This is a genomic window from Nocardia halotolerans, assembly GCF_042650145.1.
Lineage (GTDB): Bacteria > Actinomycetota > Actinomycetes > Mycobacteriales > Mycobacteriaceae > Nocardia > Nocardia halotolerans.
In genome coordinates, this window is the sequence record NZ_JBHSDL010000006.1 from 285,698 (window position 1) to 342,501 (window position 56,804).

The following is a 56,804-nucleotide window of genomic DNA, read 5'->3' on the forward strand; positions in this document are numbered from 1 at the left end:
CGACCCCAGCGCCCCGCAACCACAACACAGATCCACCACGCACACCCGCGCGACACCGGGCGCGACCGCCGCCACCGCCTGATCGACCAGGAACGCTGTGCGCTGCCTCGGCACGAACACCCCGGGCCGCACGCCCACGCGCGCACCACGGAACTCGACCCAGCCGAGCAGATACTCGAGTGGCGTCCCCGACACCCGGTCCGCCAGGAGGCCGTCGAGCCGGGCGGGATCACCGGCAGCGGCCTCGATCAACAGCGCCGCCTCGTCCTCGGCGAACACGCATCCGGCACCGCGCAGCGCGCGCACCACATCGGGAAAAGCGGAAACAGCCATGCAGGGATTGTCCCCCTGCCCGGCAACCGGATCATCCGCGGTGGGTCACCGGGCGGCGTCGAGCTGGAAGGTGCGCGTCGCGTCGAGGTAGATGCCGCGCTGGGCGCTGCGCGAGGGCGGAGGCAGCTGCGAGACGAGTTGCTCGAGCGAGGTCATCGCGCCGACCACCTGGGTGCCCGCGACGATGAAGTCGGCCACCGCGCGCCGGATGTGATTCGGCGAGGTCACCACCACCGCGCTGGTGGCGCCCAGATCACGCAGCAACCGGGTGCCCAACAGCGCGTTCTGCACCGTCGAACCGGCCCGGTCCTCCACATGGATGCGCTCGCCGGGCAGACCGCGACCGATCAGCCAGCGCCGCATCGCCTCGGCCTCGGAGATCCCGTTCTGCGGGTTGCCGCCGGTGACCACCACCGGTGAGAACGGCGCCGCGATCGCCTGCAACCAGGCGGCGGTGAGCCGGTTCTCCAGTTCCGGGCGCAGCGAACCGTCGGGCAGCAGCCCGTAACCGAGCACCACGATGCCGGTCTGCGGGCCCACCAGGGCCGGTAGCGGATTGGGCAGGGTCGCGGCCGCGGCGGTGACCGCGTGCAACACCTGGGTGGTGCGGGCCGCCATCTGCGCGTCGACCGCGCCGAGGCGGTGCAGGGCGTCGTCGACCGCGGCCTGATCGCCGGCGTAGTGCGACCAGATGGCCTGCAGCGCGAGCGCTTCGGTGTCGGCGGGGTCGGCGGCGATGAGCGTGCGCAGATCGGCGCGTCCCGCGGCGTCGTCGCCTGCGGTGAAATGTTGTTGGGCGGAGTTGTAGAGCGCCGTCACATCCGGTTCGGCGGTGGCCGGTCCGACCGTGGCGCCGGTGAGGGCGGCCACCACCGCGATCGCGGCGGCCAGTTGTTTCCCATGCCTCGAGATCTTCACGACAGTCGCGACCCTTCCGGAGAATGGTTCGATAGTTCGGGCGGAGCTGATGGCAGAGCTGCCGACACCCTACGACCGCGCTCGCGTTTCCCCGGGGATCCCGGCGTCGTACGCGCGTCGCGCCCCGGCAGTGCGGCCCGCCGGTGTCGGCGGATAGGCTGACCCACCGTGGATACCGCTTCGCTGACCGGCAAGGAACTCGCCGCCGCCATCAACGCCGACTCGAAGGAACGCGCGGCCGCGCTCGCCGCCGCGGGCACCGCGCCGAGGTTGGCGCTGGTCGTCGCCAACGACGACCCAGCCAGCACCTGGTACGTGAACTCGCTGCGCAAGGCCGCCGATCGGCTCGGGATCGCCTGCGAGCGCATCGATCTGGGCGCCGACGCGAGCGCCGAGCGGATCCGGGCCGAACTGGACGCGCGCAGCGCCGACCCGGATGTCGACGCGATCATGCTGCAGACCCCCCTGCCCGCCGGTGTCAGCCTCGACGACGTGAGCTCGGCGATCGCCGCGGCCAAGGACGTCGACGGGGTGAGCCCGCTGTCGCTGGGGCTGCTCGCCTCCGGCCTGGACGGCTTCGTGCCCGCCACCTCCGAAGCGGTCGTGGAACTGCTGAAGCAGCACGGGATCGCCTTGGCGGGCAAGCTCGTCACCGTCGTCGGCCGCTCCAACATCGTGGGCAAGCCGCTCGCTCAGTTGCTGCTGGCCGAGAACGCCACGGTCACCATCGCGCACTCGCGCACCACCGACCTGGCCGCCGTCACCGCAGGCGCCGACATCGTGGTCGCCGCGGCGGGTCGCATCGGCCTGGTCACCGGCGAGCACATCGGCGAAGGCGCCGTGGTGATCGACGTGGGCACCAACGAAGCCGAAGACGGCCGCATCGTCGGCGACGTCGACGCGGCCACCGTCACCGGCAAGGCCGCCGCGCTGAGCCCCGTGCCCGGTGGCATCGGCCCGGTGACCACGGCACTGCTCATGCGCCACGTCGTGGTGGCAGCCGAAAAAGCGCGCGCCTGAACGAGTTGTGCCTCGATCGGGCCTAGCGAACCGGTCCGATCGAGGTGATCAGCGTCTTCGACCCGATCTGGGCGGTGCCGACCAACTGCGGGTTGTAGACGATCGGCACCGAGTCCGGGCGGAACTCGGTGATCGTCACGAAGTACTGACCGGCGAACGCGCCCGGTGTGATCTCGAGGCAGTGCGTGGTCCCGACCGGGATGGTGTCGATCCCGGACTGGATCTCGACACCGGAGGGCAACGCGGCATCGCCGGCCACCAGGGTCCGTGCCTGATCACCCGAGCGCGCCACGTAATACGCGTGCTGGAACGCCATGATCGCCGAGATCCCGCTGTCGGTGCCGCCGGGCCCATTGCCCTGCACCCGGCTGCCGACCTGCTCGGTGGGGCACTGTCCGGCCACCGGCACAGGACCGGCGGCGATCGGATCGATCGTGGTACTCGCGGCCGCGGATTCCGGTGCGGGCCCGTGTAATTGGAGATAGCCGCCGCCGATCAGCCCCGCGCCGACCACCGACGCGGCCAAGGGTGCGACCCAGCGCGGTGTGCGCCGCCGCTTCGAGCGGTCGATCATGCGCGCGAAGACCTCGTCGTCACCGTTGTAGTCGGGTGCGGGCGCTGCCGCCGCGTGCGAAGCGATGGCGGCCTCGAGGGGATGCGGTGTGTCCGCGGCAGCGGGGGAGTGCGAGGTGGCGGCGGTCGCCGCCGGATCGTGCGAGCTGAATTGTGCGGAGGGCCACGAAGAGTCGACGGGTGCCGAAGGGTACTGCGCGCTCGCGAACTCCGGAGGACGTGGAGAGCTGGGATGTGCCAGGACGTTCGGCGTATCGACCGGCGCCGAGGAGTGCGGCGCGCCGGAGGGCGCCGGGGAAGGCGGCGGCTGCGCCGGTGCGGGGGAGTGCGGTATCCCCGCGGGAACGGGGAAGTCGGGGGTGATGATCGGGAGCTGGTCGGTATCGGGCCCGTTGTCGGGTTCCTCGATCGCGAACGCCGTGTCGGCGGCGTGCGCGCCGGGATCGAACGGACCGCCGACCACCGGCAGCCGGTCGGTGGCGTAACTGTCCTCGCGGGCGGGCCCGGTGACGCTGCCCGCCAAGGAGATCACCGGGATACCGGCGGGGGTGATCGGTCCACCGTCGGCGCGCCGGCGGGGACCGAACCGCTCCGGTCGGCGTGGTCGCGGCGGGTTCGGTCGGACCGGGGTGGCCGCCGCGAACGGAACACCGGCCGATCCCGGGTCTCGCTGTCGTGCCCCGCGCGGTTCGTGCACATCGGGTCGGTCCATCGCCCCACCTTCATCAGGCATACCGGCACGATACTGCGCTCGCGGCGGGTTCGCCGAATGGGCGTGTCGGGCAACGCCTCACCAGTGGATGTAGACCTGGTCTCCGATGCCGACGTTCTCGTAGTACCAGGCGGCGTCACCAGGGGCGAGGTTGATGCAGCCGTGGCTCACGTTGGCATACCCCTGCGAGTCCACCGACCAGGGCGCGGAGTGCACGAACACCCCACCCCAGGTGAGCCGGACCGCGTATTCGCCGTCGATGATGTAACCCTCGGGGTCGTCGAGCGGGATGCCGATGGTGCGTGAATCGAACACCAGCGAACGGAACTTCTCCAGCACGGTGAAAGTGCCGGTCGGCGTTTCGAAGCCGGGCTTGCCCATCGAGGCGGGCATGTTGCGCACCACCTGACCGCCGATGCTCACGGTGAAAGTGTGGGCCGACAGGTTCGCCTCGGCGTACACGCCCCCGTTGGTCTGGAACTGGGTGCGCTGGTCGCCGAACTCGACCGAGATCGGTGCGTTCGTGGGCAGGGTGGCGTCAGGAGTCCAGCGCAGCTGCGTGTCGTCGATCCAGGCGAAGGTGCCGGGCAGTGCCTCGGTGGCGCTGATCGTGGCGGCGCGTTCGGCGCCGGCCCGATCGGCGACCGGGGCGGCGAAGGTGAACGTGACCGGCGCGGCGATACCGACGACCTGCCCGTTCGCCGGGGATATCGAACTCACCGCGGCAACCGGTTTCTCCCCGATCATGGCCGCCGAGGCCGAACCGGTCCAGCAGACGGCCAGCAACGCTGACATGGTCGCGACGAACACGAATCGAAGTGCGCTCCTCATAAACGCCACCCCTTCAGTCACTCGTAGGCGGACTCCAAGTCTAGGCCGCCATGATCAACTGGACCTATCGAAGTGGTAACGGCCGACGGGCCGCTCGGAGTGTCGCCTTGTGTTCGCGCCGCCGAGGCTGCGTGAAAACGCCGCCTTATCAGCTGCGTACGGCGTGCAGTACCTCGCCGTGCAGTGCGTCGGCGCGCGCGGCGATCGTGTCCACGCGCAGCAGCGCGGCCGCGAAGCTGTCACCCAGCGCCGCGGGCAGCGAACTCACGTTGATCTCGATGTTGAGCTGTGAACTCATCGCCGCGGCGCGCGCGGCGTCGGCGGCGGCGCCGATATCGGTGACCACATTGGGATTGCCGATGGGCAGCAGTTCCGCGGCCAGCGACAAGATCTCATCGGCCTCGTCGACCACCGCGGCCGGCACCCGGGCGGCCTCGACGAGGGCGGCCTCGATGGCGGCGGTGCGCGCGGTGACCTCGTCGTCGGTGGCCTTGGGCAGTTTGTAGGCCGCGCCCACGGCGGTGAAGGCGGCCGCGTCGGCATCGGCCAGTGCCAGCGACCGCGCCAGGGCGGCGTCGGCGGCCTCGATGATCCGGTCCACGACCGGGCGGTTGGCCGCGTCCTTGGCCCGGGTGGTGTAGCGCGCGACCATCGCCACCAGCGCGGCCGCCTGCGCGGCGTGCAGCGCGGCCACCGCGCCGCCGCCGGGCGCGGGCACCTTGGCGGCCAGCTGCGACAGATAGTGCTCCAGGGTCACCGAACCGAAGGAGGGGGCGATCTGCTGCGGCGAGACGGTGGGCTGCGACACGACGAAGTGGCCTTTCGATGGGGCGGGAACTGCGGTGCGATCACCTGCAACGCTACCGCGTGCGCACCCGCGCACCCCGCCCGACCAGGGTGCGCGCACGCGGACCGACCGGTCGGGGTCCGTGGCCGGCGCCGGGTCTATGTTGGGTGCATGCGGATCGGATTGAGCATCAACTACTCGGGCGGTTTCAAGGAGGTGGCGGCCGAGGTCGCCGACCTGGAACGCGCCGGTCTCGACGTCGTCTTCGTGCCGGAGGCGTACTCGTTCGACGCGGTCAGCGCGCTGGGATACCTGGCCGCTCGCACCGAACGCGTACAGCTGGCCTCGGGCATCCTGCAGCTCTACACCCGGACACCCAGCCTGACCGCGATGACCGCGGCGGGCCTGGACTTCGTCTCCGACGGGCGCTTCATCCTCGGCATCGGCGCCTCGGGCCCACAGGTGATCGAGGGCTTCCACGGCGTGCCCTACGACGCGCCGATCGGGCGCACCCGCGAACTGATCGAGATCTGCCGCAAGGTCTGGCGCCGCGAGAAGCTCAACTACCAGGGCAAGCACTACCAGATCCCACTGCCCGCCGAGCGCGGCACCGGGCTGGGCAAAGAGCTCAAGCTGATCAACCATCCGGTGCGCGAACGTATTCCGGTGCTGCTGGCCGCGCTCGGCCCGAAGAACGTGGCGCTGGCCGCCGAGATCGCCGAGGGCTGGCAGCCGATCTTCTTCCTGCCGGAGAAGGCAGACGAAGTGTGGGGTGAGGCGGTCGCCGCGGGTAAGGCCGAGCGTGACCCGGCGCTGGGTGAGCTCGAGATCTACGCGGGCCCCGCGCTGGCGATCGGTGCGAATGTCACGCCGCTGCTCGAGTTCGTGAAGCCGCACCTGGCGCTCTACATCGGCGGCATGGGCGCCAAGGGCAAGAACTTCTATCACACCCTGGCCACCAAGTACGGCTACGGCGCGGCCGCCGACCGCATCCAGGAGCTGTACCTGGCCGGTGACAAGCAGGCCGCCGCCGCTGCCGTACCCGACGACCTGGTGCGCGACGTGTCGCTGATCGGTCCGGAGAGCTATGTGAAGGAGCGCATCGCCGCCTTCGCCGAGGCCGGTGTCACCACCCTCAACGTCACGCCGCTGGCCGAGGACGCGGCGGGACGGATCAAGCTGATCGAGCAGCTGCGCGGACTTTGCTGAGGGTCGGTTACCGGTGAAACACCGCGCCGCCCTCCCGATCGGAACTCCGGGGGGCGGCGCGGTGTCGTTCGGTCAGGACGTGAACGATGCCAGTGCGGCGGCGAGGGTGGTGTGCATGGCGAACACCTGGTCCAGGCTCGTCATCTTCAGCTGACGGCTGGTGGCCGGCCCGTCGGCGACCACGGCGATGGCCGTGGTGTCACCCGCGCGCTGGTGCGCGGCGACCAGGGTCGCCATGCCCGCCGAAGCCAGGAACCCGACTGCGGTCAGGTCGATGACCAGGCCGGTCGGCTTGTCGGCCAGGATGGCCTCGATGGCCGCGTCGAGCGCGGGCGCCGTCGCCAGGTCGACCTCACCGGTCACCGTCAGCACCGTGACGCCGTCGGTGACGGTCGTCGTGGTGGTCATCGTGTCCGTGAGTGGATACGCGTCTCCGGATGTGTTGGTCACTGTTCAACAACACACAACTTCGCCCGAATACGCAACCCTGAGCACCCGCGCTCGCCCGCCTGCGCTCGGCCTCGACCGGTCGTACGGCGTTTCGGCGGCCGATGTGATCTGTGCCGCCCCGGGCGGAGCCGGCCGCAGACATCGCCTCGCCGTGTGTCGAGGTGTCACATTGTCGCTGGTCGGTGCCGTATCCGGGGTTCGGGCTGGTGTTGTCGCGCAGTCGTCGTACTGTGTGGGCGTGAACATCGATGTGACGCCGTTACCGGGAATCGGCGTATGCAAGGACTTTCCGCTGGTGCAGGCCCGCCGCCGCATCGGCGTGATCGAGCATCGCGACGGTACGGTCGACCTGGTCGTCTCGCGCGCCGGCGATGTCGACACCACGACCTCGATCCCGTTGTCGAGCGCCGAGATCGGGGTGCTGGCCGGGCTACTGGGCGCACCCCAGGTGGTGCAGAAGCCGCGCGACCCCCACGGACTGGGCGAGCTGTCGACGCGGCAGTTCGCGATCGACCGGGGCAGCCCGTTCGACGGGCGTCCGTTGCGTGACACCGAGATGCGCACCCGCACCAAGGCCTCGGTCGTCGCGGTGGTGCGCGCGGGTGAGGTGACCCCTTCGCCGGGCACCGATTTCACCTTCATCGCCGGTGACCTGGTCGTCGTCGTCGGCACCGACCAGGGGCTCGAGGCGGCCGGGCGGTTACTCGACGCGGGCTGAGCCTGCGGGCCGTGGTCACGGGCAGGATAAGGTATCGCCGAGCTGAGGTTAGGTGAGCCCATGAATGTAGAAGTGACATCCCTGCCCGGAATCGGTGTCAGGAAAGAAATCTCGCTGACGAAGGTGGATCGCCGCATCGGCGTGATCGACCACCGCGACGGCGGCACCGATCTGATCTTCACGAAGGTCGGCGACCCGGACTCCACGGTGCAGGTCCCGCTCTCGGAGACCGAGTCGCGCACGCTGGCAAGCCTGCTCGGCGCACCGCAACTGGTGGCCCAGTTGCGCGAGGAACATCGCGATCTCGACGGCGTGAGCACCCGCTCGCTGCCCGTGCTGCCGGATTCGCCCTACGCCGGGCGACGGCTCGGCGACACCGAGATGCGGACCCGCACCCTGTCCTCGATCGTGGCGGTGCTGCGCGAGGGCGAGGTCTTCGCCTCTCCCGGGCCGGAATTCGTGTTCGCCGGTGGCGATCTGGTCGTCGTGGTCGGCACTCCCGCCGGCCTGGACGCCGCCGCTTCGATCCTCACCGCCGGCTGAGCCGGTGCAGCTCAGTGGAAGTGCGCTGGCGCTGATTCAGCTGGGGGCCGTGTTCTTCGGTCTGGGTGTGCTGGGGCGGATCGCGGCGCGCATCGGCCTCTCACCCATTCCCCTCTATCTGCTCGGTGGCCTCGTCTTCGGCACCGGCGGGCTGATCGAGTTGCACGAGGTGGACGAGTTCATCCACATCGCCAGCGAGATCGGTGTGGTGCTGCTGCTGTTGTTGCTCGGCTTGGAATACACCGCAGGCGAACTGGTCACCGGGATGCGCAAATCGTGGACCGCGGGCCTGCTCGACCTGGTGCTCAACGCCACGCCGGGGGTGATCGTGGCGTTGATGCTGGGCCTGGGCCCCACCGGCGCGATCGCGATGGCCGGTGTCACCTACATCTCCTCCTCGGGCATCGTGGCCAAGGTGCTCAACGATCTGGGCAGGCTCGGCAACCGCGAGACCCCGGTGATCCTGTCGATCCTGGTGTTCGAGGACCTGGCGATGGCGGTCTACCTGCCGGTGCTGACCGCGGTGCTGGCCGGTGTCGGCTTCATGAGCGGGCTGACCACCGTCGGTATCGCCCTGGTGGCGGTGACACTGGTGCTGATCGTGGCGTTGCGCTACGGCAAGTACGTCTCGGCCATCGTGGCCAGCGAGGACCGCGAGATCTTCCTGCTCAAGTTGCTCGGTGCCGCACTGCTCGTGGCCGGGGTGGCCTCGGCGGTGCAGGTGTCGGCGGCGGTCGGCGCGTTCCTGCTCGGCATCGCGATCTCGGACTCGACCGCCCACGAGGCGACCAAGCTGCTCGAACCGTTGCGCGACCTGTTCGCGGCGATGTTCTTCGTGCTGTTCGGCCTGAGCACCGATCCCCGAACCATCCCACCGGTGCTCGGCTGGGCGGTGCTGCTGGCCGTGGTCACCACCGTCACCAAGATCGCCACCGGTTGGTGGGCGGCCAAACGCGCGGGTGCCTCGCAACTGGGCCGGGCGCGCGCGGGTACCGCGCTGGTGGCGCGCGGTGAGTTCTCGATCGTCATCGCCGGGCTGGCGGTGGCCGCGGGCGCGGTGCCCGACGAATTCGCCGCGCTGGCCACCACCTACGTGCTGCTGATGGCGATCATCGGCCCGATCGGCGCCCGGATCGTGGAGCCGGTGATGCGGCTGCTGGTGGGGCGCAAGCCGCGGGTGAAGGCGGGCCTGGTCTCGGAGTAGTGAGGTCGGGTCGGTCGGCCGCGGTCAAGCCGGGCGGGTGCGACGGGTGATGATGCGGTGCAGGAGCCGGGCAGCGGTGCGGGCGGTGCGGCCGTCGATGTCGAAGGCCGGATTGAGTTCTGCGACATCGGCCACGGCCAGCTTGCCCGAGGCGCTGACCTGATCGCAGACGGCCTGGATCGTGGACAGCGCCACGCCGTAGGCGGCCGGCGCGCTCACGCCGGGAGCCACCGCCGCGGGCAGGACGTCGAGGTCGATGGTCAGATACACCAGATCGACGCCGGCCAGGAACTCGGTGACGAAGGCGCCTGCTCGGGCGGGGTCGCAGTCGTCGTCGAGCAGGTAGCGCACCCCGAAACGGCGCGCGGTGCCGAACAGGGCGGCGGTGTTGGCGGGCTGGGCGATGCCGAGCACCGCGTATCGCACGTCGTCGCCGGTTTCGAGGATCTGCCGGAACGGGGTGCCCGAACTGGGTACCGGGTCGGCGCGCAGATCGAAGTGCGCGTCCAGATTCAGGATGCCGACCGTGGTGTCGCGGGCCAGGTCCGACCCGGCCACACCGAGATAGGTGCCGAAGGCGACCTCGTGGCCCCCGCCGAGCACTACGGGGAACCCACCGGCATCCAGCAGTGCCGACACCGTGTCACCGAGGCGGCGCTGCCCGTGTTCGAGCTCGTCGTCGGTGACGGCGACGGTGCCGGCGTCGAAGGCGCGCAGCGGGGCGGGCGGCGCCATCGGTGACAGCGCCCGGCGCAGCGCGTCCGGCCCCTGGGCCGCGCCCGGGCGGCCCTTGTTCCGGCGTACACCCGTGTCGCAGGCGAAGCCGACGAACACGCACGCCCCGGTGTCACCGCCGGGCACATAGGGCGCGACGGCCTGATGCCAGCGCAGTTGATCGGCAGCGGTGCCGTCGATGCGGCCGGCCCACGCGGAAGTCATGCGGCACACCTCAGTTCGTCGCAGCGGGGGCGCCGCCACGCCACACGTGGCTGATCAGCGGCACACCGGGGCGGTAGGCGAGGTGCACGTGCGAGGGCGCATCGAGCGCGATCGCATCGGCTCGCGCCCCGGGGGACAGGTGCCCGACATCGGTGCGGCGCAGTGCTTTCGCACCGCCGGCGGTGGCGGCCCACACCGCCTCGTCGGGAGTCATGCGCAACTCGCGCACCGCCAGCGCGATGCAGAACGGCAGGTTCGTCGTATAGCTGGTGCCCGGATTGCAGTCCGCGCCGAGCGCCACGGTGACCCCGGCATCGAGCAGGGCTCTGGCGTCGGGATAGCGGTTGCGCGTGCAGAAGTCGGCGCCGGGCAGCAGCGTGGCGACCGTGTCGCCACCGGCCAGTGCGTCGATGTCGGCCCGGTTCACGTGCACCACGTGATCCACCGATGCCGCGCCGAGTTCCACCGCCAGTTGCACCCCGGGACCCTGGTGCAGCTGATTGCCGTGCACGCGCGGTACGAGGCCGTGCGCGATCCCGGCGCTGAGCACGGCGTGGGCCTGGTCCCGGTCGAAGGCGCCCTGTTCACAGAACACATCGATCCACCGGGCCGCGGGCGCGCACCGCGGGATCATCTCGGCGCAGACCATCGCCACGTAGTCGTCGGCGCGTCCGGCGTATTCCGGCGGCGGCACGTGTGCGGCGAGCAGGGTCACCTCGTCGGTGTAGCGGCCCGCGATCCGCACGCTGCGCCATTCGTCCTCGACGGCCTGCCCGTAGCCGCTCTTGATCTCGACGGTGGTGCTGCCCGCCCGCAGCGACTCGGCCAGCAGCCGTTCCACGTTCGCGGCGAGCTGCGCGTCGGTCGCGGCCCTGGTGGTGGCGATGGTGGTACGGATTCCACCCGCCCCGTAGGGCTGTCCGGTCATCCGCGCGGCGAACTCCTCGGCCCGGTCACCGGCGAACACCAGGTGCGAATGGGTTTCGACGAACCCGGGCAGCACCGCGCGCCCGCCCAGCTCGACGGCGGTGTCGGCCGGTGGCGCGGCGGCATCGTCGCCGATCCACACCACGTGCGCGCCGTCGAACACGACAGCGGCGTCGCGCCGGATACCGAGCGGGCCCTCGCCCAGCGCCGGGTCGTTGGTGACAAGGGTGCCGATATCGCGCAGCACGGTGGTGGACACGGGGCGTTCCTCCCAGCCGATGAGTGTGGGTGTCCGGTATGTATATGCCGGTATAGACAAGTGGTCAAGCCATGGCGACCCGTGCGTTGACAAGCTGTATATACAGGCTTATACATGTACCGTGTGGCCGTTTCGTGTGATCGGCCTGCGACGGAACCGGTGCGGCCCGTGTCCGGGCGTGATCGCGGCGCCGGTCGCGGAATTCGTTCGAAGTAGTTGCCCCGCAAGGCGTTCGGAATGGAGAACAGAGTGAACAGCGACTCGGGCACCCCGGCTCCGGCCACGGTCGAACCGGTGATCGTCGGCACCGGTCCGGTGACGCCGCACGATGTGGTGCGGGTGGCCAGGGACGGTGCCGGGGTAGAGCTGTCCCCGCAGGCGCTGGCCGCGATGGCGACCAGCCGTGCGCGGATCGAGGCGCTGGCCGCGGACCCGGAGCCCGTGTACGGAGTGTCGACCGGTTTCGGTGCGCTCGCGGTGCGCCACATCCCGCAGGAACTGCGCAAGCAGTTGCAGCGCAGCCTGGTGCGTTCCCACGCCGCCGGTTCGGGCGCCGAAGTGGAGGCGGAAGTGGTGCGCGCGCTGATGCTGCTGCGCCTGTCGACATTGGCCACCGGCCGTACCGGGGTGCGCCCGGTGGTCGCCGAAACCTACGCCGCCCTGCTCTCGGCGGGCATCACGCCGGTGGTCTACGAGTACGGCAGCCTGGGCTGCTCCGGCGACCTCGCGCCGCTGGCGCACGTGGCGCTGGCGGTCTCGGGCGAAGGGTCGGTGCGCGACGCGGGCGGTGCGCTGGTACCCGCGGCACAGGCCCTCGACGCGGCGGGCATCGCCCCGGTCGAGCTCGCGGAGAAGGAGGGCCTCGCGCTGATCAACGGCACCGACGGCATGCTGGGCATGCTGGTGCTGGCCTGCCACGACCTGCGCGCACTGCTGCGCCTGGCAGATGTCACCGCCGCGATGAGCGTGGAGGGGCTACTCGGCACCGACAAAGTCTTCGCCCCCGACCTGCAGGCGCTGCGCCCGCAGCCGGGCCAGGCCGTGGCGGCCGCGAACATGACCCGCCTGCTCGCCGATTCGGCCATCGTCGCCAGCCACGCCACCCCAGACTGCACCGTCGTGCAGGACGCGTACTCACTACGCTGCGCACCCCAGGTGGCCGGTGGCGCCCGCGACACCCTCGACCACGCCGAACGGGTCGCGGGCTTCGAGTTGGCCGGCGCGGTCGACAACCCGGTGGTCACCCTCGACGGCCGGGTCGAATCCAACGGCAACTTCCACGGCGCCCCGGTGGCCTATGTGCTCGACTTCCTGGCCATCGTCACCGCCGATGTCGCCAGTATCAGCGAGCGCCGCACCGACCGCTTCCTGGACAAGGCCCGCAATCACGGTCTGCCGCCGTTCCTCGCCGACGATCCCGGCGTCGACAGCGGTCTCATGATCGCCCAGTACACCCAGGCCGCGCTCGTGTCGGAACTCAAGCGCCTGGCCGCGCCCGCCTCGGTCGACTCGATCCCGTCCTCGGCGATGCAGGAAGACCACGTCTCGATGGGCTGGTCGGCGGCCCGCAAACTGCGCCGCGCCCTCGACGGCCTCACCCGGGTGCTGGCCATCGAAGCCCTCACCGCCGCCCGTGCCCTCGACCTGCGCGCACCGCTGACACCGGCCCCGGCCACCGCCGCCGTCCGCGACGTCCTGCGCGCGTACATCCCCGGCCCGGGCCCCGATCGCTACCTCGCCCCGGACATCGAGGCCGCCGTGCGATTGGCCGCCTCCGGTGCGCTGGTGGCCGGCGCGGAGTCGGTCATCGGTCCGCTCGGCTGACGACGGCCGAGCCGACCGGCGAGTGCATCGAGCACTCGGCGTTCCCCGTCGGCCGCCCGGCACGGCGGCCGACGGGGGCGGTCAGTTCTCCCGCATCGGGATTCGCACACCACGCTCGCGTGCCACCTCGGCGGCGTGTTCGTAGCCCGCGTCGACATGGCGGATCACGCCGGTGCCCGGATCGTTGGTGAGCACGCGCTCGAGCTTCTGCGCCGCCAGCGTGGTGCCGTCGGCGATGCACACCTGGCCGGCATGGACGGAACGTCCCATCCCCACGCCGCCGCCGTGGTGAATCGACACCCACGACGCCCCGGAGGCGGTGTTGAGCAGTGCGTTGAGCAGTGGCCAGTCGGCGACCGCGTCGGAGCCGTCGGCCATGGCCTCGGTCTCCCGATAGGGCGAGGCGACCGATCCCGAATCGAGGTGGTCGCGCCCGATCGCCAGCGGCGCCGACAGTTCGCCGGAGGCGACCATTTCGTTGAATCGCAGTCCGGCCCGGTGCCGTTCGCCGTAGCCGAGCCAGCAGATGCGGGCGGGCAGTCCCTCGAATTTCACCTTCTCCCCGGCCAGGGTGATCCAGCGCTTCAGGTGTTCGTTGTCGGGGAACAGTTCGACAATGGCGCGGTCGGTCGCGGCGATATCGGCGGGGTCACCCGAGAGCGCGGCCCACCGGAACGGACCCAGGCCCTCTTCGAACAGCGGCCTGATGTAGGCGGGGACGAAGCCGGGAAAAGCGAAGGCCCGGTCGTATCCGCCTTTGCGGGCCTCGTCGCGAATCGAGTTGCCGTAGTCGAACACCTCGGCACCCGCGTCCATGAATCCCACCATCGCCGCGACATGTGCGGCCATCGACGCCCGCGCCTGCTCGGTGAACCACGCCGGGTCCCGCCCGGCGAGGGTGTGCCAGTCCTCGAGTGCCACCCCCAGCGGCAAGTAGGACAGCGGGTCGTGGGCCGAGGTCTGATCGGTCACCACGTCGATCGGCGCGCCCATCGCCAGCAGCCGGGGAAACACCGCGGCCGCGTTGCCGACCAGCCCCACCGACAGCGGCCTGCGCTCGTCGCGGGCCGCGATCGCGAGTTCCAGCGCCTGCTCCAGGGTCTCGGCCCGGGTGTCGAGGTAGCCGTGCGCGATTCGCCGGTCGATCCGCGCCGGATCACAGTCCACGCACAGTGCCACCCCGTCGTTCATGGTCACCGCCAGCGGCTGGGCCCCGCCCATGCCGCCCACTCCGGCGGTGAGCGTGATGGTGCCCGCCAGAGTGCCCCCGAAACGTTTGCGCGCCACCGCACCGAAGGTCTCGAAGGTGCCCTGCAGAATGCCCTGGCTGCCGATGTATATCCAGGAGCCGGCCGTCATCTGCCCGTACATCATCAGTCCCGCCTGCTCGAGCTCGCGGAAATGTTCCCAGTCGGCCCAGTCGCCCACCAGGTTCGAGTTCGCCAGCAGCACTCGCGGTGCCCACTCGCTGGTGCGGAAGACCCCGACCGGTTTGCCCGATTGCACCAGCAGTGTCTCGTCCGACTCGAGGGTTTCCAGCGTGCGCACGATGGCGTCGAAGGCTGCCCAGCTGCGCACCGCGCGCCCGGTGCCGCCGTAGACCACCAGGTCGTCGGGGCGTTCGGCCACCTCGGGATCGAGATTGTTCATCAGCATCCGCAGGGCGCCTTCCTGCTGCCAGCCGCGGGTGCGCAGGTGCGGACCGCGCGGTGCGGACACGGGGCGGGGGCCGGAAACGGCGTCGGTCATGGGTTCACTCCTCGTAAAGCGACTGTTGTGGCCTGGGTCACCGCCCTCCAGGTTATTGGTATAGTCCTGTATAGACAAGTACGTGTTCGGTTCGGGCGCAACGTATTCTCTGGGCACACGGAGGGAACGGATAGCGGTGGTGGCGATCGAAGCAGTCGATGCGGAGCTGGCCGCGCTCTACGGCGAGCTCGGTACCGAGTTCGCGGCATACGAGCGGGTCAAACAATTGATCATGGCGCAGATCAAGCGCGGCCGATGGGCCGTGGGTGAGCAGATCCCCTCGGAGAACCAGCTGGTCGCCGCGCTCGGCCTGTCGCGGATGACGATCAACCGCGCGCTGCGCGACCTCACCGCCGACGGCGCGCTCAACCGGGTGATGGGCGTGGGCACCTTCGTCGCGGCGGGCAAGAGTGGCTCACCGTTGTTCGAGGTGCGCAACATCGCCGACGAGATCGCCCGGCGCGGCCATCGGCATCGCACCGAGGTGGTCTTCGTCCGCACCGAGCAGGCCGCCGACGGGCACCCGGTACTCGGCAACGATCTCGCCGGCACGGTGTTCCACTCGCTGTTGGTGCATCTCGAAGACGACGTCGCGATCCAGTTGGAGGACCGCTACGTCAACCCGGCCCAGGCTCCCGACTATCCGGCCCAGGACTTCACCGTCACCACCCCCAACGCCTACCTCAGCGCGGTCGCCCCGCTGTTACGTGGCGAGCATGTCGTCGAAGCGGTGCGCGCCAGTCGCGAAGAGTGTGCGTTGCTCGGCATCGCCGATGCCGAACCCTGCCTGCTCATCCGCCGCCGTACCTGGTCCTCGGGCGGCCTGGTGAGCGCCGCCCGGCTGCTGCATCCCGGTTCCCGTAATCGCCTGGAGGGCAGCTTCGCCGCCGAGCCCAGCTGACGCGGCGGTAACGAATCCATTGCGAACTTCCGGCCGTGGTGTGAACTGCCCGGGAATGGTCGCGAACGGCGGGAATTATCGATTGCTGGAAAGTATTCGTTATCGAAAAACTATTCCCTGACCTCTGCCGACCCGCTGACCGGGATATTTGCTGAACACCGTCGATAAACGGCGATTCCGCGGGGTCACCGTTCTATGACGAAAAGCGCTCCGGCTCCGGTTCGGGCTGTACGTTCGGTTGTTCAGAGATCATGCGGTTCGGTTCGCCGGTTCCATTCGGGTAAACGGAGAGGGCGGCAAATGGCTACAGTCACGCGGGCCTCGGGGACGACGTTGGCGCCCTCGACCCTGGTAACTCTCGGGTTGATTCTGCTGATCCCGGTGTTGGTCACCGCGGGGCCGATCGCGGCCTCGGCACTGATCGCTCGCTATGCCGGCGTCGGCTCGTCGGGCGGCGTGGTGCTGGCGTTGATCGGCGTGCTGGTCGGGTTGTCGGTGCTGGCTTCGGTCTGGGCGTTCCGGCTCGCGTGGCGGCGCGCACACCGCCGCCTCGGGCCACCGGCTCGCTAGGAGGCGTCATGCAGACCGACCGTGGCCCGGCGGGCACAGCGACTCCGGTGATCGAACCGGTCGAGGAGGCCACGGCAGGGGAGTGCCGTCGCTTGCGCATCGTGGCCGAGGTCGCCGACGCGCGCGCCTGGGGTGCGGCCGCCGACCGCCTGCTGGCCTGTGGTCGTCGGCGCTGGCGCGACCGGACCGATATCGCCGATCATCCGGCGCTGCGCCGCTGGGCCGGTGTTCAGGAGTCCCGGCACGGACTCGAACATCCTTGCCTGCGAACCGTGTTCGACGCGATCTCGGCCGATGCGGAGATCGCCTTCGGGGATCCGTACGCGGACTTCGCCGCCGCGGTCATGCTGCTGTCGAGTTGCCCGGCCGAGGCGATCGCCCAACCCGTCGGCGAACCGCGCACGGTGTGCTTTTCGGTCTACGCCTTCCGTGAGGACGATCTGCCGCTCGCCGAAGACCTGATCACGACCACCGTGCGCAGTTGCGGCATCGTGGTGGCCCGGCGCTGTACCACCGTGCGCCGGGCGTCCGCCCCGCGGCACGCACTACCGCTGGTCGACCACCCGCTCCCCGAGCCCCTGGTATCCGGTTCCACCACCGCCCCGCGTTGAGCCGCAAGGCATTTCCCCGGCGCAGGTTTCGATTCGCGGGACCCGCGCGGCGATTGTAGGGTCATGACCGGACTGCCCACCGCCGCCGAAGTCGCCGGCGAATCGGGCAGTGCGCCGAATCCGGCGATCGATCCCGCCCACGTCGTCGTCCACCGGCGAACCCGAACCGGCGAGAAACAGCCCACAGTGTGGTGGCCGAGCGCAGCTTCGTGATCCGATTCCGCATGCCCTCGCTACTGCCTACTGCCGATGGTCAACAGGTGAACGGCAGCCCGACCCGCATTGAATAACTGTGGGCAACAAGGGGTTTCGTGCCGTCGATGTTCCGTCGATGCGCCGGCCGTCATCGTGTAACGAGCCAACGGATTGTGAATGATGTTGTGCCAAGCCACATCTTGAGTCTTGGAAACTGAAACCTGTTTCATCCCTTGACAACTCGAGAACCGTACACAAAACTACCCGTCGGTAGCCAGCGATCGGAACGCTCGGCCCGGCGGCTGCGAGAGGCGATCACCCCCACGACTGCCCCCTCGACATCTCGTGAAACCCTGCCCGCCAGTCGTGGTGCCGCACTGCCATCGTGACCACACCAAAGGAGTTCAGCGCTATGGAAAATCCCGCGCTACCCTCAGCCCCCCGCCAGGATGTCACCGCGGTGATGCACCCGGACCACTCGGGCGATCAGGTGGCGGTCATGCCGAGACCGGACGAGATCACCGCGACCGGCCGATTGCCGCTCGTCGCCGCCCGCATGCGCGAAATCCTGCTCACCGGTGAGGATTTCGACGCCATCTACCAGCACATCCTGGCCGCGCCCGGCAAACGGGTCAGGGCCCGGCTCGTCCTGGCCTGCGCCGCGCTGCTGCCCGACGCCCCCGAGCGGGCGGTACCGCCCGCCGACGCGGTGGACCTGGCCTGCGCGATGGAAATGCTGCACGAATCCTCGCTGGTACACGACGACATCTGCGACGGCTCGCTGCTGCGCCGCGACGCGCCGTCGGTGCCTGCGGCGTTCGGCGTGCGCACCGGGGCCCGCGCCGGGTTCCACCTGGCCGGTGCGGCGATGAAGGTGGTGGCCCGCGTGCTCGCTGACAATCCGCGCGTGTTCGCCCACATCGGTGACTCTCCCGGCATCACCTACGCCGACCGGCTGTCGGACCTGTCCTTCGGTCAGCTCATCGAGACCCTGCCGCCCTCGGTCGAGGACGCCTCGCTGCGCAGACACTACGAACTGGTGGCCGGAGCCAAAACCGGCACACTGTTCCGGCTCTCGTGTGCCTACGGCGGCACCGCGGGCGGGGTCGACATCGCCGGGCTGCACGCGCTGATGGAGTACGCCGACCACCTCGCGCTGGCCTTCCAGATCATGGACGACGTGCGCGACATCGAGGGCGGTCCCTCGCTGGGCAAAGACGCGGGCAGCGACCTGGAACGCCGCGTGCCCACCTGGCCGGTGATCGAGTGGCTCACCATGCGCGCAGGCGCCCGCGAGATGTGGTTGTCGGCGCAGACCTCGAGCGCCACCCTGCAGGCCGACCTGGTCGCCAGCGGCGCCACCGGGGCCGCGCGCGTGGTCGCCACCGACGCCGCCGAAACCGCCGCGCGTGCCCTCGACATCTTCCCGCCCTCGCTCGCGCGCGACGATCTGCGCGACCTTCTGCACCAGGTGATCTCCCGATGAACAACGCCAGGCTTCCCGTCCTGCTCCGTGGGCTGCGCACCCTGCGCCGCGCACCCGACCTGGCCGCACTGCGCGCCGCGGACACACCCACCGAACTGGCCCGGCTGGCCCTGATCCCGGCGGGTCGCAACCTGGGCATCGCCGTCAGCTTCCTGCACGCCGACCGCCGGGCCGAGGCCACGGCCGCGCTGCTGGCCTGCCGCGTGCTCGACGCCTACGAGGACCTGGCCGACCGCGGCGAGGCCGCCGCGTCGGTGCTCACCGCAGCCGAATATCTCAACGGCGCCACCGACACCGTGCCCCCCGCGCTGCCCGCGGCGACGGGAAAGGTGCGCGACAGCGAAGCCGTCGACCGGGTGCTCGCCGAACGCATCGCCGACATCCGCGCGCTGTTGACAGCGCTGCCACCGCAGGGACGCGAACGCGTGGGGCTCGTGCTCACCGATGTGGCCCGGGTGATGGCGCGCAACATCGAAGCGCCGCTGCCACGGGTCACCTACAGCGAAGGTGTGCTCGGCCGGGTCACCCACTACGCGTGCTCGCTGGTGGCCGAGGGCGTGCTGCCCGAAGCGGATCTGCGTGAACTCACCGGATGCGTCGCGGTCATCGCCCAGTCGGCCAACGACCTGCGCGACAACGAACTCGAGCTCTACGGCGCCGCGGACCGCGAAGAACTCATGCGGATGGTGATGCTGCGCCAGCTCACCCCCGCACTGGGCGGGTTCGCGTTGCTGGCCGAACTCGGTCCGGGTACCCCGAGTCTGGGTGCGCGCGCGGCGATGGCGTACATGACCATCACCACCTCGGCGTTCCTGTGCAACACGGTGGGCTCCCCGGCGCCCTACCGGCGCCCGGTCGGTGCCGCCGCACTGGCTGCCTGCTCGGCGAAGTACTGGACCAGGATGCTGGGCCGGGTCCGCCACGGCGCCGACGCCGCGATCCACCAGATGCTCGATGCCACCCCGGATTTCGCGTCGGGCACCGGGTCGGAGACGAGCGTGCTGACCGTGGGCGCGCGGCACTCGACGGCGACGTCGCTGGTGCCGCTGATCGTGGACACCACCTTCGCCCTGGTGCAGACCCTGCCCGAGGAACCGATGACCGGCGAACTGACCGATTCCGCGGTGCGCACCATGATGATCGCCGATCACCTGGCGTTCGGCGCCATGGAACGGGTGCCCAACCACGAACCCGAGGCGCTGCGTGAGCTCGCGGCCCGGCTGCAGCTCGCCGCCCTCGAAACCAGCCCCTAGCCGAGGAAATCGTTCATGAGCATCGTCACTACAAGCGAAGGAGCTCGCCCATGAGCACCGGAACGCCCGTCGCGCCCACCGAGAAACCGCCGTTCAGCCGGCGCGTGCTCAAGCTCGAGCACGCCTCCAACATCGGCCCGTTGCTGCACATCGTGTTGTGGATGGGCATGACGGCGGCGGCGCTGTTCGTCCCCGCCGCCTCGAACTGGTACCTGGCGGTGCCGCTGATCATCGTGCTGTCGCTGCTGAACCTGTCGCTGACCATCGGGGTGATGCACATGCACACCCACCGGCCACTGTTCGTGTCCAAGCTGCCCAACCGGGTGGTCGACATCCTGTGCTGCCTGCCCGGCAACCTGACCGCGGCCGAGATGCGCGAGGTCCACGTCCTCAACCATCACCGGTTCAACGACGGGCCCGGTGACGTCACCGCGACCACCGGGATGGAGAAGGGCCTCGGCGCCATCTGGTACTGGGTCCGCTACGGCGTGATCGTCAAGATCCACACCATCCGTACGGTTTTCGCCGCCGACCCGACCCCGCGCCGACGTCGCACCCGGCACCAGTTCATCTTCGACCTCGCGGTGTACGCCCTGGTGATCGGCGGTGTCTGGTACGTGGCGGGCATGGAGAAGTTCGTGCTGTTCTACTGGGTGCCGTTCCTGATCACCCAGGTCAACGCCGGCTACTTCGCCTGGCTGAGCCACGCACCGGCCCGCGAGTTCGACGACGAACCGAGCACCTCGCTGAACAACGCGGGCAACGTCCTCAACTTCCTGATCTTCAACCAGGGCTACCACAGCGTGCACCACCGTTACCCCGGTATCCACTGGAGCCAGATCCCCGACAAGCTCGACTACATGCGTGATGTCAACCCCGGCGTCATCGTGCCGTACTGGATGGTGGCGCAGTCGGGTTGGCGGCTGGTAGTGCCCGGTGGGTTCCTCAACGAGCGCTACGGCACCAAGTGGAAGGCGCGCCTGGAGACCCGCCTGGCAGCGGGCACCGTCCGCTCGCGCTACCTGCCGTGGTTCGCATGGATCTGATGACGCCCCAACAGGTTCGAGGCGTGCTGGCCACCCCGTCGCGGCTGGTTCCGTTCCTGTTCTCTTTCGCCGTCTACGGTTTCGCCGGCATCACGGTGCCGTTGATGCTGTTGTTCGCCGGCGGCTGGTTCCTGCCCAAGACCGTCGACAAGGGCCCGCACCTGTCCGCGGTGCCCGCGATCATCGTCGACGTGCTGCTGCTCGGACTGTTCGCCCTGCAGCACTCGGGTATGGCCCGGCCCTCGTTCAAGGCCTTCATCACCCGCCGGGTGCCCGAAGCGCTGGAACGAACTGTCTACATCATCGGGGTCTGCCTGGTGATGTGGGTGATCATGCTCGCCTGGCAGCCGGTGCCGCACGTGCTGTGGTCGGCCGACGGCGTGGTGGGCACCGTGCTCGACACCGGGTTCTGGATCGGCTTCGTGCTGGTCTACGCGGCGACATTGCTGCTCAACCATTTCCACCTGCTCGGCATCAGCCAGGCCTACCGTCAGTACGTCATCCAGGTGCCGGACGCGACGATGGACCGGCTGCAGGTCAACGGCGTGTACCGGCTGGTGCGCCATCCCCTGATGACCGGTCTGCTGGTGGCGTTCTGGTTCGCCAGTGAGTTCACCGTCGGACATCTGGTGTGGGCGCTCGGCCTGACCGGCTACATCGTGCTGGGCACCTACCTGGAGGAGCGGGACCTCATCGCCCGCTTCGGCGCGTCCTACCGGGCCTACGCCGCGCAGGTGCCCGCGTTCTTCCCGTCCGTGCGCAGCCTTTTCGGCCGATCGACGCGCTAGTCGTCCAGGCCGGCCACCCGGCGCCGGTCGGTGATCGACGGCGCCGGGCGGACCTGCCCGAGTTGGGAGAGGAATCGACGTGAACAGTCCTGTTCGAGAGCGCACCGGGCACCACCGGTCCGGCTCGGCCAGCGGTCAGGGGGAGGGGCGAGCCCACGCCAAGGCGATCCTGCTGGGCGAACACAGTGTCGTGCACGGCACCCCGGCCATCGCCTTTCCGGTGCCCACACTGTCGGTGCGCGCCCTCGCGCGTCCCGGCAGCGCGGGCGCGGTGTCCGAGGCGCCCGCCGACGGGCACTTCCGGTTCACCGCCGGTGCCACCGTGGCCACCGATCCGACGCCGTCGGGGCCACGCGTCGCCGTGGAGGAAGCCTTGCGGCGGTGGGGAATCAGCGACGATCCGGTCGAAGTGCTCGTCGAGTGCGCCATCCCCCTGGCCCGCGGACTCGGTTCGAGCGCGGCGTGCGCGGGTGCCGCGGTGCGCGCGGTCGCCGATCTGCACGGTCGCACCCTAGACCCGGCCACGCTGTACGACCTGGTGCAGTGCGGTGAGCAGGTCGCGCACGGCCGGGCCAGCGGCATCGACGCCCGCGCGGTGCTGTCCGACGGCCCCATCCGGTTCCAGCGGGGCACCGCCGCACCGATGACCATCGGTGTCGACGCGGTACTGGTGATCGCCGATACCGGGGCGCCCGGGTCCACCCAGCAGGCAGTGGCCGGTGTGCGCCGCACGCTCGAGCGCGATCGGGCGGCCGCCCAGCGTCTGCTGACCCGCGCCTCGGGCCTGATCGAGGCGGCGGCCGCCGACCTGTCGGCCGGCCGGGCCCGGTCCCTGGGGCGGGCCATGGTCGACTTCCAGGAACTGCTGGCCGAACTCGGCGTCAGCACCGCGCACATCGACAGCCTCGTCACCGCGGCACTGGGTGCGGGCGCCTACGGCGCCAAGCTCACCGGCGCCGGTCTGGGCGGTTGCGTGCTCGCGCTCGCCGAGGCACCCCTGGTGCCCGACGTGCGCGCGGCACTGCGTCACGCCGGCGCTGCGCAGACCTGGACGCTGCCCACCCGCGCCCTGCGTTCGGGCGCCACGTCCTCACCCGCCTCGACACCGGAACTCGGTACCAACCCATGACTTTCACCCCCGCCGTACCGGCCGACCGCGCCGCGGATCGCGTGCGCGCCGCCACCGGACCGGACGAAGCCGCCGCGCTCGCCTACCCGAACATCGCCCTGGTGAAGTACTGGGGCAAACGGGACGAATCGCTGTTCCTGCCCGTCACCAGCAGCCTGTCGATGACGCTCGACATCTTTCCCACCACCACCACCGTGCGGTTGATCGACGGGCCCGCCGACACCGTGGAGTTCAACGGCGCCACCGCCACCGGTTCCGCCCGCACCCGAATCGAACGCTTCCTCGACCTGGTGCGCACCACCGCGGGCCGCACCGAACGCGCTATGGTCGTCACCGCCAACGCCGGGCCCACCGGTGCGGGCCTGGCCTCCTCGGCCAGCGGATTCGCCGCACTGGCCACCGCCGCGGCCGCCGCCTACGGACTGGAACTCGACGGCCGGGCGCTCTCGCGGCTGGCGCGGCGCGGTTCGGGTTCGGCCTCGCGATCACTGTTCGGCGGCTTCGTGGTGTGGCACGCGGGCGAGGGCGACGGTGCGGTAGGGGACCGGAGTTCCTACGCCGAACCGATCGGCGGCGATGAACTCGACCCCGCGCTGGTGGTGGCGGTGGTGAACCAGACCGCCAAGGCGGTGTCGAGCCGGGAGGCGATGCGCCGCACCACCGCCACGTCACCGTGCTACCGGTCCTGGGCCGACTCGTCGATGACCGACTTCACCGAGATGCGCGCGGCGATCGCCCGCCAGGATCTGCCGGCCATCGGCGAGATCGCCGAACGCAACGCCCTCGGCATGCACGCCACCATGCTCACCGCCCGCCCCGCCGTCCGGTACCTGTCGCCGCACTCGCTCGCGGTGCTCGACGCGGTGCTCGCGCTGCGAGCCGACGGCATCACCGCCTACGCCACCATCGATGCCGGGCCGAACGTGAAGGTGCTGTGCACGCGCGCCGACGCGCCCCATGTCGCCGCCACCATCGACGGCCTCGGCGACTTCGTCACCACCCGCACCGCCCACATCGGCCCCGGCGCCACGCTGCTCCCGGACACCGGCCGATGATCAGCACCCGCGCCCCGGGCAAACTGTTCATCGCCGGTGAGTACGCCGTCGTCGAACCGGGTCATCACGCGATCCTCGTGGCGGTCGACCGCTACGCGAGCGCCACGGTGGTCCCGGCCGCCGGCGACACCGTTCTGGGCACCGACCTCGACGGCGGTGCCACCCTCGCCTGCCGACGCCACGGCGACCGCCTGGCCGCTGCCGCCGCGGACCCCGTGGGGCGCACGCACCATCGTGTCAGCGCAGGGGCCGCCGCATGGGAACCGGGATCAGTGGCGGGTGCCGACGGTGCCGTGCACAGGGGTGCCGCCCCGGCGGTGCCATCGGCTGGACCCGCGGAGGTTGCCGCATGTACGGAGCCCGGCGCGACAGCGGTGCCCGCGGCGTTCGCGTACCTGTTCGCCGTCGCCTCGATCATCGACCGATTGGTTGCCGAGCGCGAAATACCGGCTCGCGCCTACCGATTGGACGTCACCGCCGATCTCGGTGACGCGGACGGGCGCAAATTCGGCCTCGGGGCCAGTGCCGCGGTGACCGGGGCCGCGGTGGCGGCGCTCGGCGAGTTCTACGGACTCGACCTGAACCCGATGGATCGGTACCGGTTGGCGATGCTGGCCACCGTCGAGGTCAACCCGCGCGCCTCCGGTGGGGACGTGGCGGCGAGCACCTGGGGTGGTTGGATCGCCTACAGTTCACCCGATCGCGGGCGGGTGGCCGAGGTCGCCGCCGCCGCGGGCGTCGACGCCGCACTGCGAATGCCCTGGCCGGGCCTGTCGGTGCGCCCGCTGCCCGCCCCCACCGCGCTCGAGTTGCTGGTCGGCTGGACCGGCACGCCCGCCTCCACCCCGGCTCTGGTGGCCGGAATGAGTTCGCGCCCACAGCAGCCCGCCGATCGCACCGACTTCCGAGCACACAGCAACGCCTGCGTCGAGCGCCTGAGCGCGGCGCTCGCCGCCGACGACCCGAGCGCGATCCGCACCGAAATCGACTGTGCGCGAGAGCTTCTCCTCGAGCTCGACACCGTGGCGGGCGTGGGCATCATGACCGACCGCCTGACGGCGCTGTGCGCGGCGGCCACGGCCGTCGGCGCCGCGGCGAAACCGTCCGGCGCCGGTGGCGGCGACTGCGGTATCGCGCTGATCGACAGCGCCGAAACCGCGGCGATCGCCGACCTGACCGACCGCTGGGCCGCCGCCGGTATCCGGACGCTGCCGTTGCGGACCCACCCGTACGAAGGGCAGCGCGCATGATCGCCGATCGCAAGGACGACCACGTCCGCCACGCGGTGCAGCACCGCCGCGACCACGTCGGTAGCAACGACTTCGACGCCGTCGGCTTCGTGCACCACGCCCTGGCCGGCATCGACGCCGCCGACGTGTCGCTCGCCGTCGACATGGCCGGAAAGCGCTGGGCCACACCGCTGTACGTGAACGCCATGACCGGCGGCAGCGTCAACACCGGTGAGATCAACCGGCAGCTGGCCGTGGCCGCCCGCGAGACCGGCATCCCCATCGCCTCGGGTTCGATGAGCGCCTACTTCCGCGACCCCGCCGTCGCCGGGACCTACCGCGTACTGCGCCAGGAGAACCCCGACGGCTTCGTGATGGCCAACGTCAACGCCAACGCGACGCTGGATCAGGCGCTGCGCGGCATCGAGCTGCTCGAGGCCGACGCGCTACAGATCCACCTCAACACCGTCCAGGAAGTCGTGATGCCCGAAGGCGACCGGGCGTTCTCCGCCTGGCCGCGCCAGATCGAACACCTCGTCGCCCACGTACCGGTGCCGGTGATCGTCAAGGAAGTCGGATTCGGCCTGAGCAGGCAAACCGTCACCTGGCTGCGCGAGGCCGGGGTGGCGGTCGCGGACGTGGGCGGGCGCGGCGGCACCAACTTCGCCCGCATCGAGAACGACCGCCGCGCCGCCGCCGACTTCGCCTTCATCGAGCACTGGGGGCAGTCCACCCCCGGCTGCCTGCTGGACTGCGCGGGCCTCACCGGCATCGGCATCGCCGCCTCGGGCGGCATCCGGTCCCCGCTCGACATCGCCCGCGCGCTCGCGCTCGGCGCGAACGCCACCGGCGTGGCCGGGGTCTTCCTGAACACGCTGGTGAGCAACGGCACCGAGGCGCTGATCGAGACCATCACCACCTGGCTCGAGCAACTGCGCAACATTCTCACGGTGCTGGGCGCGCGCACCCCGGCCGACCTGGCCGGGACCGACCTGCTGATCACCGGCGAGGTCGCCACCTTCTGCGCGCTGCGCGGTATCGACGTGGCCTCTCTTGCCCACCGGAGTTCCTGGTGGCGCGAATCGAATTTTCGAGAAGGAGTCATCCATGAATGACATGTCGTACGCGGCGGTCCCGATGCAGTGGGTGGGCCCGCTGCGGATCACCGGCAATATCGTCGACGACGCCGTCGACGTGCCGCTGGCCACCTACGAGACCCCACTGTGGCCCTCGGTCGGGCGGGGCGCGCGCATCAGCACCCTGTCCGAGCGCGGCATCGTCGCCACCCTCGTCGACGAGCGGATGACCCGCTCGATCCTGCTCGAGGCCGACGACGCCTACACCGCCTACACCACGGTCAAACAGCTCGAGGAGCGCTTCACCGAGCTGGCCGAGGTCGTCTCGGGCAGCAGCCGTTTCGCCCGGCTGATCGACCTGCACCACCAGATCGCCGGGAATCTGCTGTTCCTGCGCTTCGAATTCACCACCGGTGACGCGTCGGGCCACAACATGGCCACCCTGGCCAGCGACCACCTGATGGACCACATCCTGGCCACCGTCCCCGGCGTGCGCTACGGCTCGATCTCGGGCAACTACTGCACCGACAAGAAGGCCACCGCGGTCAACGGCATCCTCGGCCGCGGCAAGAACGTCATCACCGAGCTGCTGATCCCACGCGAGGTGGTCGAGGCGCGCCTGCACACCACCGCCGCCCAGGTGGTGCAGCTCAACATCCGCAAGAACCTGATCGGCACCCTGCTGGCCGGCGGAATCCGTTCGGCCAACGCGCACTACGCCAACATGCTGCTGGCCTTCTACCTGGCCACCGGCCAGGACGCGGCCAATATCGTCGAGGGCTCGCAGGGCGTGACCCATGCCGAGGACCGCGACGGCGACCTGTACTTCTCGTGCACGCTGCCCAACCTGATCGTCGGCACGGTCGGCAACGGCAAGCACGCCAGTTTCGTGGACGAGAACCTCGAACGCCTCGGCTGCCGCGCAGCGCGCGAGCCCGGCGAGAACGCCCGCCGCCTGGCCGTCATCGGCGCGGCCACCGTGCTGTGCGGTGAGCTGTCACTGATGGCCGCCCAGACCAATCGCGGCGAACTGATGCGCGCCCACACCCAATTCGAGCGGTCCACCACGAGCAACGGGACACAACGATGACCACAACCCCGGTCGGTATCCACGACCTTTCGTTCGCCACCACCCATTACGCCCTCGATCACGCCGTGCTCGCCGAGCGCCTCGGTGTCGACCGCGACAAGTTCTACCTCGGTATCGGCCAGGAGAAGATGAGCGTCGCCGCCGCCGACGAGGACATCGTCACCATCGCCGCGGCCGCCGCGGCACCGATCCTCGAGCGCCACGGCACCGATAACATTCGCACTGTGTTGCTGGCCACCGAGACCGGTGTCGACCAGTCCAAAGCCGCTGCGCTGTATTTGCATTCGCTGGTCGGTTTGCCCAATGCCGCGCGGGTGGTCGAGTTGAAGCAGGCGTGTTACGGCGGCACTGCCGGGCTCCAGTTCGCCGCGGGCTTGATCGCGCGTGATCCGGCCCAGCGTGTGCTGGTCATCGCCGCCGACATCGCCAAGTACGAACTCGACAGCCCCGGTGAACCGACCCAGGGCGCGGCGGCGGTCGCGATGCTGATCAGTGCTGATCCGGCGATCCTGCGCCTGGACACGCCCTCGGGGCTCTACAGCGCCGACATCATGGACTTCTGGCGTCCGAATTATCGCACCGCGGCCATTGTGGACGGCAAGACCTCGGTCAACGCCTACCAGAAGGCCGCCCAGGAAGCATGGAGCGACTACCGCCGCCAGGGTGGGCGCGACCTGAGCGAATTCGCGGCGTTCTGTTACCACCAGCCCTTCACCAAGATGGCGTACAAGGCGCACCGCCATCTGCTCGAAAGTCAGGGCCACAGCGTCGACGCCGCCCGGATCGCGGCCGCGATCGATGACACCACCACCTACAACCGGACTGTCGGCAACAGCTACACCGCCTCGCTGTACCTGGGCCTGGCCTCGCTGCTCGACCACGCGGACGACCTCACCGGCAAGGCGCTGGCGATGATCAGCTACGGCTCGGGCAGTGTCGCCGAATTCTTCGGCGCCACCGTGCAACCCGGCTACCGTGAGCACTTGCGTACCGAGGCCAATCGCGCCGCGATCGAGTCGCGTGAGTTGCTCGATTACGACCGGTACCGGGAACTGCACGAAGCCGTGTCCCCGACCGACGGCCGCTACCACGCCACCGCCGAACAAACCGGTCGCCCGTTCCGGCTCTCGGCCGTCTCCGGCCACAAACGCATCTACGAAGCCCGCTGAGGTCCCCGATGAGCAGCAGCGACACCCCTTCCCGCGACGGCGAGGCCGACCGGCGCCACGTCCGGGTCCTGATCGTGGGCAGTGGGCTGTCCGGTCTCGGCACCGCGATCCGGCTCGGCCAGCGCGGCATCACCGATTACGTGGTCGTCGAACGCGGCCCCGATGTCGGTGGCACCTGGCGCGACAACACCTACCCGGGCGCGGGCTGCGATGTGCCCTCACACCTGTACTCGTACTCGTTCGCCCCCAACCCGGACTGGTCCCGGTCGTTCTCACCGCAACCCGAGATCGAGCAGTACCTGCGCACCGTGGCCGACCGGTACGGGGTACGTGAGAAGCACCTGTTCGACTGCGCGATGACCGGGGCGCGCTGGAACGCGACCGAGGGCCGCTGGTACGTCGACACCAGCCGCGCGGCGTTCACCGCCGACTTCGTGGTCTCGGCCGCCGGTGTGCTCGCCGAACCGAAACTGCCCGACATCAAGGGCATTTCGAGCTTCGAGGGGAAGATCTTCCACTCAGCGCGCTGGGATCACGACACCACCCTCACCGGCAAGAAGGTCGCTGTCATCGGCACCGGGTCCTCGGCGGTCCAGATCGTCCCCTCGATCGCCCCCGAGGTCGAGCACCTCGATGTCTATCAGCGCACCGCCACCTGGGTGATGCCGCAGCTCGCACGGCCCTACCTGGCGCCGGAACGCTTCGCGTTCAAGCACTTCCCGTGGCTGCAACGCCTGATCCGGGCACTGATCTACATCGCCCGCGAGGCATTCGTGGTGACTCAGGTGAAGTACCCGCGTACCGGCCTGATCCTCGAAGCGGTGGGCCGGGTGAAGATGTGGCTCGAGATCCGCGACCCGCAACTACGGCGCAAAGTGCTACCCGAGCACCGCATCGGCTGTAAACGCATGCTGGTGTCCAACAAGTTCTACGGTGCCCTCGATCGTGACAACGTCGATCTCGTGACCGACGGCATCGCCGAGGTCCGGGCCGGTTCGATCGTGTCCGAGGACGGCACCGAACGCGAGGTCGACGCCATCGTGCTGGCCACCGGCTTCCACGTGGCCGATTCCCCGACGTTCAACCTCTACACCGGCCGCGCCGGCCGCACGGTGTCGGAAGCGGCCGAGGCCGAGGGCTATCAGATGTACAAGGGCACCACGGTCGCCGAATTCCCCAATATGTTCTTCCTGCTCGGCGCCAATTCCGGACTGAACTACACCTCGCTGATCTACATCATCGAATCCCAGATCAACTACATCATCGACGCGCTCGACACGATGCGGCAACGGGAGCTGCAGAGCTTCGAGGTGAAGGCGGACGCGCAGACCGAATACAACCGCGCCCTGCAACCCAAGATGGCGCGCACGGTCTGGGCCAACGGCGGCTGCACCAGCTGGTTCCTCGACAACCACGGCAACAATTCCGCGCTGTGGCCCGACTTCAGCTTCAAGTACCGGCGCATGGTGCGCACCTTCGACCTCGACGCCTACGACACCGTGCCGCGGGCCCGATGACCGCCGCGCCCGCGCGCCACGTGCGCGTCGCCGTCATCGGTGCCGGCTTCGCCGGACTCGGGGTGGCCATCCGGCTGCGCGAGCTCGGCATCACCGACTTCGTCGTGCTCGAGCGCGCCGACGATATCGGTGGCACCTGGCGCGACAACACCTATCCCGGTGCGGGCTGCGATGTGCCCTCGCAGCTGTACTCGTACTCGTTCGCCCGCAACCGGCACTGGACCCACACCTTCTCCACACAACCGCAGATCCTGGACTACCTGCGCGAGGTCGTCGACCGCCACGGTGTGCGCGACGCGATCGAACTCGGTTGCGAGGTCACCGATGTGCGCTGGCACGACGACACCGCCCGGTGGGAGATCACGACGAGCACAGGCGCCTATACCGCCGACGTCACGGTCTCGGCGGCCGGACCGCTCAGCGCCCCGAAACTGCCCGACATCAAGGGCCTGAGCGCATTTCGCGGCCCCCTGTTCCATTCGGCCCGCTGGGACCACGACGTGGACCTGGCCGGTCGGCGTGTGGCCGTCATCGGCACCGGTGCCTCGGCCATCCAGATCGTGCCCGCGATCGCGGCCGAAGTCGGGCGGCTCGACCTGTACCAGCGCAGCGCGCCGTGGGTGCTGCCGCGCATGGGCCGCAAGTACACGCGGCTCGAACGCCTGATCTACCGGCACGTGCCGGGCGCCACCCGGCTGGCCCGCACGGCGGTGTACTGGCTGCGCGAATCGTTCGTGCTGTGGCAGTCGAAGTGCCCGCCGCTGGCCGACATCTTCTCGCGCGGCGCGCGGGGGAAGCTCTGGTGGGTGATCCGAGACCGTGACCTGCGGCGCACCCTCACCCCGACGCACCGCCTCGGGTGCAAGCGCATGCTGATCTCCAACGAGTACTACCCGGCCCTGGCCCGCGACAATGTCGAGGTGGTCGCCGACGGCATCGCCGAGATCCGGGAGCACTCGATCGTCGCGAACGACGGCACCGAGCGCGAGGTCGACGTGATCGTCGTGGCCACCGGCTTCCGGATCGCGGACTCACCGACCTACGACATGATCAGCGGCCGCGACGGCCGCACTCTGTCGGAGGTGTTCGGGGCGCACGGCCTGAATGTGTACAAGGGCACGACCATCACGAACTTTCCGAATCTGTTCCTGATGATCGGCCCGAACGCGGCACTGAGCTACACCTCGGCGATCTTCACCATCGAAGCCCAGATCAACTACCTCGTCGACGCGCTCACCACCATGAACGCGCGTGGCCTGCGCACCATCGAAGTCCGCGAGCAGGCCCAGACCGACTACAACCGCACCCTGCAGGCCGGCTTCGCCGGAACCGTCTGGAACGCGGGCGACTGCACCAGCTGGTTCGTCGACGAGCACGGCCACAACGCCACCCTGTGGCCGGATTTCAGCTTCCGGTATCACCGGATCACGCGGAAGTTCGACCTCACGGCCTACGACACGACCACCCACGAGCCACCGGCCGCTGTCCACGGCTGAACCCCGATCCCGGGCCGGATGTTGCGAAGCGGTGCTCTCAGAAGGAGATCGGACGCATCGGCTCGGCCGGTGCGCGGGTGGAACCACGCAGCGGGTTCGCGGTGGGGAAGGTGATCGAGGGCAGCGTCACCCACATGCGCACCCGGGTGCCGTGCTCGTCGTGGCTGAACTCGAGATCCTCGGTGAGTACCCGCATCATGTCGACGCCGCGGCCACGATGGCCCGGATCGGCGGGGGCGGGGATCCAGCGGCCGGTGTCGGCGATCTCGAGGACCACCCGGTCGCCCTCGCAGGTGGCGGTGAGCGAGACCCGGCCCGGCTCGGTGTCGCGGTAGGCGTGCTCGACGCTGTTGCTGCACGCCTCGTTGGCGGCGGCGACGAGATCGGCGGCCAGGTCGTGGGGCACCGCGGCGGTGGCGAACCAGCGGTACAGGGTGCGCCGCAACACCGTCAGCTCCGCGGCGGCCGCGGGAATGTCGATACGCAGCGGTTCGGGCGGCTGGCGGTAGACCACCATGGCCACGTCGTCGTCGTAGCCCGCGGGCGGGCACAGGCGTGAGAGCACCGCGTCGGCGACGTCGCGGGGGAGGGCGCCGCCGGTCTCGCTGAGCACCTCCGCGATCTTGACGAAGCCCTCTTCGATGTCGTAGCCGCGCTGCTCCACCAGGCCGTCGGTGAACAGCACCAGCGTCGCACCGGGCGGGACCGCGGTGGTGGCCTCGGGCCTGCGCGGGGTGTCGAAGGTGGCCAGCGGCACCGCGCGTCCGCCCTCGAGCACCCGCCCCGGACCACCGGGCGGGGCCAGGATCGGCGGCATGTGCCCGGCATTGGAGTACCGGACCATCCCGCGCGCCGGGTCGAGCACCGCCGCGCACACCGTGGTGCACATGGCACCGGGAATCCGGGCGGCCACGGCATCGAGTTCGGCCAGCAACTGGGCCGGTCCGGCGCCACGCAGCAGCAACGCCCGTGCGGCGGTGCGCAACTGGCCCATCACCACCGCGGCCGACAGACCTCGGCCCACGCAGTCACCGACGACCACCCCGATGGTGCCGTCGCGCAGCGGCACCACGTCGTACCAGTCGCCGCCGATCTCCAGCGGCGGCAACGCGGGCTCGTAGTGCACCGAGAACCGCGGCGGCAATTCGATCGGTCCCAGCATCGCGCGCTGCAGCGTGAGCGAGGTGGCGCGCGCCTGATCGAAGTTCCGGGCGCGCTGCAACGCGACACTGAGGTGCCCGACCAGCAGCGAATACAACGCCCAGTCGGCGGCACTGACCGCGCGCGGGGCACCGAAACGCACCCACAGCGCCGCGTCACCGGTCTCACCCAGCGGCGCGACCACGGCCTCGACGCCGCCCTCGTCACCGCTGATCGCGGTCAACCCGCGGGTGGACTGACGACGCGCCCGGTCCAGCAGGGTGTGCACCTCGTCGTCGAGGGTCACCGGGCCGTTGCCCGCCCGGCTGCTCTGCTGCACCGGTGCCGCGACGAAGGCCGTCGTCTCATCGGCCACTGCGGTCTCGGGTTCGGGCTCGGCCGACGGCGGCGCCCCGCACGAGTACACGTCCGGGCGCCCGGTCCGGCTCGGCCACACCGCGACCAGCGCGGTCCGCGCGCCCATGGTGGTGCGCAGTTCGTCGAGGCCGACGGCGAGCACCTCCACCATGCTGGTGGCCGCGCCCACCGCTGTCGCCAGCCGCGAAGCCGCCTGATCGCGGGCCTGCGCATCGTGTTCGGCGGTCACGTCGCGTACGGTCCCGACGAAGATCTGCTCGTCGTTCTCCTGTTTGACCAGCGAGCTCGCGCTCACCGCCAGCCAGCGTTCGCGCCCGTCGCGGTGGCGCACCGGCATCACGAATCGCGAAGCTTCGGTCCCGATCTGGGGGTAGCCGGGGCGGTCCGACAGCGCCCACGGATGCGGCAGCGGGAACGGTACTTCGTTGGCCCCGTACCCGGTGAGCACCCCGAACGCGGAATTGACCTCCACGATGGTGCCGTTGTCGTCGGCGACGAAGAACCCGTCCTGCAGCGACTCCACCAGCGCGGTGCGGAAGGCGTCGCGGCCCGCCAGATCCTCGGCGCGCGAGCGTTGCTGCTCATAGCGTTTGGTGCCGTCGAGGTAGCCGCGGGTAGCGATGTCGAGGGCGGCCATCGTCTGCAGCAGGAACTCCAGGGCCACCTCGGCGCTGCGCGGATTCGCCGGGGCACCGGCGAACTCGGTCACAGTGCGGTAGTGGTGCTCGGTGAGGTCGAGCAGACTGATGTCTTCCACGAGGGCGCGCCTGCCCAGCTCGTAGCCCTCGGTGAGGCCGTCCTGCCCGGGTGTTTCGACGTGGCGGCGCAGGGCCGCCGCGTAATCGTCGAGAAATGCGGCCAGGACGGCGCTCATCGGCCACCTCTCATGGGACGGCTCCGCGGTATCGGGCCGCGAGCACCACGGCGTCGTCGGTGTCCTTGGCGTCGCGCGCGAGCAGGTCGCCGGCGATGGTGGCGGCGGGGCGGGCCAGGTCCAGTGACTCCGGGCCCACCGCGACGATCCCGTCGCTGGCCATCAGCAGCAGGTCACCGGGCCGGATCGGCAGGGTCTGCGGTTGCAGGTGCGCGGGCAGCCGGTAGCCGACGATGCCGCCGGTGAGCAGCATGGTCGCGCGCAGCTCCGGTCCGGCCGGGCCCAGGGTGAGCAGCCGCGACTCGACATTTCCCACCCCGAGCCACTGCAGCGTCTCCTCGGGGCCGATCAGTGCCAAAGACACCGCGGCGCCGCGGGTCTCGACCATCGCGCGATGGCACAGCACCATCAGGACGTCCAGTGGTTCACCCCGGTTGTCGGCCAGGATGACCGCCGCCCGATCGGCGGCGTCGGCCGCGGCCGCACCGTGGCCCAGCCCGTCGAGCACCCCGAACAGCACTCCGCCGTCGCCGGTGTCCAGGACGACGGCGCGGTCACCGGAGACGTCCTGACCGGGCAGTGCCCGACCGGCCGTCGACCATTCCGTGCGGCCGATGATCCCGTCTTCATGCACCGTTGGGTACCCACTTCCACATCTCGATCAACGTCCCACGTCCCGGGGCGGAATCGACGGAGAGGTGGTCCATCAGCCTGCGCGCGCCCGGCAGGCCGAGGCCCAGGCCACGGCCGGTGGAATACCCGTCCTCCAGCGCGCGCGGGATGTCGCGGATTCCCGGGCCCTGGTCCTCGGCCTGCACGACGAGCGCCTGACGGCCCTCGCGCAGGTCGACGAGCAGGCGGACTTCGCCGCTGCCCGCGTAGCTGGTGATGTTGCGCGCGATTTCGGAGATGGCGGTGGAGATCATGGTGCGGTCGGTGAGTGTGAAGCCCAGGTGTGCCGCCAGCTCGTGTCCGGCCTGGCGTGCGGTGACGATGTCCTCGGACACCTTGACCGAAATCGCGACCTGCTCAGCGGCCACTGTCACGACCGTCTCGTCTGCGCGGATGCCGATTCAGCCAGGCAAGGCCTTCCTCCAGATCCAGCGCGGTGTGCATGTCTTCGAAGGTCAGGCCGAGTTGCACCATGGCGAAGGCCACCTCGGGCTGCAACCCCACGATCACGGTCTCGGCCCCGCGTAACTGGGTCATGTGCGCGATGGTGCGCAGCGAGCGCGCCGCGAAGGAGTCCATGATGTCGATGGCGGTGACGTCGACGATGATGCCGGTGGCGCGATAGCGGCTCACCTGCTTCATGAGGTCTTCTTGCAGGCGTTCGGTATCGGCGTCGGTGAGGGCCGACTGCACCGATGCGATCAGGAACGTGCCCTGCTTGAGGATAGGTACGGGCATGGCGGACGGATCAGCGCCCGTCCCGCTCGACCAGGCGCTCGCCGCCTCGCGACACCTCGTACCCCAGCAGTCGTTCGGCCTCCTCGATACCGCCTTGGAGGTCGCCGACGGCGTTCATCTTCGACAGGTCCAGGCCGATGGTCACCAGGGTCAGCGCGATCTCCGAGGACAGGCCGGTGATGATGACGCTGGCGCCCATCAGGCCCGAGGCGTCGACGGTCTGCACCAGGTGGTTGGCCACCACGGAGTCGATCGCGGGCACGCCGGTGATGTCGATGACGACCACCTTGGCGCGGTTGGCCCGGATGGCGCGCAGCAGCTGCTCGGTGAGCTGGCGGGCGCGCTGGGAATCGAGCACGCCGATGATCGGCAGGATGAGCAGCTGCTCACGCACCTGCAGTACCGGGGTGGACAGCTCGCGGATGGCTTCCTGCTGCCGGCTGATGACGCGCTCGCGCTCCTGCACGAACGACACACTCACGGTGTTGGCGATGCGGTTGGCCGCGGGCTCGTAGGCGTCGAGCACCTGGTTGAGCATCTCGAAATTCGACTGGTACTTCGAGAACAGCGAACGGGCCAGGACATCACGCAGCAGCGCGACGATGCCGAGGACCTCGTCGGTCTCGACGCCTCGGGGGATGATGCGCTCGGACAGATCGCGGGCGTAGGCCTGCAGTGCTTCGACGCTGCCGGTCTCGAGTACCTCGACGTAGTTGTCGAAGATCGAGGTGGCCTCGGAGAAGATCTCCTCCGGCGTCATCGCGGTGAGCAGCTGGGCCTCGGTGATCCGCCGGGCCCACTCTTCGCGCAGGGCGGTGCGATTCTGTCGGAGGTGTTCGACCAATTGCGGTAGCAGATTGTCTACCGGGCGGGCCGGCAGCGAATCCGCCGAAAGACTCATGGACACCTCGGACATGAAAACTCCTGCCCCTTTCGATGACTTCTGTCGGTGCACACTGCGCGCGCTTTGACCCGAAGCCTACTCATACCCCGACTGCGGTGCTGCCCAAACCTGCGCTTACCGGCTACTCCGGGGCGAAGCCGCGTGCGAGCGCCCCCAGGGCCCGATCCAGGTATTCGGTGAGATCGGTGTCACCGCGTTCGAGCCAGGCGTCGAAGGCGGCGCGGGCCGCCGCGAGGGTGGTGCGCCCGACCGCCAGCGGCACCAGGTCCTCGGCCGTGGTGCCGAGTCGTTTCGCGGCGAACTCGCCGACCGCGCGCTCCCAGGCGTCGTAGTGCGCGCCCGCCCCCGCCGACAGGGCGGGCACCCCGGAGACCAACCGCATCCTGGTGCGCAGTTCGGGGATGTCCTCGGCGCGATAGCGGTTGGCCGTCACCACGATCCGGCGGACCGCGCACATCATCGGCTCGTCGTCGGGGACTTCGGCGAAAGCGGCGCGCAGGTCGGTGACCTCGTTGTCGAACTGGTGCCAGAGCACGCCGGCCTTGCTGGGGAAGTAGCGGAAGAAGGTGCGTTCGCTGACCCCGGCCGCGGCCGCGATGCGCTCCACGGTGACGGTGTCGAACCCGTGCTCGGCGAACAGCTTCATCGCGATGACCTCGAGTTCGCGGCGCGTGGTGCGCGGCGGACGGCCGCGATGGGCACGCGGAGACGGGACAGACATGGATACAGAGTAAGACTTCCCCAGCCCTTGATTATGTCAGTGACTGACGTTAATGTTCCGGCCATGTTCGTGGCCCACCTCACAGGCCCCGAGGCGGGCGCATGGGCCGACTCGGGAGTGACCCTTCTCATCCCGCTCGGCGCGACCGAGCAGCACGGCCCGCACCTGCCGATCTCCACCGATCTCGACATCGCCGCGGCCCTGTGCGCCCGCGTGGCCGCCGAACGCGCCGACGTCCTGGTCGCACCCGCGATCGCCTACGGCGCCAGCGGTGAGCACGCGGGCTTCCCCGGCACGCTGTCGATCGGCCAGGCCGCCCTCGAACTGCTGGTGGTGGAGTTGTGCCGGTCGGCGACCGACACCTTCGACCGCATCGTGCTGGTCAACGGCCACGGCGGCAATGTCGAAGCGCTGCGCCGCGCGCTGGCGCTGTTGCGCTCCGAATCGCGCGACGTGCGCCTGTTCGCACCCGGTTACGGCGGTGACGCGCACGCGGGCCGCACCGAGACCTCGATCCAGCTCGCGCTCGACCCGCGCCGGGTACGCGCCGAACTGGCCGAACCGGGGGACCGCCGCCCCCTCGGTGAACTGCTGCCGCTGCTGCGCGCCGGCGGTGTGCGCGCGGTGAGCCCCAACGGAATTCTCGGCGACCCCACCGGGGCGACCGCGGACGAGGGTGCCGGGCTGCTCGCCGCGGCGACCTCGGCACTACTGCACGACCTGGGCCGATGGTGGCCCGGGGACGACGAGGAAGGACCCCAGCGATGAATCCCTGGTTCGAAACCGTGGCCGAGGCACAGCGCCGCGCCCGCAAGCGCCTGCCGAAATCGGTGTACGGCGCGCTGATCGCGGGCTCCGAACGCGGCCAGACCATCGAGGACAACCAGACCGCGTTCACCGAACTCGGCTTCGCCCCGCACTGCGCGGGCCCGATCGGCGAGCGCGACCAGTCCACCACCGTGCTGGGCCAGCAGGTCTCGATGCCGGTGCTGATCTCGCCCACCGGCGTGCAGGCGGTGCACCCCGACGGCGAGGTGGCCGTCGCCCGCGCCGCGGCCGCCCGTGGAATCGCCATGGGGCTCAGCTCTTTCGCGAGCAAGCCGGTCGAAGACGTGATCGCCGCCAATCCGTCCACCCTGTTCCAGCTCTACTGGTGCGGGTCCAAGGATCAGATCCTCGAGCGGATGGCCAGGGCGAAGCAGGCGGGCGCGGTCGGGCTGATCCTGACCCTCGACTGGTCGTTCTCGCACGGACGCGACTGGGGCAGCCCGGTGATCCCGGAGTCGCTGAACCTGCGCACCATGGCGAAGTTCGCACCGCAGACCCTGGCCCGGCCCCGCTGGCTGGCCACCTACCTGCGCTCGGGCAGCATCCCCGACCTCACCGCGCCCAACATGACCGTCGGTGACGGTGCGGCGCCCGGGTTCTTCGGCGCCTACGGCGAATGGATGCAGACCCCGGCCCCGGACTGGGACGATGTCGCCTGGATCTGCGCCCAGTGGGACGGTCCGGTGCTGCTCAAGGGCGTTATGCGCGTCGATGACGCCCGGCGCGCGGTCGACGCCGGTGTCGCCGGTATCTCGGTGTCCAATCACGGCGGCAACAACCTCGACGGCACCCCCGCCGCGATCCGGGCCCTGCCGGTACTGGCCGACGCGGTCGGTGACGAGATCGAGGTCCTGCTCGACGGTGGCATCCGGCGCGGCAGCGATGTCGTGAAGGCCGTCGCACTCGGCGCGCGGGCGGTGCTCATCGGCCGTGCCTACCTGTGGGGCCTGGCCGCCAACGGGCAGGCCGGCGTCGAGAACGTGCTCGACATCCTGCGCGGCGGCATCGACTCGGCCCTGCTGGGCCTGCGCAAGACCTCGGTCACCGAGCTCACCCGCGACGACATCGTGATCCCGCCCGGCTTCGAACGCGCCCTCGGCCTCGAGGCGACCGGCGAGGATTCCGGCCGGACCACACGCGTGCCGGTCGCCGACGGCGCCCTGGCCGGCTAGCTCACGCCGGTTCGGCCGCGGCCTCCTCAGTCGGTCGTGGTGCGCGGGGGCTGTACTCGCGCGCGGCGCTGCGGTGGTGGTCGACGAGGGTTTCGTAGATGTCGGCCAGCGCGGTGAGCTGGCTGCGGTCGAGCACGTCGATCAGGTGGCGGCGCACGCTGCGCACGTGCGCGGGTGCGGCCGTGGTGAGGAGCTGACCGCCCGCGGTGGTGAGCCGGGCGACGGTGCGGCGCTGATCGTGCGGCATCGTCTCCCTGGTCACGAGCCCGCGCTTCTGCATCCGGGTGATCTGGTGGGACAGCCGGCTCTGCGACCACTCCAGCGCTCCGGCCAGATCGGCGAAGGTGAGGCGCTGACCGGGCGCGTCGGCCAGGTAGGCCAGCACCGAGTATTCGACATAGCTCAGGTTCGCCGCCCGGCCCGCGTCCCGCCCGATCGCCGCGGCGATCAGGTCGCGGGTTCGCACATAGCCCAGCCAGGCGCGCAATTCGACATCATCGAGCCACTGTGGATCGGTCACGATCGAGCTCCAGATTCTCCGGTGCAAGCTTCGGATTGAACGGTGCACGCCCACCACCGCCCGGAGAATGGGTAGCACCGTTTGGGTTGAACGTGCAACCTCGACTTTGGTAAAGGTATATGTAAGGGTTGCCTAACCGGTGGAGTCGGCACGCGTGGTGGCTAGGCTCGGCGATGCTCTGCCCACCTGCCTGAAGGAGTGCGATCCGTGACCGCGCCGGAGTTCCGCTATTCCGATCTGCTGCCGATCGGCACGGACGACACGCCGTATCGCCTGCTCACCACCGAGGGGGTCAGCACCTTCGAGCACAACGGCCGCACCTTCCTGCAGGTCGAGCCCGAAGCCCTGCGCCTGCTCACCGAGACGGCGATTCACGACATCAGCCACTACCTGCGCCCGGCGCACCTGCGTCAGCTGCGCAAGATCATCGACGACCCGGAGTCCTCCGGTAACGACCGCTTCGTGGCGCTGGACCTGCTCAAGAACCTCAACATCTCCGCCGGTGGCGTGCTGCCGATGTGCCAGGACACCGGCACCGCGATCGTGATGGGCAAGAAGAGCGAGGGCGTGCTCACCGGGGCCGACGACGCCGAGTGGATCAGCCGCGGTGTGTTCGACGCCTACTCCACGCTGAACCTGCGCTACTCCCAGCTCGCCCCCCTCACCATGTGGGACGAGAAGAACACCGGCTCCAACCTGCCCGCCCAGATCGAGCTGTACTCCACCGAGGGCGACGCCGACAACCCGGTTTACAAATTCCTGTTCATGGCCAAGGGCGGCGGTTCGGCGAACAAGTCGTTCCTGTACCAGGAGACCAAGGCGATCCTGAACCCCGAGCGCATGCTCGAGTTCCTCGACGAGAAGATCCGCTCGCTGGGCACCGCGGCCTGCCCGCCCTACCACCTGGCCGTGGTGATCGGCGGCACCAGCGCCGAATTCGCTTTGAAGACAGCGAAATACGCCTCCGCGCACTACCTCGACGACCTGCCCACCGAGGGTTCGATCACCGGTCACGCGTTCCGGGATGTCGAGCTCGAGGAAGAGGTCTTCCAGCTCACCCGCGAGTTCGGCATCGGCGCGCAGTTCGGTGGCAAGTACTTCTGCCACGACGTGCGCGTGGTGCGCCTGCCCCGCCACGGCGCCTCCTGCCCCGTCGCCATCGCCGTCTCCTGCTCGGCCGACCGCCAGGCCCTGGCCAAGATCACCAAGGACGGCATCTTCCTCGAGCAGCTCGAAACCGAGCCCGCCCAGTACCTGCCCGAGCAGACCGAAGACATTCTCGGCGGCGACGTCGTGCACATCGACCTGAACCGCCCGATGGACGAGATCCGCGCCGAACTGTCGAAATACCCGGTGAAGACCCGGCTCTCGCTCACCGGCCCGCTGGTCGTGGCGCGCGACATCGCGCACGCCAAGATCAAGGAACGCCTCGATGCCGGCGAGCCCATGCCGCAGTACCTGCGCGACATGGCCGTCTACTACGCCGGTCCGGCCAAGACGCCCGAGGGCTACGCGTCGGGCTCCTTCGGTCCCACCACCGCGGGCCGGATGGATTCCTACGTCGACCAGTTCCAGGCCGCGGGCGGCTCCATGGTGATGCTGGCCAAAGGCAACCGTTCCGCCCAGGTCACCAAGGCCTGTGACGAGCACGGTGGTTTCTACCTGGGCTCCATCGGCGGTCCCGCCGCGCGGCTGGCGCTGGACTGCATCAAGAACGTCGAAGTTCTCGAATACCCCGAGCTCGGCATGGAAGCGGTCTGGAAGATCGACGTCGAAGACTTCCCCGCCTTCATCGTGGTCGACGACAAGGGCAACGACTTCTTCGCCGAGACCCAGAAGCCCATCGCCCTGCGGGTGCGCACGCGCTCCAAGGAGCGCGTGTAACCGCGACCTGGCCGTCTGTCCAGCACAGCCCGTCCGCCCGGTGTAATGTGACGCGCGACATACGCGGTACCGGGTTCGGACGGGGGTGCGGCCAGTGGCTGCCGGTGGTATTCCTGCAGGTCGGGTAGCGCGCAGCGCCAAGCTGGGCCAGTTCGCGGCCGAACAGGCCATGCGCGGGGTCGGTCGGCGGTTGTCGATGATCGGGCGCACCGAAGAGGCCAGGCAGGTGCTGGCCGAACGCTCGGCGATGACCACCGCGCAGCAGATCGTGGCCGTACTCGGGAGCATGAAGGGCTCGGCGATGAAGCTGGGGCAGATGGCCTCGGTACTCGACCTCGATTTCGTACCCGAAGCGCACCGCGAGCAGTTCCGCAAGCAGCTCTCCGCCCTGCAGGACAAAGCACCCGCGGTGGACTTCGCGACCATGCGCCGCGTCGTCGAAGACGATCTGGGGCCGCTGAGCCGCACCTTCGCCGAGTTCGGCGACACTCCGATCGCGGCCGCCTCGATCGGGCAGGTGCACCGGGCCCGGCTGCACGACGGCCGCGTGGTGGCGGTGAAAGTCAAGTATCCCGGAGTGGAGCAAGCCGTCCACGCCGACATCGGCAATCTCGAATTCCTCAGCAAGATGGGCAGATCCGTACTGCCGAGCATGGCCGATCACGGCGTGCTCGACGAGGTCGCCAACAATCTGCGCAGCGAACTGGACTACGTGCGCGAGGCCCGGACCCAGCACCGCGTGGCCCAACGCTACCGGGGCCATCCGTTCATCACCGTGCCCGACGCGATCGAGGAGTTGTGCACGCACAACGTGCTGGTCACCGAATTCGTTGATGCGCAACCCTTCTCGCACCTGCGGACCCTGCCCGCCGCCGACCGGGACCGGTTCGGCGAACTGATCTACCGCTTCTACATCGCCAGTCTCTTCGCCGACAACGAGTTCTGCGGCGACCCGCACCCGGGCAATGTGCTGCTGGCCGCCGACGGCAAGCTCGCGTTCGTCGATTTCGGTCTCTACAAGCGGATGGACCCGGTGCACGTCGAATTCGAGCGCTCGGTCCTGCGCGCGGCGGCCGAGGGGCGCGGCGAAGACCTGTTCGCCGCCTGGGTGGGACGCGGCATCATCGACCCGGACGCCGGGGTCACCCCACAGGAGAGCCTGGCCTACGTCTGGGCCGCGGCCGGCTGGCACCTGCTCGACGAAGAAGTCACCATCACCCCCGAATTGGCCACCGGCGCCGTACTCCTCGCCGTCGACCCGCGCGCGGCGGAGTTCCGCGGCATGCACAAGCAGCTGCTACCGCCCGAACACGTGTTCTCCCGCCGCGCCGACCTGTTCACCTTCGCCACCCTCGGCCAACTGCGCGCGCGGGCGAACTGGCACCTGCTCGCCCGGGAGTGGCTCTATCATGAGCCGCCCCGCACCGAGATCGGCATCGCCATCGACGAGTGGCGCCGGTCCAGGTGAGCGCCGCCGTTGACCGGGTCGATAGGATCCGGGCATGAATTCTGCGCTCGGCCGGCTCCTGGTTCCGCTCGTCGTCGCGGCGATCACCACCACGGGGGCCGGGCTCGCCGCCGCCGCGCCGGACCAGCGCGTGCAGGTCCAGTCGGCCACCGGCACCGAGGGCCTGGACCCGCCACTGGCCCTGGCCTACACCCTCGCCGAACGCCGAGCCCACGCCGAGGGCGTCCCACTGTCGATCACCTCGGGCTACCGCACCCCCGAACAACAGGAACTGCTCTGGCAGGACGGTCTGGCCACCCACGGCAGCCCCGGCGAAGCCCGCCGCTGGGTGCTCCCACCCGCGGAGTCGACCCACGTCTCCGGCCGAGCGGTCGACGTCGGCCCACAGGTCGGCGCCCAGTGGCTCGAGACCCACGGCAACCGCTGGGGCCTGTGCCGCACCTTCAGCAACGAATGGTGGCACTTCGAGCTGACGACCGTCCCCGGCACACCGTGCCCGCCCATGGTGCCCGACGCGAGCCTGCGCTAGGACACCACCTACTACGTAGCCGCCGTCGCCACACCCACCCGCCGAGTCGGCACGTGCACTGGGTGATGTCGACAATGGACTGGTTCACGCGCCACAGGTCACCGGTGCCGGTGGCATGGAACGTGACGATGGTGCTCGCTTCTGTTGCGACGGCACTGTGTTGCGCTCGGAAAATCTGGGCGGACATCACGGTGTTCGATGACGACGAATTCTGGCTGACCGCCGGCCTTTTGCTCGCTATACCGGTGGCAGTGTGGTTGGTATCGGTTATTGTTGCGGGCCTGAGGTACGTGGGTTGGTGGCGCCTGGGACTTCTGGTCCCTGCGCTTCTTGCCATCACGGTTGCGCTGGCCGAACACTCCGTCCCGGGCCGGATCGGTTGGTTGATGACTCGAAGCGACATGAATCAGGCAGCTGCGGCGTGCGACGCGCTGGAAAGTGGCCGATCGGTGAGGGGATACAACGGCGAAACTATTGGCCTGTACAAGTTCCACCATATCGAAAGCGAACCTGGCAAAGAATGCGAATTCTATTTGTCGAGGCACTACCCCGGAGTTCGTAGCGGGTTCATTTATCTACCGAACGGTAAAGACCTCGTCAGTGACATCGACAACAAGTATGTCCGTCTCGATAACTCTTGGTATTACCTCAGGGGATAGTTCTCGCTGTCGTCGGTCCCTCGCGCGTCAATTCGATGAGGTAGCCGAGTCGGCGGTCCGTTGGGTGCGGGTGGCCGGCACCGAGGATCTGCACCGATGGGTCGATCGGACGCCCCGCGCTGCCCCGTAGGCCAGCAGGCCGGGAGCACACGGGGCAGTCGTCATCGGTGGCCGGTCAGGCGCGGGTGGCCACGGCTTCTACTTCGAAGAGGACATCGGGGGTGGCCAGGGCGGCGACGCCGATGAGGGTTTGAGTGGGTGGGTTGGTGCCCCAGTGCTCCTGGACGGCGGCGGCGATCGGGCCCAGTTTGGTGACGTCGTGGTTCACCACATAGGTCCTGAGCTGGGCGACGTGGCCGAGGTCGAGCCCGTGGGCGGCGAGGGCGATGCCGATGTTGTGGAAGGTTCGTTTCACCTGGTCGGCGAAGTCGGGGGACACGACCGCGCCATCGGGGTCGGAGCCGTACTGGCCCGAGACCAGCACCAGGTCCGTGCCTGCGGGAACGGTGGCGGTGTGGCTGTAGCCGAACGGGACCGGGTCGTGCAGGCCGTCGGGATTGACAAGGGTGTGCGTCATGCGCGGAAGCACCTTTCACGTGCTGGACGGGTTGACGCTGGTGAGCCTGCCAGCGATACACGACATCCTCTGTCGGGTATTCCGGGTAGAGTTTCGCCCGTGCGCGCCGATCGGTTGGTTTCGCTGGTGCTGCTGTTGCGCCGCCACGACCGGCTCACGGCCGACACCCTCGCGCGCGAGCTGGAAGTGTCCACCCGCACCGTGCTGCGCGATATCGAAGCACTGTCCGCGGCGGGGGTTCCGGTCTACGCCGAACGCGGCAGGCACGGTGGTTTCGCGCTGCTGCCGGGCTTCCGCACCGAGCTCACCGGTCTGAACCACGATGAAGCGCTCGCCCTGTTGGTCGCCGAATCACGGCGCGGTGCACAAGCTTTCGGCCTCGGCTCGGCGCTGGCCTCGGCCATGCTCAAGGTGGTCGACGCGCTGCCGGAGCACTATCGCGACACCGCGACCGGCGCGGCCGAGCGGCTGCTCCTCGACCCGGACACCGACCTGCTCGCGCGCAGGCACGTCGCCGAGGAGATACCCGCCGCGATCGTGGCCGAGGTGCGCCGCGCGGTGCTGGCCGGGCACAAGTTGCGCATCGACTACGCGGCCGCGGATCAGGACCCACAGCGGCGCGTCGTGGACCCGATCGGTTTGGTCACCGTGCGCGGACAGGGCTACCTGCTGGCGATGCGAGCCGGCACGGACCGCACCTACCGGCTGTCGCGGATCTCGGCGGCCCGGGAACTGCCCGAACCGGCCCAGCGGCCGGAGCACGTCGACCTGGACCGCGTCTGGCAGGAACGCAGCAGGCGGTTCCGCGAGGGCGGCGAGCTGGTGCTCGTGGCGGTACGGGTGCATCCGGCACGGCGGGCGGAACTGCTCGGGACCGCGGTGCAGGTGCGGACCGAAGCAACCGAGGCAGACGGCTGGTTGCGGTTGGCGCTCACCTTCCAGGATCGCCGGCACGCGGAATGGGCCATGTGGCAACTCGGCGCCGATTCCGAAGTCCTTGCCCCGCAATGGTTGCGCACCGGTTTGCGCGATCGGGCCGAAGCGCTGCTGGCCCACTACCGATCGGCACCGTGACAATATTTCAGCTCACCGGTGCCGGTTCGCCGGGCATTCCTTCCAACGTCAGTCCGCCCTCGATGGTGTTGGGTACCCGGCGGCGGTCGGGGGAGCCGAGCGCGGTGGTCAGATCCCCACCGTCGTGTTCGGCGAGGAGTTCACCGCTGTCCCAGACCAGAAGTGTGGCACTGACAGTGTTCTCAGCGGTGGAGTGGGCCAGGTCGTAGTGCGCGCAACCGGGAACGTGCGGGTAGGTGATCCACAGGTCGTAGCCGGTCATGAACAAGTCCAGATCGAATTGCACGCTGAGGCCGAGCAATTCGCTGCGGCCGTTGTCGTCGACACCGGCGAAGGCCTCGTCCAGGGCCAGCAGGCGCGGCGCCTGCGGGTCGGCCGAATCGAGCATCACGTGCGCGGCGGCGAACAGCGGCAGGTGCAGCGACACCGACTGCTCGCCACCGGAGAGGGCACTGTGGCGGGCGACGGTGAGTTTGTCCTCGGAACCGTCACCGGAGACGAGAGTGAACGAGAACACCCGCCAGGTGCGGTAATCCAGGGTGGACGCCAAGATCTCGGGGTAGGAGCGTTCCGGATGCGCGGTGCGGGCGGCCCGGATCTCGGCGGCGAAATGCGCGCGGACGGCACCGAGGTCCTCCGCGCTGAGCGCGGCGGTGTCGCGGTCGAGGAGTTTGCACATGGCGCGCGCCGCCTCCGACAGGCCGTCGGCGAGCACCCAGTGCACACCGATGGTGTTGCCCGAGGACATGCGGCGCTGCTTCATCTCCGCACCCATGCGCGAGATGAGCTCGCGGGCGTCGGTGGTGCGTTCGTGGATCTGCTGCGCTAGCCCGGTGAGCAGGGCGTCCTCCAGGATGCGGCGTTCGGCGTCGGTGAGCAGCAGTTCCTGATCGCGGCGGGCGGCATCGATGCGGGCGGCGAAATCGGCGAGCGCGGCGCGGCCGTTCTCATCGTGCACGGCCACCACGGTGAGCCCGTCGGCGGCATCCCAGTGCAACCGGTAGTCCCGCCCCGATGCGGTGAGTGCGGCATCGAACTCCTGCAATGCGCTGGTCACCGCCGACCGGGTGGACTTGCGACCGGCCTCGGTGGCGCGCACCTGGGCGGTGGCGGCATCGAGATCGCCGAACAGGGCGGCCACTTCCTCCGGCAATACCACCGGGTCGGTCTCCGGACCGGCGGCCACGATGCGATACTGCAACTGTTCCGGAGTGGACCAGGCCGCCTCGCTGCCGGGCCAGCGATGTTCGACCGACGCGCCGAGCAGGCGCAACAGGTCGGGACGCGCGTACGGTGCCAGGGACCGCACCTCGGCGAGCACCTCGGTGAGCGCGGTGGCGAGCGCTTCCTTGGCGGTGCGGTAGGCGGCTTCGGCATCACCCACCGCTTCGATGGCGGCGTTGGCGGCTTTGCGCGCGGCCCGCTGCTCGGCCTTGGCGGCTTCGATCCCGGCGCGCGCGGCCTCGAGTTCGCGGTCGATGTCGGCGGCGGTGGCGCCCAGCGCTTCGCGCAGTGTCTCGAGCTTGCGCTGCTGTTCGTCGAAACCGGCCCGCGCGAGTTCGGCCTCTTCGGCGAAGGCCTCGGCCAGCGCCCGGGCCTCGTCGTGCCGGTCGGCGCCCTCGCGTTCGCGCTCACATTCGCGCGCGTGCTCGGCGCGCAGCCGCAGCAGACTCGTACCGGTGTTCTCGAAATGGCGGATCGCGGCGGCCAGCGCATCGAGTTCGCGTGCCTCACGCGGCGTGCGATGTGCCTGCGCGGCGGCGCGCACCTTCTTGTCCTGGGCGGTCACCTCGGCGAGGGCCTGGTCGAGTTCGCGCTCGGCCTGTGCGGCGGCGTCGACCCGTGAACGCATCAGTCCGGCGGTCTCGGCAACTGTCCGCAACGCCGTGGTCACCGCCGAGGGACGCGGCAGCGACTTCACCGCAGCCGACAACGCGGCCGATTCCGCAGTGGCCGCGCGCTCTTGGTCGCATGCCGCCTCGTACTCGGTGGTGGCCGCTTCGAGCGCCGCTTCGATTTCGGCCAACCGGGATGCGCGCCGACGAGCTCGCGCCGTAGTCCCGATGAACTCGGCGTCGGGCTTGTGATGGCGACCGGCCAGGACACCCAGCCGGTAGGCACCTGCCGGGCTGATCACGGGTCCGGCAGCGGTCAGCTCGCCGAGCGCGCTGCCCGGGATCGCGACCGTGGCCGACTCGGTGGGCGGATCGGCGGTCGGATGGTTCTCGCCGGTATCGCCTGTCGCGGAGACTGTAGTGCGCGCGTTCGCGCCGACAGCAGCGTCCTCGTCCGTGGGGTCGGACAGCGAGATGGAGGCCAGCACAGCGGTGACGGTGTCGGTGGGAACCTGCAGATCTTCCGAATCCTCTTCCACCACCAGCGCATCGGCGAGGGTGCGACCGGCGGGGCGTTGGTCGGCCGGGAGGGGGATCAGGAAGCGGTCGGACTCGATCTCGGCAGGCAGTGCCGGTCCGCAGACCCAGCTGTCGAGCAGCCCACCGGCCTGCAGCGCCGCTTCGATCCCGGCCGCGTCCCGGGCCGACACCGTATCGGCGAACCGTACCAGCCGCCACAGTGGTGCACCCGGAAGACCTTCGCGGGCAACAGTTCCGGTGGGGTGCGGTGGGGGAGCGTCATCGTGCTGGGCAGCGATCTGCTTGTGCTCGGCGGTGAGTGCGGCACGCCGGGCAGCGGCCGCCTCCGCCCGTGTCCGGGCTTCGGCACGGCGGGCGCGGATCCGCTCGCGCAGTGGCTCGCACCGTTCGGTCAGCACCTCTGCGGCGGAAGGGGTATCCGCCACACCCGCATCGGCGAGGGCTGCCTCGAGCGCCTCGCGCAAGCCCATCTCGCGATCGACACCGGTGCCACCCGCCGGATCGAGCGCGTCGGGTCGGGAGTCGCTGGGCGGCTCCGATGCCACCGGTTCGGCGATGTCGGCCAGGACTTCGGCGTGGGTATGCCACCAGGTGCGCAGGGCAGCGGCGGAATCGTTGTGCGCCAGGGTGACTGCGGCTTCTGCGTGGGCCACTTCCGCTGCGGCCGCTTCGCGCAGTTCCACCGCACGTTCGGCGAGGCGTTCGGCGCGGGTGCGTTCGGCGGCGGCGGCTTCCCACTTGCTCAGCGCTGTACGTACCGCCCGCACGTCGGCGTCGCGTTCTTCCGCGTGCCCACGCACCGCCGCGGTGAACTGGTCACCGCGGCCTTCGGCGCTCGGCGGTGTCCATTCGATGCCTGCCTCTTCGGCGGCGGCGCGCACGGTTTCCTCCCCGCGAACGAGGGCGGCCGACGCGGTGCGCACTGCCGCAGCCGCCTGCTCGGCTTCTTCGGTGCGCCGCTGCAGGGCCTGTGCGGCTTCGGCGGCCTTGTCGCGGTGCACGGCGGCGGAGGTTTCCAGGCGGCGGACGGCGTCGGCGAGGTCGTCGAGTTGCTGCTTGCCCTCGTAGGCGCTCGAGCGTTGCAGATTCTCGCGGTCGGCGATGGCCTGCTCGTAGGCGCGGTCGGCGTCCTCGGCCCTGGTCTCGGCCTCGGCGCGATCGGTGTCGCGACGGGTGCGCAGGGCGGTCGCGGCGAACACGGCGGTCGCGGCATCGGTGACCGCGTCGAGGCGGGCACGGACCTGATCGACATCGGTCTTCGCCTGTACCGCAAGGTATTTGCGGTACACCTCGACGAATTTTCCGGTGGCGGTGTCGGCCTGGACCAGACCGTCGAGGGTGCGCCCCACTTCCTCCATATCGCTGAACGAGCGGGCCGCGTCCAGGATCAGCTGCTCGTCGAGCGGTCGCAGGCCGTCGGTGAGCGCCTGGGAGAGCCCCCGCGGATCGAGGTTCTTGGCCAGCTGAGGTCTGCGCAGCGTGAGGATCAGATTGATCAGCTGGTCGTAGCGTTGCACGCCGAGTCCGAACATGCGGGCATCGATCGCGGCCCGGTATTCGACCGGCCGGTCGAGGATCGCGTCGCCGCCGATCTGCTCGGCCAACTGCTTGCGGGTCAGCGGGCGGTCATCGGGGCCGATGAGCGAGAAGTCGACACCGGCACGGCCATCGGCGACGAAGTACCAGCGGGTCACCTTGTCCGAGGAGCGGGTGGCGCGCATACCGATGCCGACGGTGACGGCCTCCGGGTCGTCCCAGCTGCCGCGCGCGAACTCCATCCACACATACGAGTACGCCGATTCCTGCTTGCGATAGAGCAGATTCGACTTCATGGTGCGTTCTTCGCCGGCGAACGGGTTCAGCCTGCGTGGCTCGATCCGCCCGTCCAACACGAACGGGAACAGCACCTCGAGCGCCTTGGTCTTGCCCGAACCGTTGGGTCCGCGCAGCACCAGGCGCCCGTCGGCGAAACAGAACTCCTGGTCGCGGTAGTCCCAGAGATTGACGATGCCCGCGCGGGTCGGGATGAAACGCACTCCGCCGTGAATGAGCGACATGCTCAGTTCCCTCCCACTCCGGTGCCGCCGCCGGTGTCGGCCGCGGTGACGAACAGTTCCTCGGTCTTGCGCACGCGCACGGTGACCACCGCGCCCCGGTACCTGGCCAGCGCGGGCAACACCAGCACTCCGCCCTCGACCGGCCGGATCAATCGCAACTTGGTGAGCAGCGCGAGTACCTCGGTGGTGAGCGCGCCGACATCGGCCTGCCACTGCGCGGCGAAGGTCGCGCCGTAGCGGTCGGTGAGGGCGGCGACGGTCGTGCGCAGCCAGGCGTCGTCGAGCAACGGCGCGGTAGCCGGTGTGGTGTCGTCCTCGTCGACCGAATCCGCTGCCTCGCCCGGGCTCTCGGCCGCATCGGCCAGCGGAGCGAACACGCCGGCCTCGGGGATGGCCGCGTCGAGTCGATCCAGTAGCACGTCCGCGGGCGCCGCCGCCGGACGGCGGGGGAGCGGATGGTCGATGTCGAGCACCGCGTCGGCGATCTCGCCGATCAGCAGCAACGCCACCTGGGCGAGGGTGCCGGTACCGGGGAACCGGGTGTCCGACATCCGGCCCGAGGTGTCGATGAGGGCGACACCCTCGGCGCGCCGTTCGGCGCGCAGGCCGGTGCAGTACTCGACCTCGGCGATCACACGGTCCTGGCCGAGTAACGCCTGTTCGGCCGGTGACAGGTCGTCGAGATAGACGACCGGTCGTTCCACCAGTGCACGGCGCAGGCGCCTGGCCTGTTCGGCCGGTGTCCGGTCGGTGTCGTCGGTCAGCAGGCCGCGCACGCTGTGCAGGTGCTGCAACGCCCGTGGCGGGCGGAACAGGGCGAACACCACCGGACGGTCGATGTCGTAGAGGGCCTCGCCCGCTTCCGGGTCACTGGCCCAGCCACCGGCGTCCCCGTCGGCCAGCGTCAACGCGCCACGAGCGCCCAGCCAGCCGAGGGCATCGACGAAGGCGTCGCGGTCGGCGGCCCGTTCGGTCGAGAGCTCCAGTCCATCGATGCGGCTCGCGTAGTCGGCCACGTGCTCGGCCAGTTCCGAGAGAGTGATCTGATCGCCGGCCCGGCCGAGGGCGGCCAGCGCCAGCGACAGGTAGGCGTAGCGGCGGCGGTCGAACACGCGGTCGTTGACGCTGCGAGCGGGCCGGGCCTCGTCGAGCCGGTCGTGCACCGGGTACAGCCGGGCCGTTGTCTCGGTGACTTCCAGCCGGTAACCGAACAATTCGGCCAGATCCTCGCGTAATTCGGTGGCCCAGCGGCGGATCAGCGGCAGCGCGATCCGGTCCGGGTACACCCGGGTGACCAGGTGGTTGGCCAGCATCACCCGCGCCGCGCGCTGGTAGCTGTCGAGGGTGAGCGCATCGATGCGCCGGCGCTTCATCGCGCCACCCGCCGCACCGTGGCGCGGACTTCGAGGCGGCGGTTGTTCAGGTGCAGCAGCCCGGCCGCGGTGCGGATGACGGTCGACCCGTCGCAGGGATGCACCGTCAAGGTGACGCCACTGTCGGAACCCGTGGTGCCCGAGACGTTTCCACTCACCGGAACCCACGCCGTGGACGCCGAGTCGAGCAGTCGCAGCAGCACCTCGGTCTCGCGCCGATCGAGCACCCGGTCGTGTACGTTTCCGCCGGCCAGCGAGGCAGCAGCTGCGGCGCGTTCGCGTTGCGCGGCCAACTGCGCCGCGCGCAACCGGCGCACGCCCGCGTCATTGCGCGCGATCCGGGCCGGTGCGCCGGCGCTGGGCGCCCGCCCCGTCTCGGCCAGGGTGCGCGAGATCTCCAGCGGGGGAGCCTCCCACCAGGACCGGCTCGACGGCACCAGCTCGGCATCGGGATGCTCGAGCGCCAGATGCCGCGGTTTGCCCAACCCGAACACCGCGTCGTAGAGCGCGTGCGCGCTGCCGGTGGTCGGGGTCGCGACGAACCACGCGGCCAGGTGGCGCAGGGCGGATTCGCGGCTCACCCCGCCCCTGCGGGTCTCGGTGACCCGGCGCAGCAGCGACAGGACCGCCGCGATCGCGCTCATCGTCGCCTCCCGTAACCGGTCGGCCTCGCACGACTCGGAGGGTTCCGCGCCCGTGGGTACGAACCAGGTGCGCAACCCGTCCCAGCGGGCCCGCCAGTCCGCCGCCCGTTCGGCCGGGCTCAACAGCACCCGCTCGTCACAGCCGGCCGCCCGGCTGATCAGCTGCTCCACACCGGTGTCCTCGACCGCGCCGATCGCCGCGGCCAGGCGAGGCGCGAAGCGGGCCAGGTCCATGCTGAACTCGCGCATGTGCGCCAGCAGCGCGTCCTTGTGCGCGAGAAACGATTCCGGGGTGATCTCGGTGGTGCGCACCAGATCGCCCAGCGACAGGTAGAAGTGCGCGGCCCGCGCCGCCATGTCGGTGAGCGCGGTATCGAGCCTGCGCAAGGTGGTGTAGACCCGCTCGGCATCGCCGTCGCGGTTGGCCACGGCCAGCGTCCGCAGGTCGGCCAGCAGTTCGGGCAGCACCAGCCGCGACAGCGACGCGTCCTCCATCCGCGCGGCGAGCACCCCGGCCACGGCCCGATAGGCCTGGAAGCCCGCCTGCGCGAACTGGTAGACGTAGTGCCGGTTGCGGTACTCGGCCAGCGTGGCCGCGCGGGTGCCGTCGTAGCTGCGTTCCAGCACGCCCCAGCGGTGCAGCTGTTCGAGCAGCGGGCCGATCTCGCCGCCCGACAGCGGCAACCCGGCCGGTGCCGCGTCGTCGCGACCGCCCGCCTCGGCCCGCGCGATCCACTCGGCGACGTCGTCGGCGTGCAGCAACACCACGTACGCCGCGCGCGCACTGTCGAAAGCGCGCAGTACCCGCAGGTAGTCGGCGCGTTTCTCGGCGGTCGCGAACGAGAACAACCGCAGGCGGTCGTCCCACAGCGCGGGCACGGCACCGGGCAGGCCGTCGGCGGAGTGGTCGGTCACCGTAGCCAGATTAGTGGTGACCCTTCGGTGCTCCGCCGGACCCGTCCCGGATCGGCGTGGCAACGCCGCCGCGCTCACCCGACGTTGAGTAGGCGCAGCTGCTCGAGGAACGACTGGGTGCGCGGATCTCCGGGATACCGTTCGATGATCTCCCTGGCCGCCTCGCCCGCGATCCACGCCAGCGACGGCAGCGACCTGCGACCGGCGGTGAACGCGGAGACCCCTTCCTCGATGGCGCGCTCGAGATCGCGATCGCGCACCGCCACCACGGCCAGGGTGAGCCGGGCCTCCGACACCCGCATCGGATTGCGTACCGACCCGTCGGGCCGGGTCGCGTCCTTGATCACCTGCTGGGCGTACCGTTCGGCGAGCCGGTCCTGGCCGGCCACCCGGCAGCAGTCCATCGCGTAGAAGTCGAACTTGGTGGCGTCGACGACGAAATGGTTGTCCAGGTCGGCCGGATGACCCATTCGCGACAGGATCGACCGGCCCTCGTCGAGCGCGGTCTGTACCGCCCGGCGATCGCCGAGGCGGGCCCAGCCCTTGGCGCGCTGGGCGGCCAGCTGCACCCCGACTCCCATCGATGTGGTGCCCGGCATCGCTTTCTCCGAGACATCGATCGCGCCGCGAAAGTTGCCCTGGGTCAAGGCGAACCACGCCGACATCTCCGCGGCCCAGCCGACGATTTCGGGATTGCCCGCCTCACGGCCCAGTGAATCGGCCGCGCGCCGGGTGGCCTCGGCGCCGCCACGACGGCCCAGATCGTAGTCGACGCAACCGACCAGCAACGCCACCCAGCCCGCCAGTACGAGGATTTCCCGATGCTGGCTCAGGGTGAGTCGTCCGTCGAGCAGTGAGGTGATCCGGCGCAGCCACGCGGTGCCCTCGGCGTGCAGTTCGTGCGGGTCGGCGTAAGCGTATTCACAGCACAGCCGTTCGGCGGTGATCCGCACCGCGTCCAGGGTCGCGCTGTTGACATCGGACATCCGTAGCCTGCCGATGAATTCGAGAGTGTCCATACCGGTGGCCGATAACAGCTCGTCATCCCGGTTGGGGCGAGCCTTGGGGAAGAAGGCTGTCGGCACGCTGTCGAAGGCTGCGGCGATGATGGGCGCGTAGAAGTCGTCGGGTCGTGATTCTCCCGATTCCCATCGGCGCCAGTTGCGCAGCAGGGTACTGTCCGTCGGCAGGTTGTGCGAGGTCTTGGCCCGAATCGCGCGTACCGCGTCGGCCTGCGACCACCCCCTCGCGTCGCGTTCCGAGCGCATCCGGACAGCCCATACGGGTCGATCATCAGTTGCGGTCACGGCGGTAGTATTCCACCAGTTAACGTTCGGCGTCCCGAATAGGGCATGCAGATGTCATCTGTTTGACATCTGCTGCGGCGGGCCGCGAATGCGCATGCTGTACGTAGGTGTTCGGCCCGACCGCGCACCCGCTGTGCAGGAGAGCTTGCAGGGCAACGCAGTACCCCCGCGTGGCGCACGGCGCGGCGCGGGGGGATCCGACAACAGAACAGCGATCCCAATCCAACGGAGGTTCGGGTGGAAGCGTTGATCTATGGATACTTGCGTGACGATCTGGCAGACGGCCAGGGCGATCAATTGGAGGATGCGCTACGCACTCTCGCGCGGACGGCGGGGATGTGCTTCGCCGCGACGTTCCACGAATCGACCGCGGGTGACGGTGCGGCCTTCGCCGAGCTCACTCAGGAACTCAAGCGCGCCGACGCCCACCACGTGGTGGTGCCGTCGCTCGATCACCTTGCGGGCCAGACGATTCCGCGCGACCTGCTGATCGCGAAGCTGGCGCAAGAGGCGGCCGCTCAGGTGCTGACCTTGGAGCGGTAGCCCGGCGCACCCGGGAGCTGTCGCGACGACGGCGGGCACGCGCAACAACACCGGTTCGGACACCGGCCGCGCGATGCCCGCCGCGACAACGACTTCGCGCTCGGCGGCGCCGAAGGATCCGGGCGCCCCCGCCGGCAACTACAGGCCGAAGCTACCCGGTCCGCGCCTGCGCAAGTACTTCTCGAACTCCGCCGCGATGGCGTCACCGTCGATCTTGGCCATCGTCTCGTTCATGTCGATCGCCGCGTCACCGCGCTCCTCGAGCGAACGCACGTACTCGCTGATCTCGTCGTCGCCGACGGTCATCTCGTTGACCGCGGACTCCCACTCCTCGGCCTGGGCGGGCAGCTCACCGAGCGGGACCTCGATATCGAGCACTTCCTCCACCCGGTGCAGCAGCGCGATCGTCGCCTTCGGATTCGGCGGTTGCGACACATAGTGCGGCACCGCCGCCCAGAACGACACCGCGGGCACTCCGGCCTTCACACACTGGTCCTGCAGCACGCCGGTGATCCCGGTCGGGCCCTCGTACCGAGTCTGTTCGAGATTGAACCGCTCGGCGGCCTCCGCGTTGTAGGCCGACCCGGTGACCGGCACCGGCCGGGTGTGCGGGGTGTCGGCCAGCAACGCACCGAGGATCACGACCGTCTCCACGCCGAGTTGCTCGATGAACTCGAGCAGGTCGTTGCAGAAGCTGCGCCAGCGCATGTTGGGTTCGATCCCGCGCAGCAGCACCACGTCGCGGTCGCTACCGGGCGGGGAGCACACCGACAGCATGGTGGCCGGCCACTGGATCTCCCTGGTCACCCCGTCGACCTGACGCACTGTCGGCCGGTTCACCTGGTAGTCGTAGTAGTCCTCGGAATCGAGTTCGGCCAGCGGTTCGGAATCCCAGAGCAACTCGAGGTGCTCGACCGCTCCGCTGGCGGCGTCACCGGCATCGTTCCAGCCCTCGAAGGCCGCGACCAGCACCGGATTGCGCAACGTCGGCAGTACCGTCTCGGGGGTCTCACTGGCATCCACCAGGTCAGCCTAGTGTCTCGCGCGAATAGTTTTGTGGGGACCGGCGCGGTTGCGTGTTTCGTCGCGCGCCCTGTGGCGAGGGCCACTGGATTCACCCACACTGGTCTCCGGTGTCGGCGGTGCCCACTAGTCTTGAATCATGTCTGCGACCTTGCCCACCGGGTTCGATACCACGCTCTTCGACACGATGCGACGGCGTGTCGTCATCGGTGACGGTGCGATGGGCACGATGTTGCAGGCCGCGGACCTGACGCTCGACGACTTCCGCGGCCTCGAGGGATGCAACGAGATCCTCAACGACACCCGTCCCGATGTGCTCGCCGAGATCCATCGCGCCTACTTCGCCGCGGGCGCGGACGCGGTCGAGACCAACACCTTCGGCTGCAACCTACCGAACCTGGCCGACTACGACATCGCCGATCGCATCCGGGACCTGTCCGAACGTGGCACCCGGATCGCCCGCGACGTCGCCGACGAGATGGGACCGGCGCCCGACGGCACCCCGCGCTACGTGCTGGGCTCGATGGGCCCGGGTACCAAGCTGCCGACCCTGGGGCACGCCCCGTTCGCGGCCCTGCGTGACGCCTACACCGAGGCCGCGCTCGGCATGCTCGACGGCGGTGCCGACGCCGTCCTCGTCGAAACCTGCCAGGACCTGCTGCAGGTGAAGGCCGCGATCACCGGCAGCCGCCGGGCGATGATCCTGGCCGGCCGCCGGATCCCGATCATCACCCACGTCACCGTCGAAACCACCGGCACCATGCTGGTCGGCAGTGAGATCGGGGCGGCGCTGACCGCGCTGGAACCGCTCGGCATCGACAT

Annotated in this window: 53 protein-coding genes (2 of these 53 running past the window's edge); 31 read left to right on the plus strand and 22 right to left on the minus strand. The window is 69.7% G+C overall.

The genetic code is table 11. The annotated features are described in order from the left end of the window. Both ACFO5K_RS06815 and ACFO5K_RS06820 read right to left on the minus strand, forming a co-directional pair. A protein-coding gene (locus tag ACFO5K_RS06815; RefSeq protein WP_378557440.1) for a putative protein N(5)-glutamine methyltransferase crosses the window boundary here: on the minus strand, positions 1 to 333 show its start. The gene continues 471 nt to the left of window position 1, outside the view; 333 of the gene's 804 nt are visible here — the first part of the coding sequence; the start codon lies at positions 331 to 333; its stop codon lies off the left edge, out of view. 45 nt (positions 334 to 378) lie between these two features. Further along, positions 379 to 1,251: a YdcF family protein gene (locus tag ACFO5K_RS06820; RefSeq protein WP_378557443.1), complete on the minus strand. Its 873-nt coding sequence runs from the start codon at positions 1,249 to 1,251 to the stop codon at positions 379 to 381. Positions 1,252 to 1,419: 168 nt separating this feature from the next. On the opposite strand from ACFO5K_RS06820, the gene ACFO5K_RS06825 reads away from it, so the two are divergent. Beyond that, a complete protein-coding gene (locus ACFO5K_RS06825; RefSeq protein WP_378557446.1) occupies positions 1,420 to 2,271 on the plus strand; it encodes a bifunctional 5,10-methylenetetrahydrofolate dehydrogenase/5,10-methenyltetrahydrofolate cyclohydrolase in 852 nt (283 codons plus the stop codon). Between the two features lie 22 nt (positions 2,272 to 2,293). Here the strand turns inward: ACFO5K_RS06825 and ACFO5K_RS06830 are convergent, their stop codons facing one another. From ACFO5K_RS06830 to ACFO5K_RS06840, 3 genes are all read right to left on the minus strand, one after another. Next, complete coding sequence (locus ACFO5K_RS06830; protein ID WP_378557449.1) at positions 2,294 to 3,577, minus strand: hypothetical protein; 1,284 nt, start codon at positions 3,575 to 3,577, stop codon at positions 2,294 to 2,296. Positions 3,578 to 3,634: 57 nt separating this feature from the next. Beyond that, complete coding sequence (locus ACFO5K_RS06835) at positions 3,635 to 4,387, minus strand: L,D-transpeptidase (RefSeq protein ID WP_378557452.1); 753 nt, start codon at positions 4,385 to 4,387, stop codon at positions 3,635 to 3,637. 148 nt (positions 4,388 to 4,535) lie between these two features. Next, on the minus strand, positions 4,536 to 5,195 hold the full coding sequence (locus tag ACFO5K_RS06840; protein WP_378557455.1) for a cyclodeaminase/cyclohydrolase family protein: 660 nt from the start codon (positions 5,193 to 5,195) through the stop codon (positions 4,536 to 4,538). Positions 5,196 to 5,345: 150 nt separating this feature from the next. On the opposite strand from ACFO5K_RS06840, the gene ACFO5K_RS06845 reads away from it, so the two are divergent. After that, complete coding sequence (locus ACFO5K_RS06845; RefSeq protein ID WP_378557458.1) at positions 5,346 to 6,383, plus strand: LLM class F420-dependent oxidoreductase; 1,038 nt, start codon at positions 5,346 to 5,348, stop codon at positions 6,381 to 6,383. A gap of 72 nt (positions 6,384 to 6,455) precedes the next feature. Here ACFO5K_RS06845 and ACFO5K_RS06850 read toward each other — a convergent pair whose 3' ends face one another. Next, the gene (locus ACFO5K_RS06850; protein ID WP_378557461.1) at positions 6,456 to 6,791 is read right to left on the minus strand and encodes an STAS domain-containing protein; all 336 of its coding nucleotides are present in this window, start codon (positions 6,789 to 6,791) and stop codon (positions 6,456 to 6,458) included. 280 nt (positions 6,792 to 7,071) lie between these two features. On the opposite strand from ACFO5K_RS06850, the gene ACFO5K_RS06855 reads away from it, so the two are divergent. From ACFO5K_RS06855 to ACFO5K_RS06865, 3 genes are read left to right on the plus strand one after another with little or no spacing between them, the layout of a single operon-like run. Further along, positions 7,072 to 7,551, plus strand: a complete 480-nt coding sequence (locus ACFO5K_RS06855) for a cation:proton antiporter regulatory subunit (RefSeq protein ID WP_378557464.1) — start codon at positions 7,072 to 7,074, stop codon at positions 7,549 to 7,551. A gap of 60 nt (positions 7,552 to 7,611) precedes the next feature. Next, positions 7,612 to 8,094 (plus strand): cation:proton antiporter regulatory subunit, encoded by a 483-nt coding sequence (locus ACFO5K_RS06860; protein ID WP_378557467.1) that lies wholly within the window; start codon positions 7,612 to 7,614, stop codon positions 8,092 to 8,094. A 4-nt stretch (positions 8,095 to 8,098) separates the two neighbouring features. Further along, positions 8,099 to 9,298 (plus strand): cation:proton antiporter, encoded by a 1,200-nt coding sequence (locus ACFO5K_RS06865; RefSeq protein ID WP_378557473.1) that lies wholly within the window; start codon positions 8,099 to 8,101, stop codon positions 9,296 to 9,298. A 24-nt stretch (positions 9,299 to 9,322) separates the two neighbouring features. Here the strand turns inward: ACFO5K_RS06865 and hutG are convergent, their stop codons facing one another. Continuing rightward, the gene (hutG, locus tag ACFO5K_RS06870; protein WP_378557481.1) at positions 9,323 to 10,237 is read right to left on the minus strand and encodes a formimidoylglutamase; all 915 of its coding nucleotides are present in this window, start codon (positions 10,235 to 10,237) and stop codon (positions 9,323 to 9,325) included. Between the two features lie 10 nt (positions 10,238 to 10,247). Further along, positions 10,248 to 11,423 (minus strand): imidazolonepropionase, encoded by a 1,176-nt coding sequence (gene hutI / locus ACFO5K_RS06875; RefSeq protein ID WP_378557484.1) that lies wholly within the window; start codon positions 11,421 to 11,423, stop codon positions 10,248 to 10,250. Between the two features lie 249 nt (positions 11,424 to 11,672). On the opposite strand from hutI, the gene hutH reads away from it, so the two are divergent. Then, the gene (hutH, locus tag ACFO5K_RS06880; RefSeq protein WP_378557487.1) at positions 11,673 to 13,247 is read left to right on the plus strand and encodes a histidine ammonia-lyase; all 1,575 of its coding nucleotides are present in this window, start codon (positions 11,673 to 11,675) and stop codon (positions 13,245 to 13,247) included. A gap of 81 nt (positions 13,248 to 13,328) precedes the next feature. On the opposite strand, the gene hutU is transcribed toward hutH, so the two are convergent. Then, on the minus strand, positions 13,329 to 14,996 hold the full coding sequence (gene hutU / locus ACFO5K_RS06885; protein ID WP_378557490.1) for a urocanate hydratase: 1,668 nt from the start codon (positions 14,994 to 14,996) through the stop codon (positions 13,329 to 13,331). A 130-nt stretch (positions 14,997 to 15,126) separates the two neighbouring features. Here hutU and hutC point away from each other — a divergent pair, with 130 nt between their 5' ends. The 16 genes from hutC to ACFO5K_RS06965 all read left to right on the plus strand — a co-directional run bounded on the left by hutC (position 15,127) and on the right by ACFO5K_RS06965 (position 31,607). Next, a complete protein-coding gene (gene hutC / locus ACFO5K_RS06890) occupies positions 15,127 to 15,897 on the plus strand; it encodes a histidine utilization repressor (RefSeq protein ID WP_378557726.1) in 771 nt (256 codons plus the stop codon). Between the two features lie 300 nt (positions 15,898 to 16,197). Continuing rightward, on the plus strand, positions 16,198 to 16,467 hold the full coding sequence (locus ACFO5K_RS06895) for a hypothetical protein (protein WP_378557493.1): 270 nt from the start codon (positions 16,198 to 16,200) through the stop codon (positions 16,465 to 16,467). Between the two features lie 8 nt (positions 16,468 to 16,475). Next, positions 16,476 to 17,078, plus strand: coding sequence for a hypothetical protein (locus tag ACFO5K_RS06900; RefSeq protein WP_378557496.1), 603 nt, complete (start codon positions 16,476 to 16,478; stop codon positions 17,076 to 17,078). 63 nt (positions 17,079 to 17,141) lie between these two features. Then, positions 17,142 to 17,291, plus strand: a complete 150-nt coding sequence (locus ACFO5K_RS06905; protein ID WP_378557499.1) for a hypothetical protein — start codon at positions 17,142 to 17,144, stop codon at positions 17,289 to 17,291. A gap of 481 nt (positions 17,292 to 17,772) precedes the next feature. Next, on the plus strand, positions 17,773 to 18,759 hold the full coding sequence (locus ACFO5K_RS06910; protein WP_378557501.1) for a polyprenyl synthetase family protein: 987 nt from the start codon (positions 17,773 to 17,775) through the stop codon (positions 18,757 to 18,759). After that, positions 18,756 to 20,012: a hypothetical protein gene (locus ACFO5K_RS06915; protein ID WP_378557503.1), complete on the plus strand. Its 1,257-nt coding sequence runs from the start codon at positions 18,756 to 18,758 to the stop codon at positions 20,010 to 20,012. The genes ACFO5K_RS06910 and ACFO5K_RS06915 overlap by 4 nt, the downstream gene beginning before the upstream one ends. 50 nt (positions 20,013 to 20,062) lie before the next feature. After that, positions 20,063 to 21,058: a fatty acid desaturase gene (locus ACFO5K_RS06920; RefSeq protein ID WP_378557505.1), complete on the plus strand. Its 996-nt coding sequence runs from the start codon at positions 20,063 to 20,065 to the stop codon at positions 21,056 to 21,058. Next, positions 21,049 to 21,846: a methyltransferase family protein gene (locus ACFO5K_RS06925; protein WP_378557507.1), complete on the plus strand. Its 798-nt coding sequence runs from the start codon at positions 21,049 to 21,051 to the stop codon at positions 21,844 to 21,846. Before ACFO5K_RS06920 ends, ACFO5K_RS06925 begins: the two co-directional genes overlap by 10 nt. A 79-nt stretch (positions 21,847 to 21,925) precedes the next feature. Then, positions 21,926 to 22,975: a mevalonate kinase gene (gene mvk, locus ACFO5K_RS06930; RefSeq protein ID WP_378557509.1), complete on the plus strand. Its 1,050-nt coding sequence runs from the start codon at positions 21,926 to 21,928 to the stop codon at positions 22,973 to 22,975. Next, positions 22,972 to 24,030: a diphosphomevalonate decarboxylase gene (gene mvaD, locus ACFO5K_RS06935; RefSeq protein ID WP_378557511.1), complete on the plus strand. Its 1,059-nt coding sequence runs from the start codon at positions 22,972 to 22,974 to the stop codon at positions 24,028 to 24,030. Before mvk ends, mvaD begins: the two co-directional genes overlap by 4 nt. Then, positions 24,027 to 25,280: a phosphomevalonate kinase gene (locus ACFO5K_RS06940; RefSeq protein WP_378557513.1), complete on the plus strand. Its 1,254-nt coding sequence runs from the start codon at positions 24,027 to 24,029 to the stop codon at positions 25,278 to 25,280. Before mvaD ends, ACFO5K_RS06940 begins: the two co-directional genes overlap by 4 nt. Further along, the gene (gene fni / locus ACFO5K_RS06945; protein WP_378557516.1) at positions 25,277 to 26,374 is read left to right on the plus strand and encodes a type 2 isopentenyl-diphosphate Delta-isomerase; all 1,098 of its coding nucleotides are present in this window, start codon (positions 25,277 to 25,279) and stop codon (positions 26,372 to 26,374) included. The genes ACFO5K_RS06940 and fni overlap by 4 nt, the downstream gene beginning before the upstream one ends. After that, complete coding sequence (locus tag ACFO5K_RS06950) at positions 26,367 to 27,425, plus strand: hydroxymethylglutaryl-CoA reductase (RefSeq protein WP_378557519.1); 1,059 nt, start codon at positions 26,367 to 26,369, stop codon at positions 27,423 to 27,425. Before fni ends, ACFO5K_RS06950 begins: the two co-directional genes overlap by 8 nt. Next, the gene (locus ACFO5K_RS06955) at positions 27,422 to 28,594 is read left to right on the plus strand and encodes a hydroxymethylglutaryl-CoA synthase (RefSeq protein ID WP_378557522.1); all 1,173 of its coding nucleotides are present in this window, start codon (positions 27,422 to 27,424) and stop codon (positions 28,592 to 28,594) included. Before ACFO5K_RS06950 ends, ACFO5K_RS06955 begins: the two co-directional genes overlap by 4 nt. A gap of 8 nt (positions 28,595 to 28,602) precedes the next feature. Beyond that, the gene (locus ACFO5K_RS06960; protein ID WP_378557525.1) at positions 28,603 to 30,111 is read left to right on the plus strand and encodes a flavin-containing monooxygenase; all 1,509 of its coding nucleotides are present in this window, start codon (positions 28,603 to 28,605) and stop codon (positions 30,109 to 30,111) included. After that, positions 30,108 to 31,607 (plus strand): flavin-containing monooxygenase, encoded by a 1,500-nt coding sequence (locus ACFO5K_RS06965; protein WP_378557528.1) that lies wholly within the window; start codon positions 30,108 to 30,110, stop codon positions 31,605 to 31,607. Before ACFO5K_RS06960 ends, ACFO5K_RS06965 begins: the two co-directional genes overlap by 4 nt. A gap of 37 nt (positions 31,608 to 31,644) precedes the next feature. On the opposite strand, the gene ACFO5K_RS06970 is transcribed toward ACFO5K_RS06965, so the two are convergent. The 6 genes from ACFO5K_RS06970 to mftR all read right to left on the minus strand — a co-directional run bounded on the left by ACFO5K_RS06970 (position 31,645) and on the right by mftR (position 37,034). Further along, positions 31,645 to 33,999 carry a SpoIIE family protein phosphatase gene (locus ACFO5K_RS06970; protein ID WP_378557531.1) on the minus strand — a complete coding sequence of 785 codons (2,355 nt, stop codon included), beginning with the start codon at positions 33,997 to 33,999 and terminating at the stop codon, positions 31,645 to 31,647. A 10-nt stretch (positions 34,000 to 34,009) separates the two neighbouring features. Continuing rightward, positions 34,010 to 34,633, minus strand: a complete 624-nt coding sequence (locus ACFO5K_RS06975; protein WP_378557534.1) for a stage II sporulation protein M — start codon at positions 34,631 to 34,633, stop codon at positions 34,010 to 34,012. Further along, complete coding sequence (locus tag ACFO5K_RS06980) at positions 34,626 to 35,039, minus strand: ATP-binding protein (protein ID WP_378557729.1); 414 nt, start codon at positions 35,037 to 35,039, stop codon at positions 34,626 to 34,628. The genes ACFO5K_RS06975 and ACFO5K_RS06980 overlap by 8 nt, the downstream gene beginning before the upstream one ends. Next, the gene (locus ACFO5K_RS06985) at positions 35,029 to 35,409 is read right to left on the minus strand and encodes an STAS domain-containing protein (protein WP_378557537.1); all 381 of its coding nucleotides are present in this window, start codon (positions 35,407 to 35,409) and stop codon (positions 35,029 to 35,031) included. The genes ACFO5K_RS06980 and ACFO5K_RS06985 overlap by 11 nt, the downstream gene beginning before the upstream one ends. Positions 35,410 to 35,419: 10 nt before the next feature. Then, positions 35,420 to 36,325 (minus strand): STAS domain-containing protein, encoded by a 906-nt coding sequence (locus tag ACFO5K_RS06990; RefSeq protein ID WP_378557540.1) that lies wholly within the window; start codon positions 36,323 to 36,325, stop codon positions 35,420 to 35,422. Between the two features lie 109 nt (positions 36,326 to 36,434). Then, positions 36,435 to 37,034 carry a mycofactocin system transcriptional regulator gene (gene mftR, locus ACFO5K_RS06995; protein WP_378557543.1) on the minus strand — a complete coding sequence of 200 codons (600 nt, stop codon included), beginning with the start codon at positions 37,032 to 37,034 and terminating at the stop codon, positions 36,435 to 36,437. 63 nt (positions 37,035 to 37,097) lie between these two features. Here mftR and mftE point away from each other — a divergent pair, with 63 nt between their 5' ends. Both mftE and mftD read left to right on the plus strand, forming a co-directional pair. Beyond that, positions 37,098 to 37,802, plus strand: coding sequence for a mycofactocin biosynthesis peptidyl-dipeptidase MftE (gene mftE / locus ACFO5K_RS07000; protein ID WP_378557732.1), 705 nt, complete (start codon positions 37,098 to 37,100; stop codon positions 37,800 to 37,802). Further along, a complete protein-coding gene (mftD, locus tag ACFO5K_RS07005; RefSeq protein WP_378557546.1) occupies positions 37,799 to 39,034 on the plus strand; it encodes a pre-mycofactocin synthase MftD in 1,236 nt (411 codons plus the stop codon). The genes mftE and mftD overlap by 4 nt, the downstream gene beginning before the upstream one ends. A gap of 1 nt (position 39,035) precedes the next feature. Here the strand turns inward: mftD and ACFO5K_RS07010 are convergent, their stop codons facing one another. Continuing rightward, the gene (locus ACFO5K_RS07010; RefSeq protein WP_378557549.1) at positions 39,036 to 39,554 is read right to left on the minus strand and encodes a MarR family winged helix-turn-helix transcriptional regulator; all 519 of its coding nucleotides are present in this window, start codon (positions 39,552 to 39,554) and stop codon (positions 39,036 to 39,038) included. Positions 39,555 to 39,761: 207 nt separating this feature from the next. Between ACFO5K_RS07010 and ACFO5K_RS07015 the strand changes: the two genes are divergently transcribed. From ACFO5K_RS07015 to ACFO5K_RS07030, 4 genes are all read left to right on the plus strand, one after another. Beyond that, on the plus strand, positions 39,762 to 41,438 hold the full coding sequence (locus ACFO5K_RS07015) for a fumarate hydratase (protein ID WP_378557552.1): 1,677 nt from the start codon (positions 39,762 to 39,764) through the stop codon (positions 41,436 to 41,438). A gap of 169 nt (positions 41,439 to 41,607) precedes the next feature. Then, on the plus strand, positions 41,608 to 42,906 hold the full coding sequence (locus ACFO5K_RS07020) for an ABC1 kinase family protein (RefSeq protein ID WP_378557735.1): 1,299 nt from the start codon (positions 41,608 to 41,610) through the stop codon (positions 42,904 to 42,906). Between the two features lie 34 nt (positions 42,907 to 42,940). Next, positions 42,941 to 43,435, plus strand: a complete 495-nt coding sequence (locus ACFO5K_RS07025; protein WP_378557555.1) for a M15 family metallopeptidase — start codon at positions 42,941 to 42,943, stop codon at positions 43,433 to 43,435. A gap of 74 nt (positions 43,436 to 43,509) precedes the next feature. After that, positions 43,510 to 44,094 carry a hypothetical protein gene (locus tag ACFO5K_RS07030; RefSeq protein ID WP_378557558.1) on the plus strand — a complete coding sequence of 195 codons (585 nt, stop codon included), beginning with the start codon at positions 43,510 to 43,512 and terminating at the stop codon, positions 44,092 to 44,094. 175 nt (positions 44,095 to 44,269) lie between these two features. Here the strand turns inward: ACFO5K_RS07030 and ACFO5K_RS07035 are convergent, their stop codons facing one another. Further along, the gene (locus ACFO5K_RS07035; RefSeq protein ID WP_378557561.1) at positions 44,270 to 44,671 is read right to left on the minus strand and encodes a RidA family protein; all 402 of its coding nucleotides are present in this window, start codon (positions 44,669 to 44,671) and stop codon (positions 44,270 to 44,272) included. Between the two features lie 99 nt (positions 44,672 to 44,770). Between ACFO5K_RS07035 and ACFO5K_RS07040 the strand changes: the two genes are divergently transcribed. Further along, entirely contained in the window at positions 44,771 to 45,745 is a 975-nt protein-coding gene (locus ACFO5K_RS07040; protein WP_378557564.1) for a helix-turn-helix transcriptional regulator, read from the plus strand. Between the two features lie 7 nt (positions 45,746 to 45,752). On the opposite strand, the gene ACFO5K_RS07045 is transcribed toward ACFO5K_RS07040, so the two are convergent. The 4 genes from ACFO5K_RS07045 to ACFO5K_RS07060 form a co-directional block, all read right to left on the minus strand. After that, positions 45,753 to 50,177, minus strand: a complete 4,425-nt coding sequence (locus tag ACFO5K_RS07045; protein WP_378557567.1) for an SbcC/MukB-like Walker B domain-containing protein — start codon at positions 50,175 to 50,177, stop codon at positions 45,753 to 45,755. Positions 50,178 to 50,179: 2 nt separating this feature from the next. Continuing rightward, positions 50,180 to 51,550 (minus strand): DUF2398 family protein, encoded by a 1,371-nt coding sequence (locus ACFO5K_RS07050; RefSeq protein WP_378557570.1) that lies wholly within the window; start codon positions 51,548 to 51,550, stop codon positions 50,180 to 50,182. Beyond that, positions 51,547 to 53,049: a TIGR02677 family protein gene (locus tag ACFO5K_RS07055; RefSeq protein ID WP_378557738.1), complete on the minus strand. Its 1,503-nt coding sequence runs from the start codon at positions 53,047 to 53,049 to the stop codon at positions 51,547 to 51,549. Before ACFO5K_RS07055 ends, ACFO5K_RS07050 begins: the two co-directional genes overlap by 4 nt. A gap of 134 nt (positions 53,050 to 53,183) precedes the next feature. Then, entirely contained in the window at positions 53,184 to 54,416 is a 1,233-nt protein-coding gene (locus tag ACFO5K_RS07060) for an XRE family transcriptional regulator (RefSeq protein ID WP_378557573.1), read from the minus strand. 237 nt (positions 54,417 to 54,653) lie between these two features. On the opposite strand from ACFO5K_RS07060, the gene ACFO5K_RS07065 reads away from it, so the two are divergent. Beyond that, on the plus strand, positions 54,654 to 54,959 hold the full coding sequence (locus ACFO5K_RS07065) for a hypothetical protein (RefSeq protein WP_378557576.1): 306 nt from the start codon (positions 54,654 to 54,656) through the stop codon (positions 54,957 to 54,959). 138 nt (positions 54,960 to 55,097) lie between these two features. Here the strand turns inward: ACFO5K_RS07065 and ACFO5K_RS07070 are convergent, their stop codons facing one another. Next, positions 55,098 to 55,982 (minus strand): PAC2 family protein, encoded by an 885-nt coding sequence (locus ACFO5K_RS07070; protein ID WP_378557579.1) that lies wholly within the window; start codon positions 55,980 to 55,982, stop codon positions 55,098 to 55,100. A 139-nt stretch (positions 55,983 to 56,121) separates the two neighbouring features. Between ACFO5K_RS07070 and metH the strand changes: the two genes are divergently transcribed. Beyond that, on the plus strand, positions 56,122 to 56,804 hold the start of the coding sequence (gene metH / locus ACFO5K_RS07075; protein WP_378557582.1) for a methionine synthase. Its footprint extends 2,914 nt past the window's final position; only the first 683 of its 3,597 coding nucleotides appear in the window; its start codon is at positions 56,122 to 56,124; the stop codon falls past the right edge of the window.

What these genes read in the sequence shown, in the direction of transcription:
- ACFO5K_RS06940 (WP_378557513.1), top strand. Translation starts at nt 24,027, where the DNA reads ATGATCAGCACCCGCGCCCCGGGCAAACTGTTCATCGCCGGTGAGTAC.
- mvaD (WP_378557511.1), top strand. Translation starts at nt 22,972, where the DNA reads ATGACTTTCACCCCCGCCGTACCGGCCGACCGCGCCGCGGATCGCGTG.
- ACFO5K_RS07035 (WP_378557561.1), bottom strand. Translation starts at nt 44,671, where the DNA reads ATGACGCACACCCTTGTCAATCCCGACGGCCTGCACGACCCGGTCCCG.
- ACFO5K_RS07030 (WP_378557558.1), top strand. Translation starts at nt 43,510, where the DNA reads ATGGACTGGTTCACGCGCCACAGGTCACCGGTGCCGGTGGCATGGAAC.
- ACFO5K_RS06910 (WP_378557501.1), top strand. Translation starts at nt 17,773, where the DNA reads ATGCCGAGACCGGACGAGATCACCGCGACCGGCCGATTGCCGCTCGTC.
- ACFO5K_RS06895 (WP_378557493.1), top strand. Translation starts at nt 16,198, where the DNA reads ATGGCTACAGTCACGCGGGCCTCGGGGACGACGTTGGCGCCCTCGACC.
- mftD (WP_378557546.1), top strand. Translation starts at nt 37,799, where the DNA reads ATGAATCCCTGGTTCGAAACCGTGGCCGAGGCACAGCGCCGCGCCCGC.
- ACFO5K_RS06905 (WP_378557499.1), top strand. Translation starts at nt 17,142, where the DNA reads ATGACCGGACTGCCCACCGCCGCCGAAGTCGCCGGCGAATCGGGCAGT.
- ACFO5K_RS07020 (WP_378557735.1), top strand. Translation starts at nt 41,608, where the DNA reads ATGCGCGGGGTCGGTCGGCGGTTGTCGATGATCGGGCGCACCGAAGAG.
- fni (WP_378557516.1), top strand. Translation starts at nt 25,277, where the DNA reads ATGATCGCCGATCGCAAGGACGACCACGTCCGCCACGCGGTGCAGCAC.
- ACFO5K_RS06955 (WP_378557522.1), top strand. Translation starts at nt 27,422, where the DNA reads ATGACCACAACCCCGGTCGGTATCCACGACCTTTCGTTCGCCACCACC.
- ACFO5K_RS06835 (WP_378557452.1), bottom strand. Translation starts at nt 4,387, where the DNA reads ATGAGGAGCGCACTTCGATTCGTGTTCGTCGCGACCATGTCAGCGTTG.
- ACFO5K_RS07025 (WP_378557555.1), top strand. Translation starts at nt 42,941, where the DNA reads ATGAATTCTGCGCTCGGCCGGCTCCTGGTTCCGCTCGTCGTCGCGGCG.
- ACFO5K_RS06970 (WP_378557531.1), bottom strand. Translation starts at nt 33,999, where the DNA reads ATGAGCGCCGTCCTGGCCGCATTTCTCGACGATTACGCGGCGGCCCTG.
- ACFO5K_RS06990 (WP_378557540.1), bottom strand. Translation starts at nt 36,325, where the DNA reads ATGTCCGAGGTGTCCATGAGTCTTTCGGCGGATTCGCTGCCGGCCCGC.
- ACFO5K_RS06915 (WP_378557503.1), top strand. Translation starts at nt 18,756, where the DNA reads ATGAACAACGCCAGGCTTCCCGTCCTGCTCCGTGGGCTGCGCACCCTG.
- mftE (WP_378557732.1), top strand. Translation starts at nt 37,098, where the DNA reads ATGTTCGTGGCCCACCTCACAGGCCCCGAGGCGGGCGCATGGGCCGAC.
- hutU (WP_378557490.1), bottom strand. Translation starts at nt 14,996, where the DNA reads ATGACCGACGCCGTTTCCGGCCCCCGCCCCGTGTCCGCACCGCGCGGT.
- ACFO5K_RS06925 (WP_378557507.1), top strand. Translation starts at nt 21,049, where the DNA reads ATGGATCTGATGACGCCCCAACAGGTTCGAGGCGTGCTGGCCACCCCG.
- ACFO5K_RS06960 (WP_378557525.1), top strand. Translation starts at nt 28,603, where the DNA reads ATGAGCAGCAGCGACACCCCTTCCCGCGACGGCGAGGCCGACCGGCGC.
- ACFO5K_RS06860 (WP_378557467.1), top strand. Translation starts at nt 7,612, where the DNA reads ATGAATGTAGAAGTGACATCCCTGCCCGGAATCGGTGTCAGGAAAGAA.
- mftR (WP_378557543.1), bottom strand. Translation starts at nt 37,034, where the DNA reads ATGTCTGTCCCGTCTCCGCGTGCCCATCGCGGCCGTCCGCCGCGCACC.
- ACFO5K_RS07050 (WP_378557570.1), bottom strand. Translation starts at nt 51,550, where the DNA reads ATGAAGCGCCGGCGCATCGATGCGCTCACCCTCGACAGCTACCAGCGC.
- ACFO5K_RS06900 (WP_378557496.1), top strand. Translation starts at nt 16,476, where the DNA reads ATGCAGACCGACCGTGGCCCGGCGGGCACAGCGACTCCGGTGATCGAA.
- ACFO5K_RS06985 (WP_378557537.1), bottom strand. Translation starts at nt 35,409, where the DNA reads ATGCCCGTACCTATCCTCAAGCAGGGCACGTTCCTGATCGCATCGGTG.
- ACFO5K_RS07045 (WP_378557567.1), bottom strand. Translation starts at nt 50,177, where the DNA reads ATGTCGCTCATTCACGGCGGAGTGCGTTTCATCCCGACCCGCGCGGGC.
- ACFO5K_RS06920 (WP_378557505.1), top strand. Translation starts at nt 20,063, where the DNA reads ATGAGCACCGGAACGCCCGTCGCGCCCACCGAGAAACCGCCGTTCAGC.
- ACFO5K_RS06965 (WP_378557528.1), top strand. Translation starts at nt 30,108, where the DNA reads ATGACCGCCGCGCCCGCGCGCCACGTGCGCGTCGCCGTCATCGGTGCC.
- ACFO5K_RS06850 (WP_378557461.1), bottom strand. Translation starts at nt 6,791, where the DNA reads ATGACCACCACGACGACCGTCACCGACGGCGTCACGGTGCTGACGGTG.
- ACFO5K_RS06830 (WP_378557449.1), bottom strand. Translation starts at nt 3,577, where the DNA reads ATGCCTGATGAAGGTGGGGCGATGGACCGACCCGATGTGCACGAACCG.
- hutG (WP_378557481.1), bottom strand. Translation starts at nt 10,237, where the DNA reads ATGACTTCCGCGTGGGCCGGCCGCATCGACGGCACCGCTGCCGATCAA.
- ACFO5K_RS06950 (WP_378557519.1), top strand. Translation starts at nt 26,367, where the DNA reads ATGAATGACATGTCGTACGCGGCGGTCCCGATGCAGTGGGTGGGCCCG.
- ACFO5K_RS06845 (WP_378557458.1), top strand. Translation starts at nt 5,346, where the DNA reads ATGCGGATCGGATTGAGCATCAACTACTCGGGCGGTTTCAAGGAGGTG.